Consider the following 55479-nt stretch of genomic DNA (forward strand, 5'->3'; position numbering starts at 1 on the left):
TCGTGCTCCCGGTGCCTCTGTCCCGGATGCTCGCAGCATACACCCTGATCAAAGAATCAACGCCGAACATCGGCACCGAGAACCTCATACCGGTTACGAACCCGATCGAGCGCCTGAACAAGGAAGTGAAGCGCCGTGCCGACGTCGTAGGGATCTTCCCGAACGAGGCCTCGATCATGCGCCTGATCGGCGCCGTGCTGTTCGAGCAGAACGACGAATGGCAGACCTCAAGCCGCTACATGATGGTCGAAGCCTTCGCCCAGATCGATAAGGAGGAGATCGACCCCATTCTCAGCATAACAACGAAAGCCGCCTGATCATGACCTCAGGCCATCCAGGAATTTACACCATCTTGACGGACGTGACCCGTAATGCGCGCAGCTCTTTTTCAAGCCGTATCAAGAACAGCGCCTTCAGGTCTTTCTGGGTCGGCTCATCCATTGGCTTTACCGCATCAGGACGACAGGAACCTTGCAGCTGCGCACCATTTCAGTCGTGGTTGAGCCGATCACAAGGCTGCGGATACGGCTATGGCCATAGGCGCCCATCACGACCATGCCGAAACCTTCATCCTCGACCAGCTTGCCAAGTTCGGTATCCGGCTGACCTTCGATGACACGTGTGTCCGCATCAATGCCCGCCGCCTTCAACAGAGCCTTGGCATCCGCAAGCCCCTTCTTGACCTCAGGGGTTTCGCCGCCGACCGTGACGGCAGTGACCTTGAGATCCACGAAAAGCGAACTGCGAGCAATATGATCCACGGCCTTCATCGAGGAACTTCCGCCGTCATAGGCGACCAGCACCGACTCGATGGGGTGAAACGCGCGCGATGCGACAAAGACCGGCCGATGGGCCGCGCGCACGATGCGTTCGAGGTTCGAGCCTAGATGCCCCTTGGCGAAATCCGCTGCTTCGCCCCGTTTGCCGATCAGGATGACACGGGCGTCTTCTTCGATTTCGGCAATCGCTTCGACCACGTCGCCATGACGCAGGCGGGTCGTGATTTCCGTCACGCCGTCCTGATCGACGATCGCGCGTGCATCCTCAAGGACGGCGCGGCCGCGATGGCTGATCAGTTTGGCGCGCTGCGCGTCCAGATCCGCGAGTTCTTCAAGAAGTTTACTGCGCGCGCCGAGGCGGATGGCCCCGGACAAGTCCGTATTGGCGGAGTTTTCACGCCGACCGAGCACATGGATCAACTCTACCGGTGCGTCTGTTCTCTTGGCGATCCATGCGGCGTGATGACATACACTTTCCGAATAGATTGACCCGTCCACCAGCGCGATAATTTTCTTTGTCATGGTCTTCTCCTCCCTCAATGTTCCATCAACTTGTCCATCGCACCAGGCATGTCGTGGATGGCAAGCTTATCAACGATGGTTTCAGTCGCTTCATTCATACCGATGACTTCGACCTCAGCGCCATCACGACGGAACTTGAGGATCACCATGTCCAATGCCTGTACGCTGGATATGTCCCAGATATGCGCCTGGCTGACATCAATGATGACCTTGGTCAGCGCCTCCTTGAAATCGAATGCGTTCATGAAATCCTCAACCGACCCGTAGAAGAGCTGACCCTCTACCACATAGGTACGATGACTTCCGCTCTTGGTGATATCGGTCGTCACCTTGAACAGTTGCGCGATCTTGCCGGCAAAGAAGATTCCCGAAAGCAGCACGCCGACCAGCACCCCGATTGCCAGGTTATGGGTATAGACGACTGTCACCACCGTGGCGATCATTACGATGGACGAGGATCTGGGATGAACCGTGAGCGCCTTGATTGAAGACCATGAAAAGGTACCGATCGCGACCATGATCATGATCGCCACAAGGGCCGCCATTGGGATAATGCTGACCAGATCACCTAGAACCACCACCATGAAGAGCAGATACACACCTGCTGCGAAGGACGACAGCCGCCCACGACCGCCGGATTTCACATTGATGATCGACTGACCGATCATCGCACAGCCCGCCATGCCGCCAATAAATCCAGTCGCGGTATTGGCAATGCCCTGCCCGACCATTTCCTGAGAGCGGTTCGATTTTGTGTCCGTCAGATCATCAACGATGTTCTGCGTCATAAGGCTTTCAAGAAGGCCCACAACCGCAACCGCCACCGAATAAGGCAGGATGATCATCAAGGTCTCGAAGGTGAACGGGATCTGTGGAATGAGAAATATCGGCAGTGTGTCGGGCAACTCGCCCATATCGCCGACAGTGCGCACATCAAGGCCGAGTGCAAACGCCAGGGCTGTGAGGACGACGATGGTGACAAGCGGTGATGGGACCGCAATAGTTAGAAGCGGAAACAGGTAGATGATGGCGAGACCGGCTGCGACAAGCGCATAAGTGATCCATGTCACCTCGCGCGGATCGAGTTCGGGCAGTTGCGCCATGAAGATCAAAATGGCGAGCGCGTTCACGAACCCCGTCATGACGGATTTCGACACATACCGCATGATGAAACCCAACTTGAATAGCCCGGCTGCGATCTGCAACAGACCTGCCAGAACCGTGGCCGCCAAGAGATATTGCAGGCCGTAATCCTTCACGAGCGTGATCATCAGAACAGCGGTCGCTGCGGTTGCGGCCGAAATCATGCCGGGTCTGCCACCAGTGATCGCAATGATCACAGCGATCGAGAAACTTGCATAAAGCCCGACCTTCGGGTCGACGCCAGCAATAATTGAAAAGGCAATAGCCTCGGGGATGAGCGCCAGCGCCACCACGAGACCGGCCAGCAAATCGCCGCGAATGTTTCCCAGCCACTGGCTGCGATAAGCATCGAGTGAAATCATGAAATAGGTATCCGATACCGGCCAGGCATGAGACGCAAAGCCGGAGTGCATTCGCACAGTTGTCTATCGTTGTCCGGCGGATCGGCGGCCGGAAGAGCCACCCGGGATCTATCCCAGGTCCAAGTTCGCTGCGGTGCCGCATAGAGCGTTCTGAGGAGAAGAGCAACTCGATAGCGGCTATCACAACGAAAACTTTGCTTCGTTTTTGTCGGAAGTTGGGAGCAACGGGAGTAGAAAGAGGCATAGACTAGGTCAAGAACGGTAGCCGTGTTGAGTCTTCATGGCGTCCGGCCAGCCAAGAGGAAAGCTACGAGATCGTGCGGCGTCGACGTTCAAAGTGATCCCTGGCGACGAGTTTCATCACCGTGACAACACGTTGAAACAGTTCGCAAAGCTCTACCGAGAGAACACGAACGACTTCCCGCAGGGCTGCGCGGATGAGGACTACCGCCGCAAACTGGAAAAAGCCTACCCGCGTCACCTTCCGTGGCGCGACGATCGCGCTTTCCCACTAATTCAATTTCTCGGCGCGGCACTAGTCTCCTGATCCCGACAGTGGACGTGAGCTTGGCCGAATGGTGAAAACTGCCCGGCTCTTACCTCGCGGGATTCTACGCTCATTCTGTTACCCGAGATGTTACCCCTGAGCGAAAAACATACAGGTCCCTTGTGGGGTGATGCCTAAAACCTTGCTTTTCTTTGGGTTTTTGGCTCCGGCGGTAGGGATCGAACCTACGACCAATTGATTAACAGTCAACTGCTCTACCGCTGAGCTACGCCGGAACACGCTCGGCGATTTAGCAACATGCGGGGGGGCTGGCAAGGGGGCTGGGGCTTATTTTTTCCCGCCCCTTGCGTGGCCTCAGTCGCCGATGCGTTCGAAGCTGGCGTCGGCGGCGAGTTTGGGGCGCGGGCGGGTGATCTCGCGGGTGGTGAGATCGATGAGGTGGGCGAAGACGTTGCGCGCGGCGGCGGGCAGGAGGGCGGCGGGCGTGTCGGCGTAGATCGCGCGGGCGAGGCCGTCGGGCGTGGCCGGGCCTTTTGCTAGGGCCGCGAGGATCTCCGCCTCGCGGCTCTTGCGGTGGGCGACGAGCCAGTCGAGCCGGGCGGCGGGGTCGGTCACGGGCGCGCCGTGGCCGGGCAGGAACAGCCTTGCCCGCCGCGCCGCGAGCCTGTGACAGGAGGCGAGGAAGGCGGTGAGGTCGCCGTCGGGCGGCGAAATCAGCGTCGAGGCCCAGCCCATGACGTGATCGCCGGTGAAGATCACCTCGTCCAGCGCGAAGCTCAGGTGGCCGGCGAAGTGGCCCGGCGTCCAGATCGTCTCGAGCCTGCGGCCGTTGCCGATATCGAGCGTCTCGCCGTCTTCGAGCTGCACATCGGGCGTGAACCCGTGCTCCACGCCCTCGCCGCCGGCGGCCAGCCCGCGCGCGGCGAGGTCGGCCATCACCGGGCTGCGGCCGGCCTCGGGCGGGCCGAAGGCCTGCACGCGCGCGCCGGTGGCCTCGGCCAGCGGGCGGGCGAGGGGGGAATGATCGAGGTGCGCATGGCTCACCAGAACCCGCGCCACCCGTTCGCCGGGGGCGAGGCCCGCCAGGATTGCATCGTAGTGGGCGCGGATCGCGGGGCCGGGATCGAGCACCGTCACCGCGCCTTCGCCGAGAACATAGGTGTTGGTGCCCCAATGCGTCATCGGCGAGGGGTTGGGAGCGAGCAGCAGCCGGATGCCGGGGGCGAGCGGCTGGATCACGCCGGGGGTGGGCCTTGCGTCCTTCATGGCGGCACGAAACCCCGGCGCGGCGGCGAAGGCAAGGGGGGTGCTTGCATGTGCCATGGCCCCGCGCCATGCTCGCGCCGCCTGCAGGGGCTCCGGACGCGACGCCGACGGGGCCGAACGAGGAGACACCGCCGATGGCCCGCCGCCCGCGCAAGGACCGCGCCGCCGAGAGCCCGCCCGCGGCGCACGCCTTTCGCCAGGCCGCGCTTGCCGCGCCGCGCCCGCGGTTCGAACTGGCAGGGGCCGAGGCCCGCGCGGCGCTGGTGGCGCGCGCGCTGCGGCTGCTGGAGGAGCATGGCGTGGCGGTGATCCACGAAGCCGCCCATGCGGCGCTTCTGGCGGCCGGGGCGCGGCCGGGGCGCGAGCCTTCGCGCCTGCGCCTGCCGCGCGCGCTGGTGGAGGAGGCGCTGGCGGCGACGCCGAAACAGGTTCTGCTCGCCGGCAAGCAACCCGACCGCGACGTGCCCCTGCCGCGCGGCGACCATGGCTTCGTGATGCGCACCGGCACCGGCGCGCATGGTTTCATCGAGATCGACAGTGGCGATTTTCGCAACATGGAGATCTCCGACGTCGCCACCATCGCCCGGCTGGCCAACGGGCTCGACCAGGTGGGGTTCATCGCGCATCCGTTTTCCTACGGCGTGCACGAGCTGACGAGCGACATCCACGGCGTCGGCGAATTGATCGTGAACACCGACAAGCACATCTGGCTGCAGCCCTACAACGTCGAGAACGTCGAGTTCCTGGTGAAGATCGCCGAGGTGGCGGGGTCGACGCCCGATCGCCCGATCGCCTCGACGATCATGTGTTCCTTCACGCCGCTGGAGTTCAAGGTGATGGACGTGGAGGCGCTGATCCAGTCGGGGCGCGCGGGGCTGCCGGTGCATGCCTGCTCGCTGCCCTCGGCGGGCGGCACCGCGCCGCTCTCGGTGGCCGGCAACGTGCTGATGGCGGTGAGCGAGATCCTCGCGATGGTGACGATGGGCCACGTCCTCGCGCCCGGTTTGGCCGTAATCGCCACGCCGCTGATGTTCACCCTCGACATGGCCACCGGCCAGGCGCTGCACGCCTGCCCGGAGAGCCTGCAGGCCAAGGCGCTGGCGGTGGAGGTGCTGCGCGGGCTGGGGCTTGTCACCCATACCTACGGCATGGGCTCCGACACCCCCGCCGCCGACCGCCAGTCGATGGCGGAACGGGCGATGCTGGGACAGATGGTGGCGATGGCGGGGACAGACATCCTCGGCGGCGTCGGCCAGTTGCAGACCGCGACGGTGTTCGACCCGGTGCAGGCGGTGCTCGACGACGAACTGGGCGGCTACCTGCGCGCGCTGGTGGCGGTGCCCGATCTGAGCGAGGCGGCGTTCAACTGGGACGAGGTGAGCGAGATCGGCCTCGGCGGCCATTTCCTCGCCTCCGGGCAGACCCTGGCGCTGTGCCGCTCGCAATACCGCCCGGAAGTGTTTCAGCGCGACCGGCGCGACGATTACGACAAGGCGGGCCGGGCAGGGGCCTGGGAAGCCGCGCGCGACAAGGCCCGCGCGCTGATCGCCGCGGACCCGCCCGAAGGCCTGCCCGACGCGGCGGCACGCGCCGAGATCCGCCGGCTGCGCACCCGGGCCGACGAGGAAATCATCGGCAAGGCCACGGTTTCGGGCCGTCGCGCCGTGATCTGAGGCCGGCCACGCGCCGCCCCTGCGGATGCGCATCCGGCTGGCGGGGGGATGGTAGGCCCGGAGGGACTCGAACCCCCAACCAAGGCGTTATGAGCGCCCTGCTCTAACCAATTGAGCTACAGGCCCACCGTGGCGCTAGAGGTAGCATGGGGCGCGGCGGGGTCAAGCGGGCGTTGCCAATCGCGCGCCCTTGGGCTATCGCGTCGGCAATCGTATCGGGGGCTGCCATGACCGGGAAGAAGAACGGGATCACCTACGCCGACGCCGGTGTGGATATCGACGCAGGCAACGCACTTGTCGAGCGGATCAAGCCCGCCGCGCGGCGCACGAACCGGCCCGGGGTGATGGCCGGGCTCGGCGGGTTCGGCGCCTTGTTCGATCTCAAGGCGGCCGGCTACCGCGATCCGATCCTGGTCGCCGCGACCGACGGGGTGGGCACCAAGCTGCGGATCGCGATCGACACCGGCAAGGTCGACACCATCGGCACCGACCTGGTGGCGATGTGCGTGAACGATCTGGTCTGCCAGGGTGCGGAGCCGCTGTTTTTCCTCGACTATTTCGCCACCGGCAAGCTCGAGGTCGAGGCCGCGGCCAGCATCGTCGAAGGCATCGCCGCGGGGTGCACCGCGTCCGGCTGCGCGCTCATCGGCGGCGAGACGGCGGAGATGCCGGGGATGTATGACGCGGGCGACTTCGACCTTGCGGGCTTCGCCGTGGGAGCGATGGAACGCGGTGCGGCGCTGCCGGCGGGCGTGGCCGAGGGCGACGTGCTGCTCGGGCTCGCCTCCGACGGGGTGCATTCCAACGGCTACAGCCTGGTGCGCAAGATCGTCGAGGTCTCGGGCCTCGGCTGGGACGATGCCTGCCCGTGGGACGAAGGCACGAGCCTTGGCGCGGCGCTGCTCGCGCCGACGCGTCTCTACGTCAAGCCGGCGCTGGCGGCGCTGGCGGCAGGGGAGGTGCATGCGCTCGCCCATATCACCGGCGGCGGGCTGACCGAGAACCTGCCGCGGGTTCTGCCCGAGGGGCTGGGGGCGCTCGTCGATCTCGGCGAGTGGACGCTCCCGCCGGTGTTTCGCTGGCTTGCCGAGACCGGCGGGCTCGACCAGGCGGAACTGCTCAAGACCTTCAATTCCGGCATCGGCATGGTGCTGGTGGTCGAGGCGAGAAGCCTCGCCGCCGTGCGCACGGCGCTCGAGGCGGCGGGTGAAACCGTGTTCCAGATTGGCCGGCTGCACCCGGGCGAGGGCGTGCGCTACCTCGGGAGCCTCGCGTGACGAAGCGCGTCGCGATCCTGATCTCGGGGTCGGGATCGAACATGGTGGCGCTGGCCGAGAGCATGGTGGGCGATCACCCGGCGCGGCCGGTGCTCGTCGTGTCGAACCTGCCCGGCGCGGGCGGGTTGGGACGGGCCGAGGCGATGGGTATCGCCACGGCGGTGGTGGATCACCGCCGGTTCGCGGGCGACCGCGCTGCCTTCGAGGCCGAGCTGGCCCGGGTGCTGGAGGCCGCCCGGCCCGACATTCTCTGCCTCGCGGGCTTCATGCGCATCCTCACGCCGTGGTTCACCGCGCGCTGGGCCGGGCGCGCGCTCAACATTCACCCCTCGCTGCTGCCGAAATACCGCGGCCTCGACACCCACGCCCGGGCGCTGGCCGCCGGCGACAGCGAGGCGGGCTGCAGCGTGCACGAGGTGACGGCGGAACTCGATGGCGGGCCGATCCTCGGCCAGGCGCGGGTGCCGATCCTGCCGGGCGACACCCCCGAGCGCCTGGCCGCCCGGGTGCTGCCGATGGAGCACGAGCTCTACCCGGCGGTGCTGCGGCGCTACGCGGCGGGCGACAGGACGCCGGTTTTCCTGCCCTGAGGCCGCGTCGATGCGCGCCGCTCGCGGCATGGCGCTTTATTCCCGCGCCGAACCCCGATACACCGGCATCAACGCGCAAGAGACGACGAGACCGAAAGCTTACATGATCACCATTACAACCACCGAGGCGCTGGCCGAGTTCTGTTCCCGCGCCGCCGCTCATCCTTACGTCACCGTCGATACCGAGTTCCTGCGCGAGCGCACCTATTATTCCAAGCTCTGCCTGGTGCAGCTGGCCGTGCCCGGAGACGAGGCCGAAAACGCGGTTCTGGTCGATCCGCTGGCCGAGGGGCTCTCGCTCGAACCGCTCTACGATCTGTTCCGCGATCCGAACGTGGTGAAGGTGTTTCACGCCGCGCGCCAGGATCTCGAGATCTTCTACGTCGACGCCGGGCTGATCCCGGCGCCGCTGTTCGACACGCAGGTGGCGGCGATGGTCTGCGGCCACGGCGACCAGGTTGGCTACGAGACGCTGGTGCGCAAGATCGCGCGCGCCGATCTCGACAAGTCGTCGCGTTTCACCGACTGGTCGCGCCGGCCACTGAGCGAGGCGCAGAAAAAATACGCGCTGGGCGATGTCACCCACCTGCGCCGGATCTACGAGGTGCTTTCGGCCGAACTGGAAGAGACCGGGCGGGCCCCCTGGGTCGAGGAAGAGATGGCGGTGCTGAACGATCCGGCGACCTACCGGGTGGAGCCCTCCGAGGCCTGGTTGCGGGTGAAGACGCGGACCAGTTCGGGCAAGTTCCTCGCCGTGGTGAAGGAACTGGCGCGGTTTCGCGAGGGCTACGCGCAATCGCGCGACGTGCCGCGCAGCCGGGTGTTCAAGGACGATGCCCTCGTCGAGCTGGCCTCGACCAAGCCCACTGATATGACCGATCTGTCGCGCTCGCGGCTGCTGCTGCGCGAGGCCCGGCGCGGCGAGATCGCGGAAGGGATCCTCGCCGCGGTGAAAGCCGGGCTGGAAACGCCGCCCGAGAAGATGCCGACGCCGCCGGTCAGCGGCCGCGAGAAGCTGCAGGTCAACCCGGCGCTGGCCGACCTGTTGCGGGTGCTGCTGAAGGCGCGGTCGGAAGAAACGAAGGTGGCGCAGCGGCTGATCGCCAATGCCGCCGACCTCGACCTGCTCGCCGCCGGACGGCGCGACGTGGCGGCGCTTAAGGGCTGGCGGGCCGAGGTTTTCGGCAATGACGCGCTGCGCCTGTGCGAGGGCAAGCTGGCGCTTGCGGCCAAGGGCCAGAGCGTTCGGGTGATCGAGGTCTGATCCGGCGCCGGCGCGCCGGGGCGGTCAGCGCCCGGCGGTGCGGCTGTTGCGCTCGCCGACCACGCGGATCGAGCGCACGTCGCGCAGCGCGGAATTCGAGATGAACTCGGCCACTTCCACGGTGCGGGCGTAGGGCGTCGAGGCCGGGGTGGCCCAACGCGGCGGGGCGATGCGGAAGACGTAGGTCAGCACGCCGCCCTCGGGTTCGCCATCGTTCTCGGGCACCAGCTCGGCATCCCAGTAGCCGACGCGCGGCGGCAGGCCGGAGGCATGCACGATCACCCCCGCCGTGGTGCGCTCGATCCTCAGGTCGGTGACCTGGTCGACACGCAGGCGGCGGTCGTTCGAATCGGCGTAGCCGCCGGACGGCTCGAGCGCCACCATCCGGTCATCCGGATTGGAGGCCGCGCCGAACCAGGTCAGCGGGTTCAGGTTGATACCATCGCTACAGGCGGCGAGGCCGAGAACGAGGCTGAGCGCGACGAATAGGCGGGCAATGCGGGCCATGTTGATCTTCCCCCGTGGTCCTTGCCTTGAGTAACGCAGGCGCGCGGGTTTGAAAACCCGCCACGTGCGGGTCTGGACCTTTGGTGTGGCGCATCCTAGGTGAAGGGGGCTGAAACAGGAGAGGCGCGCATGGCCACGGAAGCATTCGAAGCGATTGTCGAGGATTTCGAGTTTCTCGACGACTGGGAAGACCGCTACGCGATGGTGATCGACCTCGGCAAGCGGATGCAACCGCTCGACGAGGCACTGAAGGTTCCGGCGACGAAGGTGGACGGCTGTGCCAGCCAGGTCTGGCTGGCGCCGCGAATCGAGAACGCCACCTTCCATTTCGACGGGGATTCGGATGCGCTCATCGTGCGCGGGATCATCGCCGTTCTGCACGCGCTCTACGACGGGGTGCCGGTGGCGAAGGTGACGGCGATCGACGCGCAGGCCGAGCTTGGCCGGTTGCACCTCGAAGAACACCTCTCGGGCCAGCGCACCAACGGGCTCAGGGCGATGGTCGAACGGATCCGCAAGCTCGCGACCGAGGCGGCCTGACCGCGATCCGGCGGTGCGGCTTCGGCGCGCATTGTGGATTGGTTTTTGGGCTGCCCGTCGTGCCGGAGGACCGCCTCCCGCGTGCCCCCCGAGATATTTCCACCGGGATGAAGCCGGATCAGAGCCGGGCCAGCGCCGGGGCGAGGTCGCCGTAGCCGGTCTGGCGGCGCTCGTAGGCGAGGCCGAGGCGGGCGGCGGCAGCGCGGGCCTGGGCGTCGAGCGCCGGGTCGTCGGTCTGGGCGAGATAGACCAGCGTTTCGTAATTTCCGAAATAGGCGTCGCGCAGTTCGGGGTGGCGGTCGAGCCCGAGCGGCTTGATCACGAAGGCCTCGAACTGGCGGGTGAGGAAATCGGTGAGGTAGAAGGCGGTGGCCTCGTCACGCTCGGCGAAGGCCTCATTGCCCTCGAAGAAGCTGTAGCAATGCGGGCCTTCCAGCATCTCGACGCCGTAACGGGCGCAGACCTCCGCGATACGGCCGCCGGAGCCGCAATCGGCGTAAGCCACGAAGATTGTTTCGTAAGTATCACGGTGCTTTACGATCGCATCTTCAAGCGCCGTGTGAATGCGTTCCGGCCGGTTGTGCAGGATTGCGGGCAGGCAGGCGAGATCGACATGGGTGAGCCCGTTCGCCTGCAGCACCGCAAGGATTTCGCGCGCCAGCGCGCCGCAGCCGATCACCAGCACCCGGCCCTTGCCGCTGGCGGCGAGCCCTTCGGTGGTCAGGCGGGTGTCGTCGTCGGTCATTTCAGTTTGACCGCGGTGCCGTAGGCGAGGATTTCCGACGCGGCCTGGGCGATCTGCGAGGTTTCGAAGCGGACCGCGATCACCGCGTCGGCGCCGAGCGCCTCGGCTTCGGCGATCATCCGGTCGAGCGCCTGTTCGCGCGCGCCGGCCATCAGCGAGGCGTATTCGCGGATCTCGCCGCCGACGAGGTTGCGCAAGCCCGCGACGATATCGGAGCCGATGTGCTTGGCGCGCACGGTGGAGCCGCGCACGAGGCCGAGCGCGACCGTCTCGCGTCCGGGCACGGTGTCGGTGGTGAGAACCAGCATCACTTGTCCATCCTGTCGTAGTGGTCGTCGTCGGTGTTGGCGAGCCGCTCGGCGATCACCCGCCAGGCGACGTAGGCCACCAGCATCACCGGGATGACGACGAACCAGCCAAGCGGGAACTGCACCGCGGCGGCGACCATGGTGGCGATCCAGACCGTGATCCCGGCGGCGGCGATCACCACGACGAGGATGAGAACGAACTTGTCGATCGGCATGGGGGCCTCCTTGTCCGCTTCAGATGGGGGCGGGCCGGGCGCGCCGCAAGCGTCATTCGCCCTTGTCGGTGAGCTTCTGCCAGGCGATGCCGAACAGCATCGCGAGCGGCATCAGCGCGAAAAACACCTGCCCCGAGAGCGCATCGGCGCGAATCGCGGAGGCGAGCAGCCAGAGCGCGGCGGCGGCCGATCCCCCCGCGAGGGCGAGGAAAAACAGCCGCCGACCCGGTGCCAAGGCTCAGCCTGCCATCTGGTTGTGCTTGCGCGCCATGAATTGCTTGGCCGTCTCCACCGCCACGGCGGCATCGCGGCAATAGGCGTCGGCCCCGATCGCCTTGCCGAATTCCTCGTTCAGCGGCGCGCCGCCCACCAGCACGATATACTTGTCGCGCTTGCCTTCGGCGACCAGCGTGTCGATCACCACTTTCATGTAGGGCATGGTGGTGGTGAGCAGGGCCGACATGCCGATGATGTCGGCGTCTTCCTTCTCGGCGGTCTCGATGTAGTTCTCGACCGGGTTGTTGATTCCGAGATCGACGACCTCGAACCCGGCGCCTTCCATCATCATCGACACCAGGTTCTTGCCGATGTCGTGGATGTCGCCCTTGACCGTGCCGATCACCATCTTGCCGACCTTCGGCGCGCCGGTCTCGGCCAGCAGCGGCTTGAGGATCGCCATCCCCGCCTTCATCGCGTTGGCGGCGAGCAGCACCTCGGGCACGAACAGGATGCCGTCGCGGAAATCGTCGCCGACCACCTTCATCCCGGCCACCAGCGCCACGGTGAGCACCTTGTAGGGCGCCCAGTCGCGGGCGAGCAGAATCTGGGTGGCTTCCTCGATCTCCTCCTTGAGCCCGTCGTAGAGATCGTCGTGCATCTGCGCGACGAGTTCTTCGTCGTCGAGTTCGGAGAGGATGATGTCGTCGTCTTCGTCGGCCATGGGTGCTCTCTCCCGTTCGGCGTCATGCGCGGTTGTCTGTTCCTACATGCGGTCTGGCGCGCTGGCGATATTGGCGTTTTGCGACTTCGAGCGCGCGATTGGCGACTTCGCCGCAGGTTGGGCGGGGCGGCGTCAGTCGCGCCGCCGCCGTCCGCGCCGTTCGCGCACCGGCGCGCCGGCGTTGTCGCCGGTGCCGTCGGAGGCGGAGGAGAAGGCGCCGAGGCGGGCCACGATCTCGTCGAGCGTCGGCTTGGTGTCGGATTTCGGCCGTGTTTCCAGCGCCGCGCGCATCGCCACCAGGTGTTCCGGCGTGGTGCCGCAGCAGCCGCCGATGATCCGCGCGCCGCAGTCGCGCGCGAGCACGGCGTAATCGGCCATCAGCTCCGGCGTGCCATCGTAATGGATGTGGCCGTGAACGTATTTCGGGATACCGGCGTTGCCCTTGGCGATGATCGGCCGCTCGCTGCCCGAGGCGGCGAAGCCGAGAATCGTGCGCAGCAGGTCCGAGGCGCCGACGCCGCAGTTGGCGCCGAAGCCGATCGGTGGGTTGGGCAGGCTTTCGACGAGGCTGACGAAGTCGGTGGAGGTGACGCCCATCATCGTGCGCCCGGCGGTGTCGAAGCTCATCGTGCCGCACCAGGGCATGCCGGCCAGTTCCGCGGCCTTCGCGGCGGCCCTGTATTCGTCGCCGGCCGAGATCGTCTCGGCCCAGAGCACGTCGGCGCCGCCGGCCTTCAGCCCCTCGGCCTGTTCATGGAACATCTCGACGGCGCGGTCGAAGGTGAGCGGGCCCATCGGCTCCATGATCTCGCCGGTCGGCCCCATCGAGCCGGCCACCACCACGGTGCGCCCGGCCTTGTCGGCCACCTCGCGGCCGAGTTCGGCGGCGATCCTGTTCAGCTCGTGCACGCGGGTGTGCGCCTCGTGCAACTTGAGCCGCGCGGCGGTCCCGCCGAAGGAGTTGGTGAGGAAGAGATCGGACCCGGCGTCGACCGCGCCCTGGTAGAGCGCGCGGATCTTGTCGGGTTCATCGACGTTCCACAGTTCCGGCGCGTCGCCCGAGGTCAGCCCCATGTTGAACAGGGTGGTGCCGGTGGCGCCGTCGGCCATCAACCAATCGTTCTGATCGAGCAGGCGGCTGAGCGCGTCCTGTGTCATGCCGGGGTCTCCTCTGGCTTGCTTCGGGCCTAGGTGCCACGAATGCCGGCGCGGCGCAAATCGCAAAGCTGCATGAAGATCATGAGCCGAAGGCGGGCTTCGACGACGGGCGCGGCGCGCGGGCCGGCTGCCCGCCCGCGCGATCCGCGGACCGGGCCTGGGTGGCTCAGAGTTCGCTGAGAACCTGCTCGCGCGCCATGGCGAGCAACTCGGCCCGCTTGGCGCGGATCTCGTCGGCGGAGGACTTGTCGCCGAGGTCGGCGGCGACCTTGCGCACCACGTCCTCGTGGCCGGCTTCCTCGAAATCGGCCTTGATCACCGCGGCGGCATAAGTAGCGGCTTCGCCACCGGTCTTGCCCAGTTTCTCGGCGGCCCAGAGCCCGAGCAGCTTGTTGCAGCGCGCTTCGGCCTTGAAGTTCAGTTCCTGGTCATGCGCGAACTTGTTCTCGTAGGCGTTTTCGCGATCGTCGAAGGTGGTCATGGATGCAGCCCTCAGTTTCCGTCCTCGGCACCCATATGCCCTCGCGCGGGCTGTCAGGCAACCCCATCCGCTGCCAATTCGCCCGCCGCGCCCGGCGCCGCCGCTTGCGGGGGCGGGGGCATTGCACTATATCCCCGGCAACAGGCCCGGAGCCCCGGGCTCCGCGCGACGGAAGGCACCTCCATGGCACGACGCAAGAAGATCTACGAAGGCAAGGCCAAGATTCTTTACGAAGGCCCCGAGCCGGGCACGCTGGTGCAGTATTTCAAGGACGATGCCACCGCTTTCAACGCCGAGAAACGGGCCACGATCGAGGGCAAGGGGGTGCTCAACAACCGCCTGTCGGAGTTCTTCATGACCGGGCTCGCCAACATCGGCGTGCCGAACCATTTCATCAAGCGGCTGAACATGCGCGAGCAGCTGATCCGGCAGGTCGAGATCATCCCGCTGGAAGTCATCGTGCGCAATTTTGCCGCGGGCAGCATGGCCAAGAGGCTTGGGCTGGAAGAGGGCACGCCGCTGCCCCGGCCGATCGTCGAGTTCTCCTACAAGGACGACGCCCTGGGCGACCCGCTGGTGCCGGAGGAATACATCATGGCCTTCGGCTGGGCGACGCAGCAGGACATGGACGATATCGTCGCGCTGGCGCTCAGGGTGAACGATTTCCTCTCCGGGGTGATGTTCGGCGTCGGGATCAAGCTCGTTGACTTCAAGATCGAGATCGGCCGGATCTGGGACAACGATTACATGCGCCTGATCGTGGCCGACGAGATCAGCCCCGACAGCTGCCGGCTGTGGGATATCGAGACCGGCCAGAAGCTCGACAAGGACGTGTTCCGCCGCGATCTCGGCAACCTCACCGACGCCTACACCGAAGTGGCCCGCCGCCTCGGCGTGCTGCCCACGAACGTGACCCACACCACCAAGCCCACGCTGATCAACTGACCTCGCGGGGCAGGGCGGGCCGTGGCCCGCCTGTCTTGCGCGATGCGGAGGATGCGCTCGCCCGTTGCCACCCGAAGATGGGCGGTGGCGGGCCTCTTGCCGAGGTTCGACCGTCACCAACCACGCGCGCGGCGGGCCATTCATCCTTGCCGCAACAAGGTCCGGCTGACAAACTCCCGTGAAAAGGTCTTGCCTTGCGGAGGAGGAACATGGACCGTTTTACCGGCGGATGTTTGTGCGGCAAGCTGCGCATCGTCGCGACGGGGCGACCCTACAGGGTTGGTCTTTGCCACTGCCTTGACTGCCGCAAGCACCACGGCGCCCTGTTTCACGCCTCGGCGATATTTCCCCGGGATGCGGTGACGATCGAGGGTGAAGCCCGCGACTACGCCGGGCGGTTCTTCTGCCCCACCTGCGGCTCGACCGTGTTCGGGCGCAGCGCCGACGAGATCGAAGTGAACCTCGGCGCGCTGGATGCGCCGGACCAACTGCAACCGACCTACGAGCTTTGGACCATCCGCCGCGAGTCCTGGCTGCCGCCGTTTGCGGTTGCGCGACGATACGAGCGTGATCGCGATGAAACGGATCGCTTTGAAGGGTAAGGTGCAAGGGGCGCAGGCAGGCAATCGGGCCAACCCCGCCGCCGCAGGGCCACCCGCCAAGGCGGCGTTTGGGCCGGATCGGTCCGAAGCGGGCCTGCACGATATCTGCATCTGGTCCAGCCGGGTGCTTCATTGTATGACTGCGCCAGATCTTGACCGCCCCGGGGAATCGAAGGAGCCGCGCCCATGAAAGTCCGTGTCGATGTCATGCTGAAGGCCGGGGTGCTCGATCCGCAGGGCGAGGCGGTGCGCCACGCGCTCGGTTCGCTCGGGTTCGGCAACGTGAACGGCGTGCGCCAGGGCAAGGTGATCGAGCTGGACCTCGACACCGAGGACGCCGCCGCCGCCGAGGCGGAGGCCACCGAGATGGCCGAGAAGCTGCTCGCCAACACCGTGATCGAGAGCTACGCCGTGAAGGTGCTGGGCTGATGCGCGCCTCGGTCATCGTTTTCCCCGGCTCCAACTGCGACCGCGACATGGCCGTGGCCTTTGAGCGGGCGGGCGCCGATGTGACCATGGTCTGGCACAAGGACGACCACCTGCCGGAGGGCACCGATATCGTCGGCGTGCCGGGCGGGTTTTCCTTCGGCGATTACCTGCGCTGCGGCGCGATCGCGGCGAAGTCGCCGATCAGCCGGTCGATCGTCGCCCATGCCGGCCGGGGCGGCTACGTTCTGGGCGTGTGCAACGGCTTCCAGGTGCTCACCGAAACCGGGCTTCTGCCGGGCGCGCTGATGCGCAACGCCAATCTCAAGTTTATCTGCAAACCCGTTGATCTCACGGTGGAAACCACGCAAAGCGCCTTCACCTCCGGCTACCGGCCGGGGCAGCGGATCACGGTGCCCGTCGCGCATCATGACGGCAACTACCAGGTCGACGAGGCAACGCTGGCGCTGCTCGAGGCGGAAGACCGGATCGCGCTGCGCTACGTCGACAATCCGAACGGCTCCACCGCCGATATCGCGGGCGTTCTCTCGGCCAACCGGCGGGTGCTGGGGATGATGCCGCACCCCGAACGCGCGGTTGATGCGGCCCATGGCGGCACCGACGGGGTGGCAATGTTCCGCGCGTTGTCGGAGGCGCTGGTCTCGGCCTGACTTGTGAGCCGCAGGGCAGCGGGTGTATCGTCGATCCATGGCGAGCTCGCAAGCGACAACCCAGATCAAACCGGCCCGCACCGCGCCGCCCGTGCCGGAGCGGCTGTCGCTGCGCGCCCGGCTTACGCTGGTTGTGCTGGTCTCCCTAGCGGTGGTCACGGTCTGGATCTCGAACGAATGGCTGACAGCGCGTTACACCGAGACGACACGGTCGCGCGCCGAACTGCGGCTTGCGCTCTACTCGGGCAACCTGATGAGCGAGCTGCAGCGCAATTCGGTGGTGCCGCTCCTGCTCTCGCGTGATCCGGCGCTGATCGGCGCGCTCAGTTCGAGCGATTACGCGATGTCGTCGCAGCGGCTGATTTCGTTTCGCGAAGAGATCGGCGCGGCCTCGTTGATGTTGCTCGACAATGACGGCCGGATCGTGGCTGCGACCAATCGCGAACGGCTCGGTGCCAACAACAGCGATGCGCCCTATTACGTCGAGGCGCTGCGGTCCTCCGATACCGTCTTCACCGTCACCCGCACCGAGGTCGGAGCCTACGGGTTCACCTATGCGCGCAAGATCACCAGCGGCGGCTCCAATCTCGGGGTGATCGTCGTCGAGGTGGATCTGGCGAAATTCGAGCAAAGCTGGGCCGGGATTTCCGACGCGGTCCTGGTGACCGATTCGGAGGGCATGATCATCCTGTCGACCGAGCCCAGATGGCGCGGGCTGGCCGAGGCGGAGGCCTTTTCGGCGGTGGAGCCGCGAACCGCGATCGCCCGCGCGGTGCAATCGACCGCGTCCTGGGCGTCGCTGCCCTCCGAGGCGTTCTTCAACGGCGACGACGTGATCCGGCAGGACGCGCGGATCCCGTTCCAGGGCTGGCGGATCACCTCCTTCACCACCTATGCCTCGGTGCGCGAGCGGGTGAACGGGGTGCTGGCGCTGGAGATCATGGGCTTCGCCATCCTGCTTGCCTTCACCTTCTACGTCATCAGCCGCCGCGCCACCTCGCGCTCGATGCTGTTCCAGCTCGAATCGGCCGAGCTGCGCCAGCTCAACGCGGCGCTGAGCCGCGAGGTCGCCGAGCGCCAGAAGGCCGAGGCCAACCTGCAGGTGGCCGAGCAGACGCTGGCGCAAAGCTCCAAGCTGGCGGCGCTGGGCGAGATGTCGGCGGCGGTGAGCCACGAGCTCAACCAGCCGCTCGCGGCGATGAAAACCTACCTCGCCGGGGCCAAGCTCCTGCTGCAACGCAAGCGTCCGGAAGAGGCGCTTTCGAGTTTCCAGCGGATCGACGACCTGATCGAGCGGATGGGCGCGATCACCCGCCAGCTCAAGTCCTACGCCCGCAAGGGGGGCGACGCCTTCGCGCCGCTCGACGTGCGCGAGAGCGTGTCGACCTCGCTCAGCATGATGGAGCCGCAACTCAAACGCCGGCAGGTGCGGATCACCCGCAACGTGCCGCGCGCGCCGGTGATCGTGATCGGCGACAGGGTCCGCCTCGAACAGGTGCTGATCAACCTGATGCGCAACGCCATCGACGCCACCAAGACGGTCGACGCACCGCAGGTCGACATCCTGCTCACCGCCGACGACGAAAGCGCGCGCATATCGGTGCGCGACAACGGCCCCGGGGTGGAGGATCTCGACAAGCTGTTCGAGCCTTTCTACACCACCAAGCAGCCCGGCGACGGTGTCGGGCTCGGTCTGGCGATCTCCTCGGGCATCGTCGCCGATCTCGGCGGCCGCCTCACCGCGCGCAATGCGACAACGGGGGGGGCTGTATTCGAAGTGGAACTGCCTATCTTCAAGGCAGACAAGGAAAATGACGAGGCGGGCGTCGAAGCGGCCGAATGAGGCGCGAATGTCCGACCCGGGGGGATGGCCCGGGGAATTTTCGGCCCGAAGGGGGCCAGAGGGTAAAGACCATGGCACAGGCAATGAAAATCGCGATCGTCGATGACGAACAGGACATGCGCCAATCCATCAGCCAGTGGCTGGCGCTCTCGGGGTTCGATACCGAGACCTTCCCCTCCGCCGAGGAGGCGCTGAAATCGGTCGGCCAGGATTATCCCGGCGTGATCATCTCCGATATTCGCATGCCCGGCATGGACGGGATGCAGTTTCTGAAAAAGCTCATGAGCGTCGACAGCTCGCTGCCGGTGATCATGATCACCGGCCATGGCGACGTGCCGATGGCGGTCGAGGCGATGCGGGTGGGGGCTTACGACTTCCTCGAAAAACCCTTCAACCCTGACCGGATGACCGAGCTTGCCAAGAAGGCGACGCAGGCGCGGCGGATGACGCTCGACGCCCGCGCCCTGCGCCGTGAACTCGGCGACGGCACCACGATCATGAAAAAGCTGGTGGGTGCCAGCCCGGTGATGGAGCGGCTGCGCGAGGATATCCTCGATCTCGGCCAGGCGGACGGCCACGTTCTGATCGACGGCGAGACCGGCACCGGGAAAACCCTCGTCGCCCATGCCCTTCACGCGGTGGGGGCCAAGGCGGGGCGCAAGTTCGTCGTCGTCCGCCTCGCCGGGCAGGACGAGGAGACGCTGGGCGCCAATCTGTTCGGCCCGATGGAGGAGGGCGGCCAGCAGCCGCTGGTGGAGCAGGCGCGCGGCGGCACGCTGGTGTTCGAGGATATCGAGGCGCTGCCGATGGCGCTGCAGGCCCGGCTCCTGGCCTGGATCAACGACCAGGGCACGCCGCCAGAAACCCGGGTGGTGGCGATCTGCAACCTGCAGGACGGCGGGCGGACCTGCGAGGATTGCCTGCGGCCCGATCTCTTCTACCGGCTGGCGCAGATGAAGATCACCCTGCCGCCGCTGCGCGCGCGCGGCGAGGATATCCTGATGCTGTTCACCCGCTTCGCCGACCAGTTCGCCGAGGAATACGGCTGCGCCGCACCGACGGTGAGCGCGCAGGAGGCGGCGCAACTGCTGCAGGCGCCCTGGCCGGGCAACATCCGCCAGCTCATCAACATCGCCGAGCGGGCTGTGCTGCAATCGCGCCGGGGCTCGGGCACGATCAGTTCGCTCCTGATGAACGATCACGACGACGTGCAATCGGCGACGATGACGACCGAGGGCAAGCCGCTCAAGGAATACGTCGAGGCCTTCGAGCGGATGCTGATCGACAACACCATGCGCCGCCACAAGGGGTCGATCGTCGGGGTGATGGAGGAGCTGTGCCTGCCGCGCCGGACCCTGAACGAGAAGATGGCCAAGTACGGGCTTCAGCGTTCCGACTATCTCTGACCGCCCGGCCACGCCGGTTCGGACCCGGGCCCAGGCGTTTGCGGGCAGGCAAGTGTGACGCGGGGCGGTTTGGCGTTTGATCACCGGCGGGCCGCGGTGTAGGTCAGGTTGCAACCAACCACGAGGACCTGCCCATGCCCGCCCCGCACAACCGCCTGAAAACCGCGCTGAAATCCGGCCAGATGCAGATCGGCCTGTGGCTGAATTCCGGCTCGGCGCTGGTGAGCGAGGTGGCCGGAGCGGCCGGCTTCGACTGGTGCCTGCTCGACGCCGAACACGCGCCCTATGATCCCGCCGCCCTGGCGGATCACCTGCGCGCGCTGGAGCTTGGCGGCACCAGCGCGGTGGTGCGGGTGCCGGTGGGCGAGGAGTGGGTGATCAAGCAGGTGCTCGATCTCGGGGCGCAGACGCTGCTCGTGCCGATGGTCGATACCGCCGCGCAGGCCGCCGAGGTGGTGCGCGCGACGCGCTATGCGCCGCAGGGCCGGCGCGGTGTTGGCGCGGCGCTGGCGCGGGCCTCTGGCTACGGGCAGGTCGCCGATTACATCACCACCGCCAACGCCGAGATCGGCGTGATCGTGCAGGCCGAAACCCGGCGCGCGATCGCCAACCTCGACGAGATCGTCGCCGTCGACGGGGTGGATTGCGTGTTCATCGGCCCCGCCGACCTCTCGGCCGACATGGGCTATCCCGGCGATCTCGGCGCGCCGGAAGTGGTCGAGACCATCGCCAACGCCGTGCGCCGCATCCGCGCCGGTGGCAAGGCGGTGGGGATCATCGACTTCGATCCTGCATCCTTCGCCCGCTATGCCGATCTTGGCGTGACCTTCCTCGGCATCGGCGCCGATGTCTCGCTCCTGCGCGGCGCTTTCGTGAACGCGCTTGCCGCGGCCCGCGCGACGACGACCGGCTCGGCCTCTCCCGGCCGGTAAATCGCTGAATTTTGTGTGAAATGCCGCGCGGGCGCGGCGCGTCAGCCGTTGCCGCGCGCCATGCGCCCCGCGCGCCCGCCCCGGCGGACCTTCAGCCGCCCCTCGCGCTCCGGCAGGGCGTCCATGATCGCACGGCGCGCGTCGTTCGACAGCTGGCCCCAGACCGCGATCTCCTCGCGGGTGCGCAAACATCCGGTGCAGAGGCCGGTTTCGCTGTGGATCACGCAGATCCGCACGCAGGGGGAGAGGGGGGCTTCGCTCACAGGTGCCTCATCCGGTCGAGCGCGCCCTGCAGGATCACCCCGGCCGCCACGTGGTCGATCACCTCCGCCCGGCGCGCGCGCGAGGTGTCGGCTTCGAGCAGCGCGCGTTCGGCGGCGACGGTGGAGAGGCGCTCGTCCCAGAAGGTGATCGGCAGGCCGAGCACCCGGTCGAGGTTGCGGGCGAAGGCGCGGGTGGATTGGCAGCGCGGGCCTTCCGAGCCGTCCATGTTGCGCGGCAGGCCGAGCACGATGCCGCCGATGCCGCGGGCTGTGGCGATCTCGGCCAGCCGTGCCGCATCGGCGGTGAACTTCTTGCGCCGGATCGTCTCGAGCGGGGTGGCGACCTGGCGCAGCCGATCGGAGACCGCTACGCCGATCGTCTTCTCGCCGTAATCGAGCCCGACGAGGGCCGCGCCGGGCGCGAGCGCCGCGGCGAAATCGGCGATCTCGTCGTGGATCACTCGGTCGCTCCCGCCGCCAGCGCGGCCGGGCGCAGGGCATCGAGCGTGGCCGGGTCGCCCTCGAACGCGGCCTGCGCCGCCTCCCAGGCCGATTGCGCCCGCGCGGCATCACCCTGCACCGCGAGCGCGTTGAAAAGCTGCGCCCAGCGTTCCGGCGTTCCGCCCTCTTCGGTCAGGGTGTCGTAGAGCCGCGAAACCATGCCCTCGATCATCGCGGCGCGATCCTCCGCCTCCATCCCGGCGGCGGCTTCCATGTCTTCCGCCGTCGGCCCGGCAAGGGCCGGACCCGCGCCGTCCAGCCCGGCGCTGGCGGCGGCGGCGTCGATCTGCGCGAGATCGTCGGGCCGGCCGGCGAACACGGTCTGCGCCTCGCTCCAGATCGCGGCGGCGCGCGCGGTGTCGCCCAGCACGCCCAGCCCCTCGATCAGCCGGGCCCAGTCGGCGGCGGTCCCGCCATCGTTGGCAAGGCGCTGCATCAGCGTGGCGACGAGGGTTTCGAGCCTCTCCGCGCGTTCTTCCGGCGTCTGGTTCTCGGCCGCGGCGATATCGCCGGCGCTGAGCCCCGGCACGCGCGATTCGAGCTGCGGCGGGGTGTAGTCCTCGCCCGCCAGCGCGGCGAGCTGGCGAATCTGCGCCATGATCGGCGGCACCCAGGGCTCGGACGGGTCGGACCCCTCCAGCAGGTCGCGCCAGATCGGGAAGGCGAGATCCGGCCGCCCGGTCTGGGCGTGCAGCAGGCCCGCGTAGTAGCGCGCGACATGGTCGCGCGGGTTGAGCGCCAGCGCTGCGTCGATCGCGGCCTCGGCTTCGGGCGAGATCTCGCCGCCGGCCGCGAGCGCGAGCAGGTCGGCGTATTGGGAATACTCCTCCGCCGAGGCGTTCGGCCCCTTGAGGTCGATCGCCCGCGCCATCGCCTCGTGGGCGGCGACGTAATTGCCGAGTGCCGCCTCGTGCTGGGCGACCAGGAGCTGGCCCTGCACTTCGCCGGGCCGTTCGGCCACCGCAGTGCGCAGCTTGTCTACCAGTTCCAGGTAGTCGGCGGGGGCCTCGGCCGGCGGTCCGGCCCAGTCCGGGAGCGTGGCCTCGATCTCGGCCTGGCTGGCGCGGGTTTCACGGGCGATCTCGGCCGCCTCGAAGCGCGCTTTCAGCGGCATGTCCCAGTAGCCGGGCGCGCCCATGTCGGCGTAGAGCCAGAACCCGCCGCCGAGGATCGCCGCGCCGGACAGGGCCAAGGCGGCGATGGTGGCGCCGCGCGGGGCCTTGCCCGCCAACTCGCCGGCCTGCGCCTTGCGGTCGGCATCGAGCAGGCGGCGCGAGATCTCGACCTTCGCGCGCTCGGCCTCTTCGGCGCCGATGACCCCGCGGCCAACGTCGCGGTCCAGTTCCTTGAGCTGGTCGCGGTAGACCTGCATGTCGTAATCCGCCGTCGTGGCCGCGTCGTCCGGGCCGGTGAACAGCGCGCGGCCGAGAATGGCCGTGGCAACGATGGCGAAAAGGCCCGCCAGTATCCAGAACCCGATCATGGCTTCTCCAATCCGTTTGCCCCCACTTATAGGACTGCACCGCCCGGCAAAAGCCCCCTGCGACGCCCCGCCCCGGTGGAGAAGACGCAATGTCGCAGATGTGATGTCGCATTTGTCGGGTGTAAGGCCGCTAGTTGCATTGGCCCGGTGGGGAAAGACGTGAGACAAGAGGCGCGAAAGCCCGGGAAGGAGCCCGCGATGAGACGCTACTCAGCCTTTGCCATCGCCCGCGAGGCGCTGCGCTATCACCAGGGGTGGGAGCGCGCCTGGGCCTCGCCCGCGCCGAAAAAGCGCTACGACGCCATCGTCGTCGGCGCCGGCGGTCACGGGCTGGCCACGGCCTTCTACCTTGGCCGGAACCACGGCATCACCAATGTCGCGGTGATCGAGAAGGGCTGGCTCGGCGGCGGCAACACCGGGCGCAACACCACGATCATCCGCTCGAACTACCTGCAGGACCCCTCGGCCGCGATCTACGAGAAGGCGCGCAGCCTCTACGAGACGATGAGCCAGGACCTGAACATGAACGTGATGTTCAGCCCGCGCGGCGTGATCATGCTGGCCCAGACCGAGCACGAGAAGCGCGGCTACCTGCGCACCGCGCATGCCAACGCGGCGCAGGGCGTCGACACCGAGTTCATCGGGCCGGAAAAGGTCAAGCAACTGGTGCCGATCATCAACATCGACGGCCCGCGCTACCCGGTGCTGGGCGGGCTGTGGCAGGCCCGCGCCGGCACCGCCCGGCACGACGCGGTGGCCTGGGGCTATGCCCGCGCCTGCAGCGCGATGGGGATGGACATCATCCAGAACTGCGCCGTGACGGGGATCGAGACCGAGGGCGGCAAGGTCAAGGCGGTGAACACCTCGAAGGGCCGGATCGAAACGGGCAAGCTGGCGCTGGTGGTGGCCGGGCACAGCTCGGAACTGGCCGAGATGGCCGGCTTCCGCCTGCCGATCGAGAGCGTCTCGCTGCAGGCGCTGGTGAGCGAGCCGGTCAAGCCCTGCATGGACGTGGTGGTGATGGCCAACACCGTGCACGGCTACATGAGCCAGTCCGACAAGGGCGAGATGGTGATCGGCGGCGGCACCGACGGGTTCAACAACTACACCCAGAGGGGCAGCTTCCACCATATCGAGGAAACCGTGCGCGCGCTGGTCGAGACCTTCCCGATGATCTCGCGGCTGAAGATGCTGCGGCAATGGGGCGGCATCGTCGACATGACCGGCGACCGCTCGCCGATCCTGTCGAAAACCCCGGTTGGGGGGATCTACGTCAACTGCGGCTGGGGCACCGGCGGCTTCAAGGCGATCCCCGGCTCGGGCTGGGCGATGGCCGAGCTGGTGGCGAAGGATGCACCGGGACCGCTGGCGGCGGCCTTTGGCCTGGAGCGCTTCCGCGAGGGCCGCTTCATCGACGAGAGCGTGGCGGCGGGGGTGGCGCATTGATGGGTGGAAACAATTCCTCGGTAGCGGATGTCCGGCGCACCATTCGCGAGGTAACGGCATATGCCGAATTTGTTGAACTCGCGCCGTATCCAGACGACGCCGAAGAAGCATGGGGGATCGGCGACCGTCGAGATGTCCTCTGTGAAGCCCTTTTGGCGTACAGTTTGCTCGCGATCCGACGCCTCGATGATTTCCTTAAGTCGAGACGCCAAAAAGATGACGACATTATCGCGCCCGATCTCGAAATAGATCTTGAATATGTCTTGGGCGATGAAGGGGCGCTTCTTTCCGAAGAAACACGGGATTTGGTTAACAAATCAGCAGCGCATTTGACTAATCGAGGCCTAGTCGAAACTTGGGATCGAGAAATGGACCTCGGCGCGCTGTTGGAAGAAAAAATGAACGTCTTCGAGCGTTTGACCACGGAGTTGGATGCCATTTCCGGAAAGGAGATCGAATGCTGATCCTCGACTGCCCCTATTGCGGCATCCGCGCCGACGAGACCGAGCTTGCCCCGGGCGGCGAGGCGCATCTGACGCGGGTTGGCCCCGAGGGGTCGGACGCGGCCTTCGAGAGCTACCTGTTCGACCGCAAGAACCCCAAGGGGGTGCATTTCGAGCGCTGGCGGCACGCGGCGGGCTGCGGCAAGTGGTTTCATGCCGCGCGCAACACGGTGACGCTGGAGGTCTACGGCACCTATCCGGCGCAGGTGACCGAGCCGCCCAAGGCGCTGCTGGCGGCGATCTCGAAGAAGGTTCCGGGCTGGGAGGGCTGGCAATGAGTGGCTTCGAATTGCTGCGCAATCCGATCCGTGCGGGGGCGCTGCCCCCGCACCCCCGAGGTATTTGGGCCAGGATGAAGGGGGCAGGGGCATGAGCGCGCGCGTCGAAGGCTACGGGCGGCTGATCGACCGCTCCAAGCGGGTGTCGTTCAGCTTCAACGGCAAGCGTTTGCGCGGCTACGCCGGGGATACGCTGGCCTCGGCGCTCTTGGGCGCGGGGCAGGTGATGCTGGGCCGGAGCTTCAAGTATCACCGGCCGCGCGGGCTGGTGGCTTCCGGCGCCGAGGAGCCGAACGCGCTGGTGGGACTGGGCGAGGGCGGGCGCTTCGAGCCCGACCAGCGCGCGACCACCACCGAGCTGTTCGACGGGCTCGCCGCGATCAGCCAGAACCACTGGCCCTCGCTCGCCTTCGACGTGGGCGAGGTGAACAATTACCTCGCGCGTTTCCTGCCCGCGGGCTTCTACTACAAGACCTTCATGGCGCCGCGCGGGGCCTGGGCGAAGATCTTCGAGCCCTTCGTGCGCCAGTCGGCGGGGCTCGGCCGGGTGCCAATGGAGCCGGACGCGGATGCTTACGAGTATCTCTATGCCCATTACGACGTGGTCGTGGTCGGCGGCGGCGTGGCGGGGCTGCAGGCTGCGCGGGCGGCGGCGGCGACGGGTGTTTCGGTGCTGGTGATGGAAGACGCCGCGCATTGGGGCGGGCGCGCGCCGGTCGATGGCGGCGAGATCGACGGCATGGCGCCGGGCGACTGGGTGAAGGCGGCGCTGGACGCGCTCGAGGCGGCGGACAACGTGACCTTGCGGCTGCGGATGCAGGGAACCGGCGTTTACGATCACGGCTATCACCTCGGTTACGAGCGCGTGGCCGATCATAGCCCCGGCGACGGCCGCCCGCGGCACCGGCTCTGGCGCATCCGCGCCGGCCGGATCGTGACCGCGACGGGCGCGCTGGAGCGCCCGCTGGCCTTCTCTGGCAACGACGTGCCGGGGGTCATGCTCGCCAGCGCGATGCGCGACTACCTGGTGAACTGGGGCGTGGCGGCGGGCCGGCGGATCGTGGTGGTGACCAACAACGACGATGCCTACCGCACCGCGCTGGCGATGAAGGCGGCGGGCCGGGTGGTGGCCGCCGTGCTCGACGCGCGCGAGGTGGTGACGAGCCCGCTGGCGCAGGCGGCGCGGGACGCCGGCATCGCGGTGATGGAAGGCCGGGCGATCGCCGAGGTGCGCGGGCGGGCGCGGGTGAAATCGGTGCTGGTGACCACGCAGGCGGGCGCCGGCAAGGCGGGCGAGGAGATCAGGTGCGACGCGGTGGCGATGTCGGGCGGCTGGTCGCCGGTGGTGCACCTGTGGTCGCATTGCGGCGGCAAGCTGACCTGGGACGAGGCCGCGGCGATGTTCCGCCCCGACCCGGACCGCGCGCCCACCGGGGCCGATGGCGCGCCCTTCGTGCTGACGGCCGGCGCAGCCTCCGGCGCGCTCGCGCTCGATGCCTGCCTTGCCGATGCCCACGCGGCGGGCAAGGCGGCGGGCAAGGGCGCGGGCGGCAAGGCGAGCCGCAAGGCCGGGCCGAAGGCGGTGTGCGAGGCCGAGGCGCCGATCGCGCCGGTCTGGATCATGCCCGAGGGCGCGGGACCGGAAAAGCGCATGAAGATGTGGCTCGATTTCCAGAACGACGTGAAGGTGTCGGACGTGCAGCTTGCCGCCCGCGAGGGCTACGAAAGCGTCGAGCACACCAAGCGCTACACCACGCTGGGGATGGCGACGGACCAGGGCAAGCTGAGCAATATCAATGGATTGGCGGTGCTTTCGCAGGCGTTGCAGCAGGAAATTCCGGCGACCGGCACCACCACCTTCCGCCCGCCCTACACGCCGATCAGCATGGGCGCGATCGCGGGCGAGGCACGCGGAGAATTGTTCCAGCCGCTCCGGCGCACGCCGCTGCATGACTGGCACGACGCCCATGGCGCCGACTGGGAGCCGGTGGGCCACTGGCGCCGGCCCTATACCTACCTGCGCGCAGGCGAGAGCCGGGAGCAGGCGGTGCAGCGCGAGGTGGTGAACACCCGCGAGAACGTCGGGATGCTCGACGCCTCGACGCTCGGCAAGATCGTGGTGAAGGGCCCCGACGCGGGGCGCTTCCTCGACATGATGTATACCAACATGATGTCGACCTTGCCGGTGGGCAAATGCCGCTATGGCCTGATGTGTTCGGAGAACGGCTTCCTGATCGACGACGGCGTGGTGGCCCGGCTCGATGACGACACATGGCTGTGCCATACCACCACCGGCGGGGCGGACCGCATCCATGCCCACATGGAGGAATGGTTGCAGACCGAGTGGTGGGACTGGAAGGTCTACACCGCCAACCTGACCGAGCAATATGCCCAGATCGGCGTGGTCGGCCCGAAGGCGCGCCAGGTGCTGGAGGCGCTCGGGGGGATGGATGTCTCGAAAGAGGCGCTGCCCTTCATGCACTGGGCCGAGGGCGAGCTTGGCGGCTTGCCGGTACGGGTGTTCCGGATCTCCTTCTCGGGCGAGTTGAGCTACGAGATCGCCGTGCCCGCGAGCCGGGGGCAGGCGCTGTGGGATGCGCTGATGGAAGCCGGCAAGCCGCACGGGGTGATGCCCTACGGCACCGAGGCGCTGCACGTGCTGCGCGCCGAGAAGGGCTTCATCATGATCGGCGACGAGACCGATGGCACGGTGATCCCGCAGGATCTGGGGCTTACTTGGGCGATTTCGAAGAAGAAGGACGACTACATCGGCAAGCGGGCGCAGGCGCGGCCGCACATGGCCGACCCGGAGCGCTGGAAGCTGGTGGGGCTGGAAACCACCGATGGCTCGGTGATCCCCGACGGCGCCTATATCGTCGCCGAGGGGGTGAACGCCAACGGCCAGCGCAACATGCAGGGCAGGGTGACCTCGAGCTACCACTCGCCCACGCTCAAGCGCGGCATCGCCATGGGGCTGGTGCTGCACGGGCCGGACCGGATGGGCGAGGAGGTGACGATTCCGAGGATCGACGGCTCCGAGATCAAGGCGCGGATCGTGGAGACGTGTTTCTACGACAAGGAAGGGGCGAAGCAGGATGTCTGAGGCGGTATCGGCGCTGGGCGGCGCGACATTCGAGGGCTATTGCATCCTGCGCGACGCGGGCCCCACCGGCATGGTGACGATCCGGGGCGACCTGGGCGCGGCGGCGTTCGGCAAGGCGGTGAAGAAAGCCACGGGCTGTGCCCTGCCGAAGCAGCGCGAGATCGTGACGAACGGGGGGCGCAGGCTTGCCTGGATGTCGCCCGACGAACTGTTGCTGATCTGCGATCAAGGCGAGGCGCCGGGGATGGCCGCGGCGCTTGCCGAGACGCTCAAGGGCCAGCACGCGCTGGCGCTCGACGTGTCGGATGCGCGCGCGCTGTTCCGCCTCGAAGGGGCGGGGTGCCGCGAGGTGATCGCCAAGCTTTCTCCCGCCAACCTCGCCCCCGGCGCCTTCGGGCCGGGCGAGATGCGCCGCACCCGGCTGGCGCAGGTGGCGGGCGCCTTCCACATGCCCGACGAGTCGAGCGTCGAGATCGTCGTGTTCCGCTCGGTGGCGCGCTATGCCTTCGATCTGATCGCCAATGCCGCCCGGCCGGGCAGCGAGGTGGGGCTGTTCGCGCCCGCGCCGTGAGGCCCGGTTTCACGAAACTTTTGCCCGCCGGCGCTTGACCTTCGGGGCCTCCCGGCCCCATGTAATGCCTGAGAGAAACGATCAGATCAGGGAGAGACCCAATGGCTTTCGAACTTCCCGACCTTCCCTACGCCCATGACGCGCTCGCGTCGCTCGGCATGTCGAAGGAAACGCTGGAATACCACCACGACCTGCACCACAAGGCCTATGTCGACAACGGCAACAAGCTGATCGCCGGCACCGAGTGGGAAGGCAAGGCGCTCGAAGACATCGTGCGCGGCACCTACGAGGCCGGCGCGGTGGCGCAGTCGGGCATCTTCAACAATGCCTCGCAGCACTGGAACCACGCGCAGTTCTGGGAAATGATGGGCCCGGGCGACGACAAGAAGATGCCGGGCGAGCTGGAAAAGGCGCTGGTCGAGGCCTTCGGCTCGGTCGACAAGTTCAAGGAAGAGTTCGCCGCCGCCGGTGCGGGCCAGTTCGGCTCGGGCTGGGCCTGGCTGGTGAAGGACAGCGACGGGTCGCTGAAGGTCACCAAGACCGAAAACGGCGTGAACCCGCTGTGCTTCGGCCAGACTGCGCTTCTCGGCTGCGACGTGTGGGAACACTCCTACTACATCGACTTCCGCAACAAGCGCCCGGCCTACCTGACCAACTTCCTCGACAAGCTGGTAAACTGGGAAAACGTGGCGTCGCGCCTCGCCGGCTGAGCCATCCCGGCATGAAATCGAGCGGCCGTCCTTCGGGGCGGCCGTTTGCGTTTGGGGCGGGCTGTGGCAGCCCGGTCACATCCTCGCGGATCGCGTTTTTGTCGCGTTGGAAACACCAGAAAATCATCTGATTACTTACCCGGTCGAAAGACTCAAGAAGCATTCAAAGGATACGACCGCGAGTCGCGGCGAGTTGCGAGAAGGGGTGCAAGGATGTGTGGGCAAAAAGGCCGGGTGATCAGGGGTGGACGGGTTTGCAAGCGGTCGGGGGGCCTCGTGAGCTTCGCGCCCGTGCTGGCGGTCGGGGTGATGGCGCTGGGTGCGGGCGGTGCGCTGGCGCAGGCGGCATGGCCTTATGAATGCATCACGCCGCCCGTGGGCGGGCCGGCCGATACCGAGATGTGCAGCCTCGGAACATTGACGGGCGGAACCAGTAGCGATGCCAAAGCCGTGAGTGCCGATGGTTCGGTCGTTGTTGGCCAAACCGATTCGAGCATTGGCTCGGTGGCCTTCCGCTGGGTCGAAGGTGGCACCGGGGGCGATGCCGGCAATCCGCAGATGGAGGATATCGGCACGCTCGACGGTGGCTCCAGCAACAGCGCAATCGCATACGACGTGAATGCCGATGGCACCGTCGTCGTCGGTCATTCCTATTCACTGTCGGGCGGCGGTGCATTCCGCTGGGTCGAGGGCGGCACTGCGGGCATTTCGGGCAACCCGCAGATGGAGAACCTTGGCGCGCTGAATGGCACCGGCACCAGTTATGCCTATGGCGTCAATGCCGATGGCTCGGTCGTGGTCGGAAAATCGGATTCTGCCGCCGGCACGCGCGCTTTCCGCTGGGTCGAAGGTGTTGGCATGCAGAACCTCGGCACGCTGGACGGCTTGGGGATCAGCGAGGCTCATGATGTCAACGCCGACGGCACGGTCGTTGTCGGCTATTCCCTGACCTCTCTGACAAGAGCATTCCGCTGGGTGGAAGGCGGCACCGCGGGCCTTCCCGCCAACCCGCAGATGCAAACACTCGGTTTTCTGAGCGGGCATCTCTACAGCTACGCCTATGGCGTGAACGACGCCGGCACCGTCGTCGTTGGTTACTCGACGGCGCTGCCGGGGAACTCCGGCAACGCTTTCCGCTGGGTCGAGGGGGGCGACTTCGGCGGCACCTTCCCGCAGATGCAGAACCTCGGCACGCTCGACGGCGACAGCTGGAGCTATGCCAATGACGTCAATGCGGATGGCACCGTGGTGGTCGGAACCTCCGTTGCGCCGTCCGGCGCCAGCACCCGCGCCTTCCGCTGGGTCGAGGATGGCACCGAGGGCGATGCCGGCAATCCGCAGATGCAGGATCTGGGTTCGCTCGACGGCTCTTCCTACACCGAGGCGCACGGCGTGAGCGCCGATGGCAGCATCGTCGTCGGCTAATCGGACACCTCCAACGGAACCCGCGCCTTCATCTGGCGCGGGGAGATGCAGGATTTCGACAACCTCCTCACCTCCTTCCCGGTGCTGGCAAATGACAGTGCCGTGGCCGCCGCGCAGGCGCAGCAGGGGCTGGGCCAGACCATGCGGCAGGGCTTTTTCGCCGGGGCCGGGCAGTTCGGCATGCAGCTGCACGGGGGCTTTTCGTGGACCGACCGCAACCCCACCACCGTGGGCGCGCGCCGCACCAACTCGGGCGCGGTGAGCCTCGGCTACGGCGTCAGCGACGCGGTCTCCGTCGGCGTCACCGCCAGCTTCGCGGGCACCAGCCTCGCCAACAACGGCTTCGACATGAGCGCCGGCCCCGGCCTCGCCGCCTGGGCGCGTTACAGCGCCGGGGGCGCCGCCGGCACCGGGCTGCAGGCCGAGGCGGCGTTTGGCTGGAGCCGCGCCGAGGGCGAGATCACCCGTGGCCGGCTGCTCGCCAACGTCGATCTCGCCACCGGGTCTTCGTCGCTCGAAACCTGGGGCGGCACCGCCTCAATCGGCTACGGCATGGAGCTGGGCGGCTGGCTCGTGACCCCGCACGCGGGGCTGACCCATTACCAGACCACCCGCGCGGCCTATACCGAGACCGGCGCGAGCTTCAACGCGAGCTACGACGAGATGCAGGTGAGCCGCACCGACCTCACGCTGGGCGTGACCGGCGAGATCAGGGTGGGCGCGCAAGGCACGCTGTCGTTCGGTGCCGGGATCGAGCGGGCGCTGGGCGGGCAGGATGCCGTGCTGTCGGGCACCTCCGATATTCCGGGGATGACGACGTTCAACATCCCCGCCAGCTTCGTGGCGAACCAGACGCGCGGCTACGTCACCGCCGGCTATGCCCATGATTTCGGCAACGGCATGACCCTGTCGGGCGACCTGCGTGTCGGCCACGCGGTCTACGGCACCAGCCCGGAGGTGCGCGGCGGTCTCGCGCTCGGCTTCAGCTTCTGACCAGGATGGGCGGCGCCGGGGGCGGCCCCCCGCGCCGTCCGCACCCGGCGGCTCATCCGAGGCGGCCGTGCCGGGCCCAGGCGATCGCGTCGTCGAGCCGGTCGTCGCCCCAGAAAAGTTCCCCTCCGACCGCGAAGGTCGGCGAGCCGAACACACCCAGGTCCTGCGCCGTCCGGGTCTCGCGGGCGAGGGCGTCGCGGATCGTCGCCGATTGCGCCGCGCGGGTGACCCGTTCCGGATCCTGCCCGATCGCGGCGAGGCTGTTCGACAGGTTCGGCTCTTCCCCGTTCGGCTGGCCCCGTTCAAACCAGTTGCGATAGGTGGCGCGGGCGTAGTCTTCGAGCCAGCCCTCCTGCGCGGCGAGCGTCGCCACCTGGTTGGCGTAGGGCAGCTCGGGGCAGGGGTAGGGCGCGGGCAGGGTCGGGGCGAGGCCATGCACCGGTGCGCGGCGTTCGATATCGCGCCACATGTAGGCTTCCTTCACCGGCTTGCCCTTGAAGGGCACGTTGTTCTGCTCGACCATGATGTGACGCACGTTGAACGAGCGCCAGGTGAAGCTGACGCCGCGGTCGCGGGCGACCCCGCCGAGGCGCATGACGGTGAGGTAGCTGTAGGTGCTGCCGATCGAGAACCAGAAATCTATCGCGGTCATCTCTTTGCCCCCCTTGCAAGGTTCGGGGCCGCGCGCGGCGGCGTGCGGCGCTGGCGGCGAGTGTAACGCCGGCCCGGCCAGCGGTCGAGTGACCGCCGCGCGCGCCGGGTCGGGCACGCAGGGGGGGCGGGTGCGGGGGAAACCTGCTTGACCGCGCGCCGCATTCCTGCCCTTTGAGCGCGGGAAAGGGGCAGGCATGATGAGCGAGACGGCAAGGGGTATGAGCGCGATGATCGCGGCGACCGTGATCTGGGGCCTTTCGGGGCTCTATTACAAGCTGCTCGCGCATGTGCCACCGCTCGAGGTTCTGGCCCATCGCACGCTGTGGTCGCTGCTGTTCTTCGGCGGACTCATCCTCGCGCAGCGCCGGGCGGGCGACATCCTGCGATTGCTGCGCCGGCCGCGTGATCTCGCGCTGGTGGCCTTCGCGGCGGTGATGATCTCGACCAACTGGTTCCTGTTCATCTACTCGATCCAGGTCGGCCACGCGGTCGAGGCAAGCCTTGGCTATTACATGTTCCCGCTGGTGGCGGTGCTGATGGGCGTGGTGATCTATCGCGAGGCGCTGTCGCGGCTGAAGTGGCTGGCGGTCGCGCTCGCTGCCGTCGCGGTGGTGGTGCTGACCTGGGGGCTCGGCGTCGGGCCGTGGATCTCGCTCGGGCTGGCCTTCACCTTCGGGCTCTACGGCGTTGTCAAGAAGGGACTCGCCGCCGGGCCGATCGCCTCGGTGACGGCGGAGGTGCTGCTGCTCGCGCCGCTCGCCGCGGTCTGGCTTTTCGGCGTGCACAAGCTCGGCTGGGAGGGGCTGGTGGGGCGTAACCTCGGCGTCTTCGGCAGCGATCTTTCAACCTCGCTGCTGCTGGCCTTTTCCGGCGTGCTCACCGGCACGCCGCTGGTGCTCTTCGCCAAGGCCTCGCGCAGCCTGCCGCTGGGCAGCGTTGGCGTGCTGCAATACATCAACCCGTCGCTGCAATTCGCCGTTGCCGCCATCGCCTTCGGCGAGGTGGTCACCCGCTGGCACTGGATCGCGCTGCCGCTGATCTGGACGGCGCTGGCGCTCTACTCGGCCGAGACCTTCCGTCAGGACAGGGTGTCGCGCAGGCTTGCGCGCAGCGTGGCCACATCCGCCACCACCGAGACGTAGCCGCGCAAGGTCGCATCGGCGAAGCCCTGGTCGATCACGTGGTCGATCAGGCCGATCAGCGGATCCCAGTAGCCATTGGTGTTGAGCAGGAACACCGGCTTTTCATGCAGGCCGAGCTGGCGCCAGGTGAGCACTTCGAAGAACTCGTCGAGGCTGCCCGCGCCGCCAGGCAGCACCACGATGGCGTGGGCGTTCATGAACATCACCTTCTTGCGCTCGTGCATGGTCTCGGTGACGACGAAGGAAGTGAGATCGCGCTTGCCGACTTCGTGGTTGAGCAGGTGCACCGGGATCACCCCGAAGGTCTCGCCCCCCGCCGTCTGCGCGGCATTGGCGACGGCGCCCATCAGGCCGACATCGCCGGCGCCATAGACCAGTTGCCAGCCCTCCTCCGCCAGCGCCTGCCCGAGCGCCGCGGCCTCGGCGCGATAGGCCGGATCGGCCCCGAAGCGAGAGCCGCAATAGACGCAGACGGAGAAATTCGACACACCCATGGATGACCTTTCACAGAAGCTTTTGACCGGGTCTAGACCGGTTGATAAGCTGCCACAAGCTTCCGCCACCAGAGCGGAGGGGTGAAGGGGACGAAAACATGGGCGGTTCTTTCTCGGGCTGGGGAGCTTGGATCCTGGGCGGCCTCGCCGTGATCGCGGTTGCGATCGCGGGGTTTTTCCTGTTGCGGCCACCGGCGCCGCCGGAAGTGCCGCCGCAATCGGTCGTGCCGGCACCCGATCCCGAGCCGTCACCGGAGCCGGCGCCGCAGCCCGACGCCGCGCCCGAGCCGTCACCGGAGCCGGAGCCCGCGCCGGAGACCGAACCCGCGCCAGAACCCGCGCCGGAGACCGAACCCGACGCCGCGCCGGAACCGGCAACCGAAACCGAGCCGGCACCCGAGGCCCAGCCGGCACCCGAAACCGAGCCGGAGCCGGACGCGGCGCCCGAGCCGGCGTCGCAGCCCGAGGCCGAGGCACCGCCGCCGCTCGCCCCCGATTTCGACATCGTGCGGATCCGTCCCGATGGCGGTGCGCTGGTGGCCGGACGCGCCGAGCCCGGCGCGCGGATCTCGGTGCTGGTCGAGGGCGAGGAGATGGTCGAGACGCTGGCGGACCGGGGGGCGAATTTCGTCGCCATGTTCTCCCTGCCCCCCTCGGGGAACGACCGGGTGATGCGGCTCGAGGCAACGCTCGACGACGGCGAGCGGCTGGTTTCCACCCGCAGCGTGATCATCGAGGGGGTGGCGATGCCGGAGGTGGTCGCCGAGGCAGCACCAGCGCCGCAGCCCGCGCCTGCGCCGACGCCCGAACGCGCCCCCGAGACGGCACCAGAGCCCGAGGCAGCACCAGCGCCAGTACCCGAGGCGGCGCCGCAGCCATCGGCCGGGCCTGATCCCGCGCCGGCGCCGGAAGGTCCGGTAGCCTCTTCGCCCGAACCCGAACCCGCGCCCACGCCGACCACCGAACCCGAACCCGCGCCCGCGCCGTCACCTGCGCCGGAACCCGCGCCCACGCCGGCCACCGAACCCGCGCCTGCGCCCCAGACCCCGGCCGCGCCGCAGGCCCCGGCCGCGCCGCAGGTGGCCGAGGTAGCGCCTGGAGGGGCGACCGGCGTCGAGACCGCTGCAGACGCGCAACCGGGCGAGGCGCCGCCCGCCCTGCCGCCCGGCCCGGTGGTGGCGACCGAGGCGCCGCCGGCGCCGCAACCCGCGCCCGAACCGGCCGCGCCGCGCGTGCTTCTGGCCGGTCCCGAGGGCATCACCGTGTTGCAGGACCCTGGGCCCGCGCCGCCGCTGTCGATCGACACGATCTCCTATGATGCCACCGGCGAGGTCGCGCTCGCCGGGCGCGGCGCTGGGGAGGAAACCGTGCGGATCTACCTCGACAACGCGCCGGTGCGCAGCGCCCGAGTCGGCCCTGACGGGCAATGGCGGGTGCCTCTGCCGGGGGTGGATACAGGAGTCTATACCCTGCGCGTCGACAGCATCGCCCCCGATGGCGCGGTGACCTCGCGGGTCGAGACCCCGTTCAAGCGCGAGGAGCCCGAGGTGCTGGAGGCGGCCGGGAAACAGGCGGCCGAGGCGGTGGCGTCGGGGCGCAAACTCGCGGCGGTCACGATCCAGCCCGGCCATACTCTCTGGGCCATCGCCGAGGACCGCTATGGCGAGGGGATCCAGTACGTGCGGATCTTCCGTGCCAACCGCGACCTGATCCGCGATCCGGACTGGATCTACCCCGGCCAGGTGTTCACGCTCCCCGACGCGGACTGACAAAGGCCGCCCGCCCCATTCCCCGTAGACCCGATCGCGCGGCGACCGAGGCGCGCGGGCCCGGCGTGTTCGAGCCGCGATACATCGGCATGACCGGCCCGGCCTCTGGCCTTTTCGCCGCGACGGGCCTATCTGAGACGGATCAGGCAAGGGGACAGGCATGCGACAGCGCGGTGGCGGACGAACGACGGTTTCCGAGGCGATGATGTCGGGCGAAGGCAAGGGGCAGGGAATGCGCACGATCCGGCGTGTCGTGCCCTACCTCTGGCCCAGGGGCCAGCCCGCGATCAAGGCTCGTGTCGTCATCGCCATGGCCTTTCTCTTCGGCGCCAAGCTGATCGCCGTGGTCACCCCGCTGTTCTACAAGGCCGCGGTCGACAAGCTCACCGGCGAGGGCGAGGTCGACGCCGCCTGGATGCTGGGGATGGGGGCGATCGGGCTCACCGTGGCCTACGGCGTGGCGCGGTTTCTTTCGGTGGGCTTCCAGCAGTTGCGCGACGCGGCCTTCGCCAAGGTGGCGCAGCGCGCGCTGAGGGCGCTGGCGCTGGAGACCTTCCAGCACATCCACGCGCTTTCGCTGCGCTACCACATCACACGCAAGACCGGCGGCCTCAGCCGGATCATGGAGCGCGGGGTCAAGGGCGTCGAGTTCCTGCTGCGCTTCCTGCTGTTCAACATCGGGCCGCTGTTTCTTGAGCTGGCCATGGTCGCGGCGATCTTCTTCGTGCTGTTCGACGTGTGGTATCTGGCCGTCGTCGTCGGCACCATCGCGATATACGTCTGGTTCACCTTCCTGGTGACCGAGTGGCGGGTGAGGATCCGCAAGGAGATGAACGACCAGGATACCGACGCCAACCAGAAGGCTGTGGATTCGCTGCTCAATTTCGAAACGGTGAAGTATTTCGGCGCCGAGAGCCGCGAGGCCGAACGCTACGACGTTTCGATGAAGGGCTACGAGAGCGCGGCGATCAAGACCTCGCAATCGCTCGCCCTGCTCAACGCGGGGCAAAGTTTCATCATCACCGCCGGCCTCATCGCGGTGATGCTGCTGGCGGCCTGGGGGGTGCAGCAGGGCGCGCTCACGGTGGGCGATTTCGTGATGGTCAACGCCTACATGGTGCAGATCACCATGCCGCTCAACTTCCTCGGCAGCGTCTACCGCGAGATCCGCCAGGCGCTGGTGGACATGGGCGAAATGTTCACCTTGCTCGAACAGCCCGCGGAGGTGACCGACAAGCCCGGCGCCCCCGATCTGAAGGTGCGCGGCGGGCACGTCGAATTCGACGCGGTGAGCTTCGGCTACGAGGCGGCGCGGCCGATCCTGCACGGGATCTCGGTGGATGTGCCGGCGGGGCAGACGGTGGCGCTGGTCGGCCCTTCCGGCTCGGGCAAGTCGACCATCGGGCGGCTCATGTTCCGGTTCTACGACGTGAGCGGTGGTGCGATCCGCATCGACGGGCAGGATCTGCGCGACGTCACCCAGGCGAGCGTGCACGATGCCATCGGCGTGGTGCCGCAGGATACCGTGCTGTTCAACGACACGATCCGTTACAATATCGCCTACGGCCGCGCCGATGCCAGCTTCTCCGAGATCGAGGCGGCGGCGAAGGCGGCGAAGATCCACGATTTCATCGTCAGCCTCCCCGATGGCTACGACACCACCGTGGGCGAGCGCGGGCTGAAGCTCTCGGGCGGCGAGAAGCAGCGCGTGGGCATTGCCCGCACGGTGCTGAAGAACCCGCCGATCCTGCTGCTCGACGAGGCCACCAGCGCGCTCGACACCGAAACCGAGCGCGACATCCAGGAAAGCCTCAAGGCGATGGGCGAGGGCCGCACCGTCATCACCATCGCGCACCGGCTCTCCACCATCGCCGACGCCGACCGGATCGTGGTTCTGGAAAACGGCGTGGTGACCGAGGAGGGCAACCACGAGGATCTGCTCGCCAGGGGCGGGAAATACGCCGCGATGTGGGCGCGGCAGGCGGCGGAGGAAGACGAGGCGGCCTGAGCCCGCGTCCGGCCTGGCCGCGCCTCGGGGCGACCACCCGCGCCGGCTACTCGGCGGCCCTGAGCGGTTTGCCGTCGGCGTCGAGCCCTTCGGCGAAGCGGTCCGCGTCCTGCTCCAGCGCAAGGCCACTTTCCCTCAGCACGGCGCGCACATCGCCAAGGTTGGGCGCGCCGTCGCCCTCGGCGGCTTCGGGCCGGGTATCGAAATCCCAGACCAGATCGTCGATCTGCGCCTTGCGCGCGCGGCGGCCCAACGCGATGTCGCGCGCTGGGCGGCTGCCGCGCCCGAGCGCGAGCGCCGCGATGCCGCGCAGGGAGGCATAGGCGCCCGCCGAGGCCCAGACCCTGAGCGCCAGCATCGAGGGCGTGAACACCAGCGTGAGCACGGTGGCGATGCCGAGGCCGAAGACCACGGCGGTGGCGAGCTGCTTCCACCACAGCGCGGCGGGGGCGTCGATCGAGTAGCCGCCGCCGATGAAGTCGAGCGACAGGCCGAACATCATCGGCGCGAGGCCCGCCATGGTGGTGATCGTGGTGAGCAGCACCGGGCGGATCCGGTCTTCGGCGGTGCGCGCGATGGCCTCGGCGCGCGGCATGAACTTGGAATACTCCTGGTAGGTGTCGATCAGCACGATGTTGTTGTTCACCACGATCCCCGCGAGCGCGACAATGCCGGTGCCGGTCATCACGATCGAGAAGGGCTGGCCCATCACCATCATCCCGACCAGCACACCGGCGGTCGACAACACCACCGCGAGCAGCACAAGCACCGAATTGTAGACGCTGTTGAACTGCGCCAGCAGGATGATGAACATAAGGAATAGCGCCCCGGCGAAGGCCTGGCCGAGGAAGGCGGAGCTTTCGGCCTGCTCCTGCTGGTCGCCGGTCCATTCCCAGGCGATCCCGGCGGGCAGGGGGCTGGTTTCGAGCCAGTCGGTGATGGCCTCGATGCGCTCGGTCGGGGTCACCGGCGTGCTGGTATAGGTGCCCGGTTCGGCCGCGGCAATGATGGCGTCGGCCTCGGCGGCGGGCATCACCCGGCCGGGGCCATCCTCGCCTTCGCGCAGCACGACGAGATCGCTCGCCACGCCCGCCTTCACGTCGAAATACCGCATCTGGTCGACACGGTCGATCTGGGCGAGGGTGGGCACGGCGGTGCGGGTCACGAAGTTCGACAGCGGCACCAGCCCGTCATTGGTGCGCAGCTTGAGGCTGTCGAGGGTAGAGAGCACGCGGTCCTGCTCGGGCAGGCGGACGCGGATCTCGATTTCCTCGTCGGAGCTGTCGACGCGCATGGTATCGAGCAAAAGGCCGTTGGTGACGAGCTGAACCATGCCGCCGACGGTGGCGACGTTGGTGCCGTAGCGCCCGGCGGCGGCGACATCGACATCGAGCTGCCAGTCGACCCCGGGCAGGGGGCGGGTATCCTCGATCGCGGTGAGCCCCTCGGTGGAGTCGAAGCGCGTGCGGGCGGCTTCGGTCGCCGCCATCAGGCTGTCCCAGTCGTTGCCCTTGAGCCGCAGGTGGACGGGCTTGGCCGAGGCCGGACCCATGGCGACGGGCAGGATCTCGAAGCGCACGCCGGGAACCGTTTCGAGGCGGCGCTCGATCTCGTCGAGCACGTAGGAGCCGGCCCAGGTCGGGTCGACGGTGCGTTTCTCGTAGGGGATCAGGTCGAAGAACCTGGCGCGCTCCACCGTCACCGGGCGATCTTCCCAGGTGGCGAGCTCGATCTGCACCTGGCCGATCTGGTCGCGCGGGCCGGAGGCGCCGGCGGTGTTCTGGTTCAGGCCGCCCTCGCCGGCGAAGGCGAAGGCATTCATCACGCCGGGCGTTTCCAGCACCACGCGTTCGACCTCGGCCACCAGCGCGTCCTTTTCCTCGACCGAGAGGTTGCCGCGCGCCCGCACGTAAACGATCGCCTGTTCGGCCTCGATCTCGGCGAAGAACTCGACGCCGTTGTTGTTCTTGCCGTAGAGCACGAAGGTTCCGGCGACGAGGGCGAGCACGGCGGCGATGGTGACCACCGGCATCACCGGGTTGCCGGAGATGAACTTGATGAAGTGCCCGAACAGCGTGCGGCGGTAGCCCGACTTGATCCGCTTCGGCGCCCGGTGAATCTTCGCGGCGTCGATCAGAACCGTCGTGACCGTGGCCATCACCACGAAGCCGGCGATGCCGAGCAGCATCGCGGCGGTGGCGGGCAGGGGGTTGCCCTCGGCGAAGAGATAGTCGGGGTTGAACACCTGCATCGCGGCGAGGAAGAGCCCGTAGGCGGCCGGGATCACCAGCCCCGCGCGCACCACCCAGGGCAGCGGGCGCAGCACTTCGCTGGCATGGTCGAGCGCCCGGCTCCAGCGCCCGGCCACGCCGCCGACGATCGGCAGGTAGACCAGCGCCACGACGAGCGAGGCGCTGAGCACGAAGATCAGCGTTTTCGGCAGCATCTCCATGAACTCGCCGGCCACGCCGGGCCAGAACAGCATCGGCAGGAAGGCGCAGAGCGTGGTGGCGGTGGAACTGACGATGGGCCAGAACATCCGCTTGCCCGCCTCGACGTAGGAATGCATCGGGCCGACGCCTTCCTTGATCCGCTTGTCGGCGTATTCGACCACCACGATGGCGCCGTCGACGAGGATGCCCACCGCGAGGATCAGGCCGAACATCACGATGTTGTTCACCGCGTAGCCGAGCACCGCGAAGAGCGCGAAGGTGAGCAGGAAGGAGGTGGGAATGGCAAAGCCCACAAGCAGCGCCGAGCGCATCCCGAGGCTGGCCAGCACCACCACCATCACCAGCGCGATGGCGGTGATCACCGAGCCCTCGAGCTGGCTCACCATGCTCTCGACCTGGTAGGAGGAATCGTTCGAGAACTGCACCGTCACCGCGTCCTGCAGGGCCTCGGGCCACTCCGCCCGGGCGCTCTCCACGGCGCTGCGCACGAGGCCGGCCGATTCGATGATGTTGAAGCCCTTGCGCTTGACCACCTGCAGCGACACCGTGGTTTCGCCGTTGAACCGGGCGGTGCCGGCGCGGTCTTCGAAGGTGAGGCGGATATCGGCCAGGTCGCCGAGCGTGACCACCCGGTCGCCGTTGACCTTCACCGGCAGCGCGTAGATGTCGGAGACTTCGGAGAAGCTCGACGGAATCTTGACGGCGTTGGCGCCGCCGCTCGTCACCACTTCGCCGGCCGCGATCAGCTGGTTGTTCTGGGTGATGACGTCGATCAGCTCGCCGGCGGTGACGTTGTAGGCCTCCAGCCGCAGCGGGTCGATGGTGACCTCGACCATCTCGTCGCGGTAGCCGGTGAGCTTGGCCTCCAGCACCGCGTCGATGCCCTCGACCTCGCGCTGCAACTCCTGGGCAAGCTGCACCAGGCTGCGCTCGGGCACGTCGCCGGTAAGGTTGACGACCACGAAGGGGAACTCGGAGAAGTTGATCTCGTTGACCGAATACTTGTCGGCGCCTTCGGGAAACTTGGCCTCGACCGCGTTCATCGCGTCGCGCACGTCGGCGATGACCTTGGAGCGGTCCCAGCCGAACTCGAATTCCATCGCCACGCCGGCGTAGTTTTCCGCCGCGGTGCCGGTCATCTTCTTGAGAAAGTCGATGTCTGCCAGCTCGGTTTCCATCGGCTTGACCAGCAGGCGTTCGGAATCCTCGGCGGAAATGCCGGGGAAGGGCACCGAGACGAAGAGCGCGGGGATCTCGATATCCGGTTCGCCCTCCTTGGGCAGCCCGACGTAGGCGGCCGCCCCGGCGACCAGGGTCAGCACGATGAAGGCGATGATCATCCGCGCCCGGGAGGCGGCATAGTCGACGATGTGGCTCATGATCCGCCCTCCTGCATCGTGACCGCGATGGCCACGCCGTCGGTGACGTAGTTCTGGCCGACGACGATCACCCGCGCCACCTCGGGCAGGCCCGCAACCCAGACGCCCTCGGGGCTGTCGCGCAGAAGCTCCACCGGCGCGAAGCGGGCCACGTCGCCGTCGCCGTCCGCCACCGCGATCCGCACCCCGAGGCTGCCGGCGTCGTCGAGCGTGAGCGCGCTCTGCGGCAGGAGGTGCGCCATCCGCCCGGCGGCGCGCACGAGGATCTCGGCCGCCTGCCCGTCGCGGATCGAGAGATCGGGGTTGGCCACCTCGGCCTCGACGCGGAAGGTGCGGGTGGTGGGATCGGCCGAGCGCGACACGAAGGTGACCTGCCCCATCACTTCCCGCCCCGACGAAAGCCGCGCCCCGGCCATCGCCCCGATCTCGACGCGCTCGATGTCGACCTCGGAGACGAAGCCGACAAGGTGGATCGGGTCAAGATCGAGCACCCGGGCGCAGAGCGCGCCGGGCTGGAGCAGGCTGCCGAGCTCGGCTGTGTCGGTTTCGAGCACGCCGTCGAAGGGCGCGGTGATTCGGGTGCGTTCGATCTCGCGTTCGGCATTGGCGACGGCGGAGCGCGCGGCCTCGATCGCTGCCTCGGCGCTGGCCGCGCCACCCCTGGCGGCGGCAAGGACGGCCTCGGCCGTGCGCAGGGCGGCGCGCGCGGCGATCACCCGGGTCTCGGCGGCGAAGCCGCCCGAGGCCAGCGATTCGGTGTTGTTCAGGTTGGTTTCGGCCTCGTCGAGCCGGGCCTGCGCCTCGGCCACCCGCGCGCTTGCCGTGGGTGCGTTGGCCTGGGCTTCCGCGAGCCGCGCGCGGGCTTCGGCCAGCGCCTCGGCGCGGGTGCCCATGTCGATCTCGCAAAGCACGTCGCCGGTGGAGACCAGCGCGCCTTTCTGGATTGGCGCCGCCACGCTGCGCCCGGAGGTCTCGGCAAGCAGATCGACCGCGCGCACCGCCTCGGTGCGGCCGCGGATCACCACCGCGCTGTCGATCTCGCGCGCCGTGCTCTCGACGGCGATGACAGAAACGCCCCCGCCGGGCGCGGCCGCGGCGGTGGCCGTCTCGGCGGCCTCCTCGGCCAGTGTCGTCGTATCCGTCTGGTCGGTTTCGGCCGGGGCGAAGCCGGCGAATTCGCGCACCATGTCGCGTTCGAAAACGAGCATGAAAAGGACAATAGCCGCAAAGGTCGCGGTCAGGATCGGGATGATACGCATCGGTTCCCCATGTTCGGGCAATGCCCGCAGCAAACAACTGGCTCTGAGATAGGCGCTGGCAGCAGCGCCCTCAATACAAACTCTGTGTCTGATAGGCATATGTTGCGTGATCGGATCACTTTTTGCGCAACTCTTGGCAAAGAACACGGCTTCAGGCTAAAGAGGGGGCAAATCGCAGCCGGAGGCATGGCCCGTGAGCAACCCCGAATCCTTCATCGACGAGGTGACCGAAGAGGTCCGCCGCGACAAGCTGTATGGTCAGCTGAAGAAATACGGCTGGATCGGCGTGGTCGCGGTGCTGTTGCTCGTCGGCGGCGCCACGGTCAACGAATGGATCAAGGCGCGCGACCGGGCGGAGGCGGAGGCGACGGGCGATGCGATTCTCGCCGCCGTCGAACTGGACGATGCCGCCGCGCGCCTCGCCACGCTCGACGGCATCGACGCCGAGGGTGACCGCGCAGCACTGATCGCGCTGATCGCGGCGGCGGTGGCGGAAGACCCGCAGGAGGCCGACCGCAGGCTGCGCACGCTGGCCGAAGACGCCGGCCAGCCCGCGCTCTACCGCGATCTCGCCCAGCTCAAGCGCGCGCTCCTTCCCGGGGCGCTGGATGCCGAGGCGCGCGTCGAGGTGCTGACGCCGCTCACCGCGCCGGGCGGCGCGTTCCGGGTGCTGGCGGAGGAACAGATCGCGCTGGCCGAGATCGAGCTCGGCCGCACTGATGCGGCGCGGACACGGCTGGAAGCGCTTCTGAACGATACCGAGGCGAGCCAGCCCTTGCGTCGGCGCGTTTCGCAGTTGATTGTGGCATTGGGCGGCACGGCGCCCGGAGCCGCGCTCTGAGAGGGGCGCGGGAACGAGACAAAGCGTGGGGGGCAAGCGCGTGAAACAGACCAAGGCGATGCGGAACCTGATCATGGTATCCACGCTGGCGCTGGCAGTGGCCGGGTGTTCGCGCCCGGAACTGATCCTCGACGGCATGCGCGAGGATCCGCGCAGCCCGGGCTACGACACCACCGATGCCGGCGCCGTGGCGGCGGCCAGTGCGCGCGCCGCCGAGGCCGATGCCGCCTTCGTCAACCAGTCGCGCCCGGTTTCCCTCGGTGCGGCGCAGGCGATCGCTAGCTGGCCGCAGCGCGGCGCCAACGCGATGAACCGCCCGCCGCACGCGCAGCTCGCGGCCAACCCAGCGCCGGTCTGGTCGTCGAAGGCCGGCGCCGGCAACGAGCGCAAGTTCCGCATCACCGCCGAGCCGGTGGCCGATGCCGGGCGCGTCTTCACCATGGACAGCCACGCCAACGTCACCGCCCATGCCGTCGGCGGCGGCGTGCTGTGGAGCGCCGGGATCAATGCGCCCGGCGAGCGCGACGGCAGCGCCATGGGCGGCGGGCTCGCGCTCGGCGCGGGCAAACTCTTCGCCACCACCACGCAAGGCGAGCTGGTGGCGCTCGATCCGGCCTCGGGCCAGGTGCTGTGGCGCCAGAAGCTCGACGCGGCGGTGAACGGCGCGCCGACGGTGGCGGGCGGGCAGGTCTTCGTCACCTCCGCCGCATCGGTGGCCTACGCGATCAATGCCGACACCGGCCGGATCGCTTGGCGGCTCGCGGGCGTCGCGGCGCATGTCGGCGTCTCCGGCGTCGCCGCCCCGGCGGTATCCGGCAACACCGTTGTCTTCCCGATCGCCAACCAGAGCCTGGTGGCGGTCGATGTCACCGCGGGCGATGTGAAATGGATCGTGCGCGTGGCCGGCAACCGCGCCGGGAGCGCCCGCGCGGTGCTGTCCGCCTTCACCGGCGAGCCGGTGGTGGCCGATGGCGTGGTCTACGCTGCCACCGCCTCGGGACAGGCCGTGGCCGTGGGCCTGAACGACGGCCAGCTGCGCTGGGAAGCCGGCGAGGGCGCACAGGGCACGATGGCGGTCGCCGGCGACGCGGTGTTCTTCGTCACCGACGAGGCGAAGCTGGTCCGGCTTTCGGCGCGCGATGGGTCGAAGGTCTGGGAAGTGGCGCTGCCGCGCTACGAGAAGGCCGACAAGCCGCGCAAGCTCAAGTCGATCTGGCCCGCCTACGGGCCGGTGCTGGCGGGCGGGCGGCTCTGGATCGCCTCGGGCGATGGCATCCTGCGCGCCTTCAACCCGGCCGACGGTGCCGCCCTGGGCGCGAGCGAACTGCCCACCGGCGCGGCGAGCCGGCCGATCGTGGCCTCCGGCATGATGATGTTCATGGGCGAGAGCGGCGATCTGATCGGCTTGCGTTGATACGGGCGGGCTTTGGGTGTAAGCGGGCGCTCTGACGCCTGAGGACATGCCGATGAGTTTCACCCTCGCCATCGTGGGGCGGCCCAACGTGGGCAAGTCCACGCTCTTCAACCGCCTTGTAGGCAGACGCCTGGCGCTGGTCGACGACCAGCCGGGCGTGACACGCGATCTGCGCGAGGGCGAGGCCCGTCTCGGCGGGCTGCACTTCACCGTGATCGACACCGCCGGGCTCGAGGAGGCGACCGACGAGAGCCTGCAGGGCCGGATGCGCAAGCTCACCGAGCGGGCGGTGGAAATGGCCGATGCCTGCCTGTTCATGATCGACGCCCGCGCGGGGGTGCTGCCGACCGACGAGGTGTTTGCCGATATCCTGCGCCGCAAGAACGCCCACGTGATCCTCGCCGCCAACAAGGCCGAGGGCCGGGCGGGCGAATCGGGCCTGCTCGAGGCCTATTCGCTGGGCCTGGGCGAGCCGATCCAGCTCTCGGCCGAACATGGCGAGGGCATGGCCGAGCTGGCCGCCGCACTGGAACCGATCGCCGAGGAAATGGCCGAGCGCACCGCCCGGATCGAGGCCGAGGCGCCGGAAACGGACGTCGCGGTCAGCGACGACGATGCCGACGACGACGCCCCGCGCAAGCCGACCAGGGCGCGCCCGCTGCAGGTCGCGGTGGTGGGCCGGCCCAACGCCGGCAAGTCGACGCTGATCAACGCCCTGATCGGCGAGGAGCGGCTGCTCACCGGCCCCGAGGCGGGCATCACCCGCGACGCGATCTCGCTGAGCTTCGACTGGGCTGGCACGCCGACTCGCATCTTCGATACGGCGGGGATGAGGAAGCGCGCGAAAGTGCAGGAAAAGCTTGAAAAACTTTCCGTCGCCGATGGCCTGCGTGCGGTCAAGTTCGCCGAGGTCGTGGTGGTCCTGCTCGACGCCGCGATCCCGTTCGAAAGCCAGGATCTGCGCATCGCCGACCTCGCCGAGCGCGAGGGCCGCGCGGTGGTGGTGGCGGTCAACAAGTGGGACGCCGAGCCGGAGAAGAACGCCAAGCTCGCCGAGCTGCGCGAAGCCTTCGAACGGCTGCTGCCGCAGCTGCGCGGCGCGCCGCTGGTGACGGTTTCGGCCAAGACCGGCAAGGGGCTCGACCGGCTCCACACCGCCGTCCTGCGGGCACATGAAAAATGGAACATCCGCGTCTCCACCGCCCGGCTCAACCGCTGGCTCGAAGGCATGCTGGCGGCGCATCCGCCACCGGCGCCCGGTGGCCGGCGGATCCGGCTGCGCTACATGACGCAGGTCAAGAGCCGCCCGCCCGGCTTCGTCGTGATGTGCTCCCATCCAGAAAAGCTTCCCGAAAGCTATTCGCGCTACCTTATCAATGGCTTGCGCGATGATTTTGACATGCCGGGAACGCCGATCCGGCTCTACATGCGCTCCCAAGCCGACAAGAACCCCTACAAGGACAAGAAGAAGTCCACCCCCTCGCGGCTGCGCAAGCACCTCGGCAAGCCCAGCCCCAAGGCGAAGGGCTGACCCCGGGCTTCTTGGGTCGGCAAATACCTCGGGGGGTGAATTGGCCGCAGGCCAAGAGGGGGGCAGCGCCCCCCTTTCGCGTCGTCCCCGGCAAAGCCGGGGGCGACGCCTCAGTTCAGGTAGGTCATCGGGTCGACGCTGAGCGTGCCCTCGCGGACCTGGAAGTGCAGGAACGCCGGGTCGGCGGCGCGGACCTTGGCGAGCGCCTGGCCCTGGCTCACGCTGTCGCCCTTCTCGACCTGGATTTTGTCGATCCCGGCATAGACGGTCAGCAGGTTGCCGCTGTGGCGAATCACCAGGATCGGCACCTGGTCGGTGTCGCGGGTGATCGCGGCGACGGTGCCCGCGGCGGCGGCCCGCACCGTGCTGCCGGCGGGGGCGGAGATGTCGATGCCGTCGGTCTTGCCCTTCTGGAAGGCGCGCACCACCTTGCCGTCGACCGGCAGCGCCATGCGCGCGCCGGAGGCCGCGGTGCGGTTCTCGGCGAGGGCCGGCGAGGCCGGGGCGGCGGCCGGTGTCGCGGTTTCGTCGGTGTCTGGGAGCGGTGCGGCGGCGGATGGCGGCAGCGGCGTGGCCGAGCCGGTGCCGGGCGCCTCGGTGCCGCTGGCGAGCGCGGCGCTGCGTTCTTCGAGCACCACCGGGATCAGCAGGTATTGGCCCTCGCGCACCGAAAGCGCGCTGTCGAGGCTGTTCCACTCCGCCAGCGCCCGCACCGAAACGCCGTAGCGCCGGGCGATGGAATAGGCAGTTTCGCCGCGCGCGACCTGGTGGCGAACCGGTTCCGGGCCGGCGGTTCCGGTGGCCGGCGCGGGGGTGTCGGTGCCGACGCGGTCGAGCGCGGAGCCGGCAAGCGTGGTGACGTCGATCGTGCCGGCGGCGGTGGCCGATCCGGGCGTTGCGGCGGTGCCGCCGCCGACCCGGGCGGGCAGGGCGAGGATCTCGCCGCCGCGCAGCGGGGTTTCGGGCGGCAACCCGTTGTAGCGGCCGAGCTGGTTCGCGCCGAAGCCGAGGCGCGCCGCCATCTGGCCGACGGTTTCGCCCTCGCGCGCCACCGCGACGTCATAGGTCGGGTAGGAGATCACGCCGCGGCCATCCGGCTGCGGCTTGGCGGCGATCCGCGCCTCGCGGGCCGCATCGGCGGTGGTGAAGCCGCCGGCGAGCCCGCGCAGGTCGAAGTCGAGGTCGTTCAGCCCGTCGCCGCCGCCGGTGCAACCGGCCAGCGCCAGCAGCGACACGGAGACGAGCCCCATGCGCGCGTTTCGAATGGTTGGAAAAATCATGCTCTCGTCCTCTCGCGGCCCGCCCCGGGGCCTTGTCTTGCTTTACGTGCCCTTGGCCTGCCCCGGGCGGTCTGCTGCCGCCTTGCGGGTGCCTGCCGGCGTCCCTCGTTCACATCGTCACCGTTCCCGCGCGCTCAGCCCAGGCCCTCCAGCAGGGGCACGAAGCGCACCGGCATCAGCTCCTGGTAGTCGTAACCCTCCGCCCGTCGCGTCACCTTGATCAGCGTCTGCACCGCGTCGGACTGGCCCACCGGCAGCACCATGATACCCCCGATCGCCATCTGAGCCAAGAGTGGCCCCGGCGGGTCTTCGGCGGCGGCGGTCACGATGATCCGGTCGAACGGGGCCTGTTCGGGCAGGCCGTGGCTGCCGTCGCCGACGATCACGGTGATATTGTGCAGCCCCATCTCGTCGAACAGCGCCCGCGCCTCGCGCACCAGCGCGCGGTGGCGGTCGACGGTGTAGACCCGGCGCGCGAGCTTGGCGAGGATCGCGGCCTGGTAGCCCGAGCCGGTGCCCACTTCGAGCACCTTCGATTTCGGTTGCACGTCGAGCGCCTGTGTCATCAGCCCCACCACCGAGGGCTGGCTGATGGTCTGGCCCGAGGCGATCGGCAGCGGCATGTCCTCGTAGGCGCGGTCTTCGAAGATGCCCTTGACGAAGCGCCCCCGGTCAACCGCCTCCATCGCCGCCAGCACGCGGGCGTTGGTCACCCCCTTCGAACGCAGCGCGAAGAGGAACTGCATCTTGCGTTCCGCCTCGGTGAGCGGGGGCGTGGTCATGAAAAGATCCCGCCAAGCTCCGCGAGGCGGTCATGCGCGGTGAAATCGGCCCGCATCGGCGTGACCGAGACATAGCCCTCGAGGTTGGCCACGGCGTCGGTGCCGGGCAGCGTGGGGGTGTGCTGCGGGCCGCCCTTGACCCAGAGAAAGCGCCGCCCCGAGGGCGAGTTGGTCGCCTCGGTGGAAAAGAAGGCATCGCGCCGCCAGCCCTGCGCGGTGGCGCGCACGCCCTTCACCTCCGCGCCCGGAACGGGCGGAAAATTGACGCTGTAGAACAATTGGTAATCGGCGCTCTCGTCCCACGGCGCGCGCTCGACGAGGGCGCGCACCACCGCCGCGCCATGCACCCGCGCGGCTTCGAAGATATCCTCGCGCTCAATGATCCGGGGGCCGAGGAACTGGCTCAGCGCGATCGCCGGGAGGCCCTGCAGCGCTGCCTCTAGCGCAGCGCCGATGGTGCCGGAATAGAGCGTGTTCTCGGCCGCGTTGTTGCCCCGGTTCACGCCGGAGAGCACGAGGTCGGGCCGCCCCGGCATCGCGTCGCCGAGGGCCGCCAGCACGCAATCGGCGGGGGTGCCTTCGGCGGCGTAGCGGCGCGGCGCCAGCTCCGCCAGCATCATCGGTTTGGAATAGCTGATGCAATGGCCCACGCCGGATTGCTCGAAGGCGGGCGCGACGGTCCAGACCTCGCCTTCGGGCCCGGCGATCTCGGCGGCGATCTCCTCGAGCGCCTTGAGCCCCGGCGCGTTGATACCGTCGTCGTTGGTGATGAGAATGCGCATCTGTCCGTCCTTGCTTCGCCCCTCAATAGGCGAGGGGCGCGGGCGGGGCAAGCGGCGCCTGACCCGGCTGCGCGCGGGCGCAAAACCTGCGTTTTGCGCCGACGAAATCGGTGGCGGATTTCGCGCCGGTTTCCGAGCGGAAACCGCGCCCGCTCAGGCGAGAAGATCGGGCAGGAAGCGGGCGGCTTCCTCGGCGGGCGGGGTGAGGCCCGCGCGGTCTTCGGACGGGAAGAAGCGCGCGCGCATCGCGGTGGCGAGCGGGCGCGGTTCGAGGATTTTCACCACCGGGCCGATCTTGCCGGCTTCGTTCCGCCAGCTTTCGGCCAGCGCCATCTGCGCCGCCTTGGTGGCGCCGTAGCCGCCGAAGAACTTCTCGCCGGCGTGGTCGTCGCGGAAGAACGCCGCCCGGCCGGTCTCGCCCAGCAGCGGCGCGACATAGGCGATCAGCCGCGCGGTGGCCTCGACGTTGACCTTGAGCGATTTCTCGAGGTCGGCCTCCTGCAGCGCGAGGTGATGCGTCGGGGTGAGTTGCATCGCCTCGATCGCGGTATGCGCCCAGATATCCACCGCGCCCCAGCGGTCGAAGATGGCGCGGCAGAGCTGCGCCATGGCGTCGCCGTTGGTGATGTCCATCGGCGCCAGCGTGGCCTCGCCGCCGGCGGCCTTGATCCGGTCGTCCACCTCCTCGAGCGCGCCGGTGGTGCGGGCCACGGCGACGATGTGATGGGTGGGCGCCAGGGCGACGGCGAGCGCGGCGCCGAGGCCGCGCGATGCGCCGGTGATGAGAGCGATCTTTTCCATGCCGCCTATCTGCGCCGTCGCCGCCGCCCGGTCAAGGGCAGCCGGCGCCGGGCGGCGCCCGCCAACCGCGGTTGACGCAGGTCATGGCCCGGCGCGGCGGCGATCCGCTAGGCTCGGGGCATGGCGCCACCCGCGCCGCATCAAGAAAGGGGGGAACACATGCCACGCCTTTTCACCGGTCCCGCGCTTGCCTTGGCGACGCTGCTCGCGGCGGCCGCGCCGGTCGTTGCCGATGTTTCCGTCCGCGCCGCCGGGGCCGGGCAGTATTTCGACGAATTGCGCTATTGGGCCAGCTCGGTTCTGCCGCCGCAATCGGGCAATTCCTACGGGGTGGAAAACCTGTTCGACGGCTCCGACCGCACCGCCTGGTGCGAGGGCGTTGCAGGCAACGGCGCCGGCGAGCGCATCACCGTGAGCTTCGGCGGATCGGCGATGCCGCTTCGGCTGCTGGTCAAGAACGGCTACGCCAAGAGCGCCGATGTCTACTTCAACAACGCCCGCCCGCGCAGCGTCGAGATCCGCACCTCGGCCGGCGCAGCCTGGCGCACCCAGCTTGCCGACACCACCTCGTGGCAATCGCTGACGCTGCCGGACGACTGGGTGGACTGGGTGTCGCTCACCATCGTCGACGTCTACCCGGGCGCGAAATGGACCGATACCTGCGTCACCGCGCTGCAAGTCGATTTCGAAGGTTATTGAGCTTCTGCCGCGCCGATCTCGGTCAGCCGCGCGGCGACGATCTCGCGCACCAGCGCGTCGGGCAGCGGGTGCTCGGGGGTGAAGCGCAGCGTGCCTTTGGAGGTGGAGAAGCCGGCCAGCCGGTCTTCGAGCCGGGCGAGCAGGTCTCCCTCGAAGACGTAAAGCCCAAGATGCGCCTTCATCGCGGCGTAACCGAGGAGGATCCTGCCCTTTCCAGGGCCGGCGCGGAAGGCGGGGATGCCGTAGGCGAAGACCTCGCGCGCCTGCGGCGCGGCGGCCGCGATCTGGCCGCGCAGGGCTTCGAGCGCCGCGCGCTGGTCCGGCGGCAGGGTGGCGAGATAGGCGTCGTGGCTGTCGAAATCGCTCATCGCGCGCGCCCTCTGGCCTCGCGTTGCCGCGGCAAGCGGTCTTGCGCCCGCCGCGCAGCTTGCCTCCCGGGGGCTTACATCGAGAACGAGGTGCCGCAGCCGCAGGAACTGGTGGCGTTGGGGTTTTCGATCACGAAGCGCGCGCCGATCAGCTCCTCGGTGAAGTCGATCACCGCGTTCGACAGGAAGGGCAGCGAAACCTCGTCGATCACCACGCGTTCATGGCCATCGCTGCTTTCGAACACCACGTCGCCGTCGGTCGGGTCGTCGAGCGAGATATCGTATTGAAAGCCCGAGCAACCGCCGCCTTCGACGGCGACGCGCAGGGCCTTTCCGCTGTCGCCCGCGCCGATCTCGGCAAGACGGGTGAAGGCGCGGTCGGTCACTTTCGGGGGAAGCTGCAGATCCATGGCATCCTCGGTTTCATCTGTTCGCAGGTTTGAATATATGGATAGCATAGCAGCGCGGCAACCACCGCCGCGAAAAGGGAGCGCCATGCTGGCCACATTCGCCTGCACCCCGGCCGAAACGCGCGGCCGGCTATTCGCGGAGGACGAGAGCGCCTTCCGCTCGCCGTTCCAGCGCGATCGCGACCGGATCATCCATTCCTCGGCCTTCCGCCGCCTCAAGCACAAGACGCAGGTCTTCGTCGAACATGAGGGCGATTACTACCGCACCCGGCTGACCCATTCGATCGAGGTGGCGCAGGTGGCGCGCACCATCGCCGGCGCGCTGGGGTTCAACGAATACCTCACCGAGGCGGTGGCACTGGCGCATGACCTCGGCCACACCCCCTTCGGCCATACCGGCGAAGACGCGCTCGACGCGCTGATGAAACCTTATGGCGGCTTCGACCACAACGCCCAGGCGCTGAAGATCGTCACCTCGCTGGAACGCCATTATGCCGAGTGGGACGGGTTGAACCTGACCTGGGAAACCCTTGAAGGCATTGCCAAACACAACGGCCCGGTGACCCGTCCCGGCGGCGATGACCCGGCCACCGGCGATCTGCCCTTCGCGCTGACCGACTACAACGCCCGCCACGATCTGGAACTGCACACCCATGCCGGCGGCGAGGCGCAGGTGGCCGCGCTTGCCGACGATATCGCTTACAACAACCACGACTTGCACGACGGGCTGCGCGCGGGGCTGTTCACGGTCGACGAGATCCGCGCCCTGCCGATCGTCGGCCCGGCCTTCGCGGCGGTCGACACGAAATACCCCGGGCTGGAGGAAAGCCGCCGCCGCCACGAGGCGCTGCGCCGGGTGTTCGGGGTGATGGTGGAGGACGTGCTGGTCACCTCGCGCCGGCACCTGCAGGCGCTCAACCCGGCCTCGGCGCAGGCGATCCGCGACGCGGGCGCGCCGGTGATCCGGTTCTCGGACCACCTGTGGCGCGACCTCCAGCAGATCCGCGCCTTCCTGTTTGCCCGGATGTACCGCGCGCCCGCCGTGCTGGAAATGCGCCAGCGGGTGACGAAGGTGATCGAGGAGTTGTTCCCGCTGTTCCTCGCCGACACCACGCTCCTGCCGCCCGAATGGCGCGAGGACGTGGCGCGCGCGCGCGACGAGATCGCGCTGGCGCGGATCGTCGGCGACTACATCGCCGGTATGACCGACCGCTTCGCGCTCGAAACCCACGCGCGGCTGTTGGGCTAGGCGCGGTTTCCGTGCGGAAACCGCCCCGTTTTCCGCACGGAAAACGATCCGAATTCCGTACGGAATTCGCCGCCGTCCGCCCGGGGCGTTGACCTTCGCGGGGGGTGTGCTAGACCGCGCCTATCCCCGCAGAGGTGAGAAAGATGAACCTGTTTGCCGATATTCGTGGCCTCGTGATCGTGGCGCTTGACGAGCTGGTGGCCGAGGGCGTGCTGCCCGCGGGCCTGGCCTACGATGCCGTGACGGTCGAGCCGCCGCGCGACGCCGCGCATGGCGACATGGCCACCAATGCCGCGATGGTGCTGGCCAAGCCCGCCGGCCGCAAGCCGCGCGACATCGCCGAGGCGCTGGCCGAAAAGCTGGTGGCCGACGCGCGCGTGGTGCTGGCTTCGGTGGCGGGGCCGGGGTTCATCAACATCGACCTTGCGCCGGATGTCTGGGCCGGGCTCGTTTCGGCCGTCCTGCAGGATGCCGAATACGGCCGCAGCGCGCTGGGGCAGGGGCAGAAGGTCAACGTCGAATACGTCTCGGCCAATCCGACCGGGCCGCTGCACGTCGGCCACACCCGGGGCGCGGTGTTCGGCGATGCGCTGGCGTCGCTGCTGGAATACGCCGGCCACGAGGTGACGCGGGAATACTACATCAACGACGGCGGCGCGCAGGTCGACGTGCTGGCGCGCTCGGCCTACGAGCGCTACCGCGAGGCACTCGGTCACGCGCCGGAGATCGAGGAAGGACTCTATCCGGGCGATTATCTCGTGCCGGTGGGCGAGGCGCTGGCGGCGGAGGTGGGCGACCGGTGGCTCGACCAGCCCGAGGCGGTCTGGCTCGCCGAGCTGCGCGATTTCGCGATCGAGAAGATGATGGAGATGATCCGCGAGGATCTCGCCGCGCTCGGCGTGAAGATGGATGTGTTCTTCTCCGAAAAGTCGCTCTACGGCACCGGGTTGATCGAGGCCGCGATCGAGAGCCTGCGCAGCAAGGGCCTGATCTACAAGGGCGTGCTGGAGCCGCCCAAGGGCAAGGTGCCGGAGGACTGGGAGCCGCGCGAGCAGACGCTGTTCCGGTCGACCGAACATGGCGACGACGTGGACCGGCCGATCATGAAGTCGGACGGAGCCTGGACCTATTTTGCCCCCGATATCGCCTATCATTACGACAAGATTTCAAGGGGTTACGACCAGCTGATCGACGTCTTCGGGGCCGATCACGGCGGTTACGTGAAGCGCATGAAGGCGGCCGTGGCGGCGCTCAGCGACGGCCGCGTGCCGCTCGATATCAAGCTCACCCAACTGGTGAAGCTCTACAAGAACGGCGAGCCGTTCAAGATGTCGAAGCGCGCGGGCAATTTCGTCACCCTGCGCGACGTGGTCGAGGCGGTGGGCAAGGACGTGACCCGCTTCCACATGCTCACCCGCAAGAACGACGCGCCGCTCGATTTCGACTTCGACAAGGTGCTGGAGCAGAGCCGCGACAACCCGGTGTTCTACGTGCAATACGCCTCCGCCCGGATCCACTCGGTGCTGCGCAAGGCGGCCGAATTGGGCGTGGAGCACGCCACCCTGCCGCGGGTCGAGGACGACGCCGAGCTGGCGGTGGCGAAAAAGCTCGCCGAATGGCCCCGCCTCGTCGAGATCGCCGCGCGCGGGCACGAACCGCACCGCATCGCCTTCTACCTCTACGATCTCGCCTCGGCCTTCCACGCGCTGTGGAACAAGGGCAATGATGCGGCCGGACTCAGATTTGTCCAGGAGGGTGACCGGGATGCAACAGCGGCGAAAATCC

At 68.1% G+C, this 55479-nt stretch carries 55 protein-coding genes, 2 tRNA genes and 1 other annotated feature (1 of these 58 only partly in view); of the genes, 31 read left to right on the plus strand and 26 right to left on the minus strand.

Annotated features, from left to right (window positions below):
- A partial coding sequence (locus tag IEW01_RS05810; RefSeq protein ID WP_229738111.1) for a transposase occupies positions 1–317 on the plus strand: 317 nt, incomplete at its 5' end.
- Between the two features lie 129 nt (positions 318–446).
- Here IEW01_RS05810 and IEW01_RS05815 read toward each other — a convergent pair.
- Together IEW01_RS05815 and IEW01_RS05820 are read right to left on the minus strand one after the other, a co-directional pair.
- On the minus strand, positions 447–1301 hold the full coding sequence (locus tag IEW01_RS05815; protein WP_188526694.1) for a universal stress protein: 855 nt from the start codon (positions 1299–1301) through the stop codon (positions 447–449).
- A gap of 14 nt (positions 1302–1315) precedes the next feature.
- Positions 1316–2806, minus strand: a complete 1491-nt coding sequence (locus tag IEW01_RS05820; protein WP_188526695.1) for a SulP family inorganic anion transporter — start codon at positions 2804–2806, stop codon at positions 1316–1318.
- Between the two features lie 67 nt (positions 2807–2873).
- Positions 2874–2930: a sequence feature (sul1 is cis-regulatory element that is thought to sense ions involved in sulfur or methionine metabolism; They are found in Alphaproteobacteria), on the minus strand.
- Between the two features lie 156 nt (positions 2931–3086).
- Between IEW01_RS05820 and IEW01_RS05825 the strand changes: the two genes are divergently transcribed.
- A complete protein-coding gene (locus tag IEW01_RS05825; protein WP_229738112.1) occupies positions 3087–3353 on the plus strand; it encodes a hypothetical protein in 267 nt (88 codons plus the stop codon).
- Between the two features lie 161 nt (positions 3354–3514).
- Here IEW01_RS05825 and IEW01_RS05830 read toward each other — a convergent pair.
- Positions 3515–3589 (minus strand) — tRNA-Asn (locus IEW01_RS05830).
- Positions 3590–3668: 79 nt separating this feature from the next.
- Entirely contained in the window at positions 3669–4580 is a 912-nt protein-coding gene (locus tag IEW01_RS05835; RefSeq protein ID WP_188526696.1) for an MBL fold metallo-hydrolase, read from the minus strand.
- A gap of 134 nt (positions 4581–4714) precedes the next feature.
- Here IEW01_RS05835 and IEW01_RS05840 point away from each other — a divergent pair, with 134 nt between their 5' ends.
- Positions 4715–6253 carry a trimethylamine methyltransferase family protein gene (locus IEW01_RS05840; RefSeq protein ID WP_188526697.1) on the plus strand — a complete coding sequence of 513 codons (1539 nt, stop codon included), beginning with the start codon at positions 4715–4717 and terminating at the stop codon, positions 6251–6253.
- 49 nt (positions 6254–6302) lie between these two features.
- Here IEW01_RS05840 and IEW01_RS05845 read toward each other — a convergent pair.
- Positions 6303–6379: transfer RNA gene (locus tag IEW01_RS05845), tRNA-Ile, on the minus strand.
- A gap of 101 nt (positions 6380–6480) precedes the next feature.
- Here IEW01_RS05845 and purM point away from each other — a divergent pair.
- The 3 genes from purM to rnd all read left to right on the plus strand — a co-directional run bounded on the left by purM (position 6481) and on the right by rnd (position 9384).
- The gene (purM, locus tag IEW01_RS05850) at positions 6481–7530 is read left to right on the plus strand and encodes a phosphoribosylformylglycinamidine cyclo-ligase (RefSeq protein WP_188526698.1); all 1050 of its coding nucleotides are present in this window, start codon (positions 6481–6483) and stop codon (positions 7528–7530) included.
- Positions 7527–8120, plus strand: a complete 594-nt coding sequence (gene purN / locus IEW01_RS05855; RefSeq protein WP_188526699.1) for a phosphoribosylglycinamide formyltransferase — start codon at positions 7527–7529, stop codon at positions 8118–8120. The genes purM and purN overlap by 4 nt, the downstream gene beginning before the upstream one ends.
- Before the next feature lie 103 nt (positions 8121–8223).
- Positions 8224–9384 carry a ribonuclease D gene (gene rnd, locus IEW01_RS05860; protein WP_188526700.1) on the plus strand — a complete coding sequence of 387 codons (1161 nt, stop codon included), beginning with the start codon at positions 8224–8226 and terminating at the stop codon, positions 9382–9384.
- 24 nt (positions 9385–9408) lie between these two features.
- On the opposite strand, the gene IEW01_RS05865 is transcribed toward rnd, so the two are convergent.
- Positions 9409–9891: a hypothetical protein gene (locus IEW01_RS05865; protein ID WP_188526701.1), complete on the minus strand. Its 483-nt coding sequence runs from the start codon at positions 9889–9891 to the stop codon at positions 9409–9411.
- 129 nt (positions 9892–10020) lie between these two features.
- On the opposite strand from IEW01_RS05865, the gene IEW01_RS05870 reads away from it, so the two are divergent.
- Positions 10021–10431, plus strand: coding sequence for a SufE family protein (locus tag IEW01_RS05870; protein WP_188526702.1), 411 nt, complete (start codon positions 10021–10023; stop codon positions 10429–10431).
- Between the two features lie 118 nt (positions 10432–10549).
- Here IEW01_RS05870 and IEW01_RS05875 read toward each other — a convergent pair whose 3' ends face one another.
- The 7 genes from IEW01_RS05875 to IEW01_RS05905 form a co-directional block, all read right to left on the minus strand.
- Entirely contained in the window at positions 10550–11176 is a 627-nt protein-coding gene (locus IEW01_RS05875; protein WP_188526703.1) for a DUF1638 domain-containing protein, read from the minus strand.
- Positions 11173–11484: a YbjQ family protein gene (locus IEW01_RS05880; RefSeq protein WP_188526704.1), complete on the minus strand. Its 312-nt coding sequence runs from the start codon at positions 11482–11484 to the stop codon at positions 11173–11175. Before IEW01_RS05880 ends, IEW01_RS05875 begins: the two co-directional genes overlap by 4 nt.
- On the minus strand, positions 11484–11699 hold the full coding sequence (locus tag IEW01_RS05885) for a hypothetical protein (protein ID WP_188526705.1): 216 nt from the start codon (positions 11697–11699) through the stop codon (positions 11484–11486). Before IEW01_RS05885 ends, IEW01_RS05880 begins: the two co-directional genes overlap by 1 nt.
- Positions 11700–11751: 52 nt before the next feature.
- A complete protein-coding gene (locus IEW01_RS05890; RefSeq protein WP_188526706.1) occupies positions 11752–11934 on the minus strand; it encodes a hypothetical protein in 183 nt (60 codons plus the stop codon).
- Between the two features lie 3 nt (positions 11935–11937).
- Positions 11938–12639: a corrinoid protein gene (locus IEW01_RS05895; protein WP_188526707.1), complete on the minus strand. Its 702-nt coding sequence runs from the start codon at positions 12637–12639 to the stop codon at positions 11938–11940.
- 132 nt (positions 12640–12771) lie between these two features.
- Positions 12772–13797 carry a betaine--homocysteine S-methyltransferase gene (bmt, locus tag IEW01_RS05900; protein WP_188526708.1) on the minus strand — a complete coding sequence of 342 codons (1026 nt, stop codon included), beginning with the start codon at positions 13795–13797 and terminating at the stop codon, positions 12772–12774.
- A 166-nt stretch (positions 13798–13963) separates the two neighbouring features.
- Positions 13964–14278, minus strand: coding sequence for a DUF1476 domain-containing protein (locus IEW01_RS05905; RefSeq protein WP_188526709.1), 315 nt, complete (start codon positions 14276–14278; stop codon positions 13964–13966).
- A gap of 183 nt (positions 14279–14461) precedes the next feature.
- Here IEW01_RS05905 and purC point away from each other — a divergent pair, with 183 nt between their 5' ends.
- The 7 genes from purC to IEW01_RS05940 all read left to right on the plus strand — a co-directional run bounded on the left by purC (position 14462) and on the right by IEW01_RS05940 (position 21103).
- Positions 14462–15223: a phosphoribosylaminoimidazolesuccinocarboxamide synthase gene (purC, locus tag IEW01_RS05910; protein WP_188526710.1), complete on the plus strand. Its 762-nt coding sequence runs from the start codon at positions 14462–14464 to the stop codon at positions 15221–15223.
- Between the two features lie 209 nt (positions 15224–15432).
- A complete protein-coding gene (locus IEW01_RS05915; protein WP_188526711.1) occupies positions 15433–15825 on the plus strand; it encodes a GFA family protein in 393 nt (130 codons plus the stop codon).
- A gap of 186 nt (positions 15826–16011) precedes the next feature.
- A complete protein-coding gene (purS, locus tag IEW01_RS05920; RefSeq protein WP_188526712.1) occupies positions 16012–16254 on the plus strand; it encodes a phosphoribosylformylglycinamidine synthase subunit PurS in 243 nt (80 codons plus the stop codon).
- Positions 16254–16922, plus strand: coding sequence for a phosphoribosylformylglycinamidine synthase subunit PurQ (gene purQ, locus IEW01_RS05925; RefSeq protein ID WP_188526713.1), 669 nt, complete (start codon positions 16254–16256; stop codon positions 16920–16922). Before purS ends, purQ begins: the two co-directional genes overlap by 1 nt.
- A 37-nt stretch (positions 16923–16959) precedes the next feature.
- The gene (locus tag IEW01_RS05930) at positions 16960–18765 is read left to right on the plus strand and encodes a sensor histidine kinase (protein WP_188526714.1); all 1806 of its coding nucleotides are present in this window, start codon (positions 16960–16962) and stop codon (positions 18763–18765) included.
- A gap of 71 nt (positions 18766–18836) precedes the next feature.
- Positions 18837–20171 carry a sigma-54-dependent transcriptional regulator gene (locus IEW01_RS05935; protein ID WP_188526715.1) on the plus strand — a complete coding sequence of 445 codons (1335 nt, stop codon included), beginning with the start codon at positions 18837–18839 and terminating at the stop codon, positions 20169–20171.
- Between the two features lie 134 nt (positions 20172–20305).
- Complete coding sequence (locus tag IEW01_RS05940; RefSeq protein WP_188526716.1) at positions 20306–21103, plus strand: HpcH/HpaI aldolase family protein; 798 nt, start codon at positions 20306–20308, stop codon at positions 21101–21103.
- 41 nt (positions 21104–21144) lie between these two features.
- Here IEW01_RS05940 and IEW01_RS05945 read toward each other — a convergent pair whose 3' ends face one another.
- Genes IEW01_RS05945 through ccmI form a run of 3 tightly spaced genes read right to left on the minus strand, consistent with a single transcriptional unit; the run spans position 21145 to position 23350 of the window.
- Positions 21145–21366, minus strand: a complete 222-nt coding sequence (locus tag IEW01_RS05945; RefSeq protein ID WP_188526717.1) for a DUF1289 domain-containing protein — start codon at positions 21364–21366, stop codon at positions 21145–21147.
- On the minus strand, positions 21363–21827 hold the full coding sequence (gene ruvX / locus IEW01_RS05950; protein WP_188526718.1) for a Holliday junction resolvase RuvX: 465 nt from the start codon (positions 21825–21827) through the stop codon (positions 21363–21365). Before ruvX ends, IEW01_RS05945 begins: the two co-directional genes overlap by 4 nt.
- Complete coding sequence (gene ccmI / locus IEW01_RS05955; RefSeq protein WP_188526719.1) at positions 21824–23350, minus strand: c-type cytochrome biogenesis protein CcmI; 1527 nt, start codon at positions 23348–23350, stop codon at positions 21824–21826. The genes ruvX and ccmI overlap by 4 nt, the downstream gene beginning before the upstream one ends.
- A gap of 198 nt (positions 23351–23548) precedes the next feature.
- Between ccmI and IEW01_RS05960 the strand changes: the two genes are divergently transcribed.
- The 8 genes from IEW01_RS05960 (at position 23549) to IEW01_RS05995 (ending at position 32379) form a co-directional block, all read left to right on the plus strand.
- The gene (locus IEW01_RS05960) at positions 23549–24796 is read left to right on the plus strand and encodes a sarcosine oxidase subunit beta family protein (protein WP_188526720.1); all 1248 of its coding nucleotides are present in this window, start codon (positions 23549–23551) and stop codon (positions 24794–24796) included.
- Entirely contained in the window at positions 24796–25260 is a 465-nt protein-coding gene (locus tag IEW01_RS05965) for a hypothetical protein (protein WP_188526721.1), read from the plus strand. The genes IEW01_RS05960 and IEW01_RS05965 overlap by 1 nt, the downstream gene beginning before the upstream one ends.
- A complete protein-coding gene (locus tag IEW01_RS05970; RefSeq protein WP_188526722.1) occupies positions 25254–25577 on the plus strand; it encodes a sarcosine oxidase subunit delta in 324 nt (107 codons plus the stop codon). The genes IEW01_RS05965 and IEW01_RS05970 overlap by 7 nt, the downstream gene beginning before the upstream one ends.
- A gap of 91 nt (positions 25578–25668) precedes the next feature.
- Positions 25669–28680, plus strand: a complete 3012-nt coding sequence (locus IEW01_RS05975) for a sarcosine oxidase subunit alpha family protein (protein ID WP_188526723.1) — start codon at positions 25669–25671, stop codon at positions 28678–28680.
- The gene (locus tag IEW01_RS05980; RefSeq protein WP_188526724.1) at positions 28673–29251 is read left to right on the plus strand and encodes a sarcosine oxidase subunit gamma; all 579 of its coding nucleotides are present in this window, start codon (positions 28673–28675) and stop codon (positions 29249–29251) included. The genes IEW01_RS05975 and IEW01_RS05980 overlap by 8 nt, the downstream gene beginning before the upstream one ends.
- 101 nt (positions 29252–29352) lie before the next feature.
- On the plus strand, positions 29353–29961 hold the full coding sequence (locus tag IEW01_RS05985) for a superoxide dismutase (RefSeq protein WP_188526725.1): 609 nt from the start codon (positions 29353–29355) through the stop codon (positions 29959–29961).
- 213 nt (positions 29962–30174) lie between these two features.
- Entirely contained in the window at positions 30175–31386 is a 1212-nt protein-coding gene (locus IEW01_RS05990; RefSeq protein ID WP_229738113.1) for a hypothetical protein, read from the plus strand.
- A 45-nt stretch (positions 31387–31431) separates the two neighbouring features.
- A complete protein-coding gene (locus tag IEW01_RS05995) occupies positions 31432–32379 on the plus strand; it encodes an autotransporter outer membrane beta-barrel domain-containing protein (RefSeq protein WP_188526727.1) in 948 nt (315 codons plus the stop codon).
- Between the two features lie 52 nt (positions 32380–32431).
- On the opposite strand, the gene IEW01_RS06000 is transcribed toward IEW01_RS05995, so the two are convergent.
- The gene (locus IEW01_RS06000) at positions 32432–33031 is read right to left on the minus strand and encodes a 2-hydroxychromene-2-carboxylate isomerase (protein ID WP_188526728.1); all 600 of its coding nucleotides are present in this window, start codon (positions 33029–33031) and stop codon (positions 32432–32434) included.
- A gap of 199 nt (positions 33032–33230) precedes the next feature.
- Between IEW01_RS06000 and rarD the strand changes: the two genes are divergently transcribed.
- Positions 33231–34175, plus strand: coding sequence for an EamA family transporter RarD (gene rarD / locus IEW01_RS06005; RefSeq protein ID WP_188526729.1), 945 nt, complete (start codon positions 33231–33233; stop codon positions 34173–34175).
- Here the strand turns inward: rarD and IEW01_RS06010 are convergent.
- The gene (locus tag IEW01_RS06010) at positions 34112–34669 is read right to left on the minus strand and encodes an LOG family protein (protein ID WP_188526730.1); all 558 of its coding nucleotides are present in this window, start codon (positions 34667–34669) and stop codon (positions 34112–34114) included. The two genes, rarD and IEW01_RS06010, sit on opposite strands and share 64 nt — an antisense overlap.
- 98 nt (positions 34670–34767) lie before the next feature.
- Between IEW01_RS06010 and IEW01_RS06015 the strand changes: the two genes are divergently transcribed.
- Both IEW01_RS06015 and IEW01_RS06020 read left to right on the plus strand, forming a co-directional pair.
- Positions 34768–36438: a LysM peptidoglycan-binding domain-containing protein gene (locus IEW01_RS06015; RefSeq protein ID WP_188526731.1), complete on the plus strand. Its 1671-nt coding sequence runs from the start codon at positions 34768–34770 to the stop codon at positions 36436–36438.
- A 202-nt stretch (positions 36439–36640) separates the two neighbouring features.
- Positions 36641–38446: an ABCB family ABC transporter ATP-binding protein/permease gene (locus IEW01_RS06020; protein ID WP_188527382.1), complete on the plus strand. Its 1806-nt coding sequence runs from the start codon at positions 36641–36643 to the stop codon at positions 38444–38446.
- Between the two features lie 46 nt (positions 38447–38492).
- On the opposite strand, the gene IEW01_RS06025 is transcribed toward IEW01_RS06020, so the two are convergent.
- A complete protein-coding gene (locus tag IEW01_RS06025) occupies positions 38493–42278 on the minus strand; it encodes an efflux RND transporter permease subunit (protein ID WP_188526732.1) in 3786 nt (1261 codons plus the stop codon).
- Complete coding sequence (locus IEW01_RS06030; protein ID WP_308418943.1) at positions 42275–43486, minus strand: efflux RND transporter periplasmic adaptor subunit; 1212 nt, start codon at positions 43484–43486, stop codon at positions 42275–42277. Before IEW01_RS06030 ends, IEW01_RS06025 begins: the two co-directional genes overlap by 4 nt.
- Positions 43487–43730: 244 nt before the next feature.
- Here IEW01_RS06030 and IEW01_RS06035 point away from each other — a divergent pair, with 244 nt between their 5' ends.
- From IEW01_RS06035 to der, 3 genes are read left to right on the plus strand one after another with little or no spacing between them, the layout of a single operon-like run.
- A complete protein-coding gene (locus IEW01_RS06035; RefSeq protein ID WP_188526734.1) occupies positions 43731–44378 on the plus strand; it encodes a hypothetical protein in 648 nt (215 codons plus the stop codon).
- Between the two features lie 40 nt (positions 44379–44418).
- On the plus strand, positions 44419–45792 hold the full coding sequence (locus IEW01_RS06040; RefSeq protein ID WP_188526735.1) for a PQQ-like beta-propeller repeat protein: 1374 nt from the start codon (positions 44419–44421) through the stop codon (positions 45790–45792).
- 52 nt (positions 45793–45844) lie between these two features.
- Positions 45845–47323: a ribosome biogenesis GTPase Der gene (gene der / locus IEW01_RS06045; protein ID WP_188526736.1), complete on the plus strand. Its 1479-nt coding sequence runs from the start codon at positions 45845–45847 to the stop codon at positions 47321–47323.
- Between the two features lie 110 nt (positions 47324–47433).
- Here der and IEW01_RS06050 read toward each other — a convergent pair whose 3' ends face one another.
- From IEW01_RS06050 to IEW01_RS06065, 4 genes are all read right to left on the minus strand, one after another.
- On the minus strand, positions 47434–48603 hold the full coding sequence (locus IEW01_RS06050) for a M23 family metallopeptidase (protein WP_188526737.1): 1170 nt from the start codon (positions 48601–48603) through the stop codon (positions 47434–47436).
- Between the two features lie 134 nt (positions 48604–48737).
- Positions 48738–49385: a protein-L-isoaspartate(D-aspartate) O-methyltransferase gene (locus tag IEW01_RS06055; RefSeq protein WP_188526738.1), complete on the minus strand. Its 648-nt coding sequence runs from the start codon at positions 49383–49385 to the stop codon at positions 48738–48740.
- The gene (surE, locus tag IEW01_RS06060; protein ID WP_188526739.1) at positions 49382–50167 is read right to left on the minus strand and encodes a 5'/3'-nucleotidase SurE; all 786 of its coding nucleotides are present in this window, start codon (positions 50165–50167) and stop codon (positions 49382–49384) included. Before surE ends, IEW01_RS06055 begins: the two co-directional genes overlap by 4 nt.
- Positions 50168–50320: 153 nt before the next feature.
- Positions 50321–50968, minus strand: a complete 648-nt coding sequence (locus IEW01_RS06065) for an SDR family NAD(P)-dependent oxidoreductase (protein ID WP_188526740.1) — start codon at positions 50966–50968, stop codon at positions 50321–50323.
- A 159-nt stretch (positions 50969–51127) separates the two neighbouring features.
- Between IEW01_RS06065 and IEW01_RS06070 the strand changes: the two genes are divergently transcribed.
- Positions 51128–51667, plus strand: a complete 540-nt coding sequence (locus IEW01_RS06070) for an NADase-type glycan-binding domain-containing protein (protein ID WP_188526741.1) — start codon at positions 51128–51130, stop codon at positions 51665–51667.
- Here the strand turns inward: IEW01_RS06070 and IEW01_RS06075 are convergent.
- Entirely contained in the window at positions 51661–52035 is a 375-nt protein-coding gene (locus IEW01_RS06075; RefSeq protein ID WP_188526742.1) for an iron chaperone, read from the minus strand. The two genes, IEW01_RS06070 and IEW01_RS06075, sit on opposite strands and share 7 nt — an antisense overlap.
- Before the next feature lie 74 nt (positions 52036–52109).
- Positions 52110–52439: a HesB/IscA family protein gene (locus IEW01_RS06080; protein WP_188527383.1), complete on the minus strand. Its 330-nt coding sequence runs from the start codon at positions 52437–52439 to the stop codon at positions 52110–52112.
- A 91-nt stretch (positions 52440–52530) separates the two neighbouring features.
- Here IEW01_RS06080 and IEW01_RS06085 point away from each other — a divergent pair, with 91 nt between their 5' ends.
- Positions 52531–53694 carry a deoxyguanosinetriphosphate triphosphohydrolase gene (locus IEW01_RS06085; RefSeq protein ID WP_188526743.1) on the plus strand — a complete coding sequence of 388 codons (1164 nt, stop codon included), beginning with the start codon at positions 52531–52533 and terminating at the stop codon, positions 53692–53694.
- A 143-nt stretch (positions 53695–53837) separates the two neighbouring features.
- Positions 53838–55479, plus strand: partial view of an arginine--tRNA ligase gene (gene argS / locus IEW01_RS06090; RefSeq protein WP_188526744.1) — the 5' portion only. The gene runs 80 nt beyond the window's last position; 1642 of the gene's 1722 nt are visible here — the first part of the coding sequence; the start codon lies at positions 53838–53840; its stop codon lies off the right edge, out of view.

It is taken from the genome of Sinisalibacter lacisalsi, assembly GCF_014640115.1.
GTDB classification, from domain to species: domain Bacteria; phylum Pseudomonadota; class Alphaproteobacteria; order Rhodobacterales; family Rhodobacteraceae; genus Sinisalibacter; species Sinisalibacter lacisalsi.

Bases quoted from the DNA above. Each gene is read 5' to 3' on its own strand.
- IEW01_RS05815 (WP_188526694.1), bottom strand. From the start codon at position 1,301: ATGACAAAGAAAATTATCGCGCTGGTGGACGGGTCAATCTATTCGGAA.
- IEW01_RS05820 (WP_188526695.1), bottom strand. From the start codon at position 2,806: ATGATTTCACTCGATGCTTATCGCAGCCAGTGGCTGGGAAACATTCGC.
- IEW01_RS05825 (WP_229738112.1), top strand. From the start codon at position 3,087: ATGGCGTCCGGCCAGCCAAGAGGAAAGCTACGAGATCGTGCGGCGTCG.
- IEW01_RS05835 (WP_188526696.1), bottom strand. From the start codon at position 4,580: ATGAAGGACGCAAGGCCCACCCCCGGCGTGATCCAGCCGCTCGCCCCC.
- IEW01_RS05840 (WP_188526697.1), top strand. From the start codon at position 4,715: ATGGCCCGCCGCCCGCGCAAGGACCGCGCCGCCGAGAGCCCGCCCGCG.
- purM (WP_188526698.1), top strand. From the start codon at position 6,481: ATGACCGGGAAGAAGAACGGGATCACCTACGCCGACGCCGGTGTGGAT.
- rnd (WP_188526700.1), top strand. From the start codon at position 8,224: ATGATCACCATTACAACCACCGAGGCGCTGGCCGAGTTCTGTTCCCGC.
- IEW01_RS05865 (WP_188526701.1), bottom strand. From the start codon at position 9,891: ATGGCCCGCATTGCCCGCCTATTCGTCGCGCTCAGCCTCGTTCTCGGC.
- IEW01_RS05870 (WP_188526702.1), top strand. From the start codon at position 10,021: ATGGCCACGGAAGCATTCGAAGCGATTGTCGAGGATTTCGAGTTTCTC.
- IEW01_RS05875 (WP_188526703.1), bottom strand. From the start codon at position 11,176: ATGACCGACGACGACACCCGCCTGACCACCGAAGGGCTCGCCGCCAGC.
- IEW01_RS05880 (WP_188526704.1), bottom strand. From the start codon at position 11,484: ATGCTGGTTCTCACCACCGACACCGTGCCCGGACGCGAGACGGTCGCG.
- IEW01_RS05885 (WP_188526705.1), bottom strand. From the start codon at position 11,699: ATGCCGATCGACAAGTTCGTTCTCATCCTCGTCGTGGTGATCGCCGCC.
- IEW01_RS05895 (WP_188526707.1), bottom strand. From the start codon at position 12,639: ATGGCCGACGAAGACGACGACATCATCCTCTCCGAACTCGACGACGAA.
- bmt (WP_188526708.1), bottom strand. From the start codon at position 13,797: ATGACACAGGACGCGCTCAGCCGCCTGCTCGATCAGAACGATTGGTTG.
- IEW01_RS05905 (WP_188526709.1), bottom strand. From the start codon at position 14,278: ATGACCACCTTCGACGATCGCGAAAACGCCTACGAGAACAAGTTCGCG.
- purC (WP_188526710.1), top strand. From the start codon at position 14,462: ATGGCACGACGCAAGAAGATCTACGAAGGCAAGGCCAAGATTCTTTAC.
- IEW01_RS05915 (WP_188526711.1), top strand. From the start codon at position 15,433: ATGGACCGTTTTACCGGCGGATGTTTGTGCGGCAAGCTGCGCATCGTC.
- purS (WP_188526712.1), top strand. From the start codon at position 16,012: ATGAAAGTCCGTGTCGATGTCATGCTGAAGGCCGGGGTGCTCGATCCG.
- purQ (WP_188526713.1), top strand. From the start codon at position 16,254: ATGCGCGCCTCGGTCATCGTTTTCCCCGGCTCCAACTGCGACCGCGAC.
- IEW01_RS05930 (WP_188526714.1), top strand. From the start codon at position 16,960: ATGGCGAGCTCGCAAGCGACAACCCAGATCAAACCGGCCCGCACCGCG.
- IEW01_RS05935 (WP_188526715.1), top strand. From the start codon at position 18,837: ATGGCACAGGCAATGAAAATCGCGATCGTCGATGACGAACAGGACATG.
- IEW01_RS05940 (WP_188526716.1), top strand. From the start codon at position 20,306: ATGCCCGCCCCGCACAACCGCCTGAAAACCGCGCTGAAATCCGGCCAG.
- ccmI (WP_188526719.1), bottom strand. From the start codon at position 23,350: ATGATCGGGTTCTGGATACTGGCGGGCCTTTTCGCCATCGTTGCCACG.
- IEW01_RS05960 (WP_188526720.1), top strand. From the start codon at position 23,549: ATGAGACGCTACTCAGCCTTTGCCATCGCCCGCGAGGCGCTGCGCTAT.
- IEW01_RS05965 (WP_188526721.1), top strand. From the start codon at position 24,796: ATGGGTGGAAACAATTCCTCGGTAGCGGATGTCCGGCGCACCATTCGC.
- IEW01_RS05970 (WP_188526722.1), top strand. From the start codon at position 25,254: ATGCTGATCCTCGACTGCCCCTATTGCGGCATCCGCGCCGACGAGACC.
- IEW01_RS05975 (WP_188526723.1), top strand. From the start codon at position 25,669: ATGAGCGCGCGCGTCGAAGGCTACGGGCGGCTGATCGACCGCTCCAAG.
- IEW01_RS05980 (WP_188526724.1), top strand. From the start codon at position 28,673: ATGTCTGAGGCGGTATCGGCGCTGGGCGGCGCGACATTCGAGGGCTAT.
- IEW01_RS05985 (WP_188526725.1), top strand. From the start codon at position 29,353: ATGGCTTTCGAACTTCCCGACCTTCCCTACGCCCATGACGCGCTCGCG.
- IEW01_RS05990 (WP_229738113.1), top strand. From the start codon at position 30,175: ATGTGTGGGCAAAAAGGCCGGGTGATCAGGGGTGGACGGGTTTGCAAG.
- IEW01_RS05995 (WP_188526727.1), top strand. From the start codon at position 31,432: ATGCAGGATTTCGACAACCTCCTCACCTCCTTCCCGGTGCTGGCAAAT.
- IEW01_RS06000 (WP_188526728.1), bottom strand. From the start codon at position 33,031: ATGACCGCGATAGATTTCTGGTTCTCGATCGGCAGCACCTACAGCTAC.
- rarD (WP_188526729.1), top strand. From the start codon at position 33,231: ATGAGCGAGACGGCAAGGGGTATGAGCGCGATGATCGCGGCGACCGTG.
- IEW01_RS06010 (WP_188526730.1), bottom strand. From the start codon at position 34,669: ATGGGTGTGTCGAATTTCTCCGTCTGCGTCTATTGCGGCTCTCGCTTC.
- IEW01_RS06015 (WP_188526731.1), top strand. From the start codon at position 34,768: ATGGGCGGTTCTTTCTCGGGCTGGGGAGCTTGGATCCTGGGCGGCCTC.
- IEW01_RS06020 (WP_188527382.1), top strand. From the start codon at position 36,641: ATGATGTCGGGCGAAGGCAAGGGGCAGGGAATGCGCACGATCCGGCGT.
- IEW01_RS06025 (WP_188526732.1), bottom strand. From the start codon at position 42,278: ATGAGCCACATCGTCGACTATGCCGCCTCCCGGGCGCGGATGATCATC.
- IEW01_RS06030 (WP_308418943.1), bottom strand. From the start codon at position 43,486: ATGCTCGTTTTCGAACGCGACATGGTGCGCGAATTCGCCGGCTTCGCC.
- der (WP_188526736.1), top strand. From the start codon at position 45,845: ATGAGTTTCACCCTCGCCATCGTGGGGCGGCCCAACGTGGGCAAGTCC.
- IEW01_RS06050 (WP_188526737.1), bottom strand. From the start codon at position 48,603: ATGATTTTTCCAACCATTCGAAACGCGCGCATGGGGCTCGTCTCCGTG.
- IEW01_RS06055 (WP_188526738.1), bottom strand. From the start codon at position 49,385: ATGACCACGCCCCCGCTCACCGAGGCGGAACGCAAGATGCAGTTCCTC.
- surE (WP_188526739.1), bottom strand. From the start codon at position 50,167: ATGCGCATTCTCATCACCAACGACGACGGTATCAACGCGCCGGGGCTC.
- IEW01_RS06065 (WP_188526740.1), bottom strand. From the start codon at position 50,968: ATGGAAAAGATCGCTCTCATCACCGGCGCATCGCGCGGCCTCGGCGCC.
- IEW01_RS06070 (WP_188526741.1), top strand. From the start codon at position 51,128: ATGCCACGCCTTTTCACCGGTCCCGCGCTTGCCTTGGCGACGCTGCTC.
- IEW01_RS06075 (WP_188526742.1), bottom strand. From the start codon at position 52,035: ATGAGCGATTTCGACAGCCACGACGCCTATCTCGCCACCCTGCCGCCG.
- IEW01_RS06085 (WP_188526743.1), top strand. From the start codon at position 52,531: ATGCTGGCCACATTCGCCTGCACCCCGGCCGAAACGCGCGGCCGGCTA.